Below are 41,047 nucleotides of genomic sequence, written 5' to 3' on the forward strand. Positions count from 1 at the left end.
CGCAAGGCCATAGAGCTGGGTGGAGAGCACCAGAGCTTCTTCACCGGGCGGCCGGATCAGGTAGCCGCGGCGCTCCAGCGCCATCACCATGCGGTAAACCTCGGACAGCGAACGGCCGAGGCGCTGGGCGATCTGGCTCGGGGTAACCGGCACGGTCAGCGTCGCCAGCAGCTCGAGCACATCGAGGCCCTTTTCCAGCGCCGGAGCGGTATACTCTGCCTTGGGAACGGGTTTGCGGCGTTTGCGCGATCCCTTGGCGGCCGGCGCACCGTCTTCAGCTGCTGCCATGCTCCCCCCGCTCGCTCGTTTCGGCGCCGATGTCCAGTAGCATCGGCTTAGTTGCCCTGCCACTGCGGGTGATGATCGGGCACAGGAAATCTGGATCCGTCCATCTCACTACTGGGCAGTACGCAACACGAAAGGCTCAGCCCCAGAGCAGCAGCCAGCCGGCGCCAGGACAATCGAACAGATGCTCAACGCCGGTCGGAACGCCGTTGGCGAGCGGCAGCGCCTTGACCGCGCCGGAATCCCAGCCGGCGACCAGCACGTGGCTTTCTGTGACCAGCAAATGCTGCGGCCATTGGGTCTGGCTGTCGCGTTCGGCGACCAGCGCCGGGGTGGCGCCGGAGACCTCGAAGGTCGAGATGGTGTCGAGGCTGCGGTTGGCGAAGTAGACGTGACGGCCATCCAGGGCGCGCTGGATATCGCCGGGATAGTTGCGGCTCCAGCGGGTCTTGCCCGGGCCAGTCTGCTGCGTCGCCCTGACATTGGCCCAACTGGTGGCCGGATCGCCGAGCCGGCCGACCACGAGGTTGGAGCCGAGCTCGCCGCTGACCGCCAGCCGCCCATCGGGCAGCACCACGGCGTGCCGCGGACCGGTGTTGGCCGGCACTGCCGTCGCCCGCACTTGGGTCAGGGCGTCGGCGCCGGGCTTTGACAGGTCGAGGCTGAACTCACGGATGAGGTCGGCGCCCAGGTCGATCACCACCAGCGTCGCGCCGATGAAGAAGGCCTGGTGCGGGTGCGCGTCGTCCTGCCGCTCGAGCTCCGGGCCGCCGCCGCTGAGCTTCAGCTGCGCGATCGGTCCCTCAAAACTGCCGTCGGCGGCGAGGCGCTGCAGGCCCAAGGTGCTGGTGGTGTAGTTGGTGACGATCAGCAGCCGGCCACTCGGATCGACGACAAGATGGCAAGGCTCGGCGCCCTCGCTCGACTTCTCGCCGAGGGTGATCGCCGTGTCGCCCTCGATCCGCCAGGCATGGATATCGCCCTCCATGCCGACCCGCGAGGTGCCGTAGACCACCGGCAGGGTAGGGTGGCGCGTCAGGCTCGAGAGCTGGTTGACGCGGGCCAGGGTCTTGCCCCGCCACTTGCCATCCTGCTCGACCCAGCGGGTCAGCCCATGCAGTTCGAATATGCCGCGCGAGGCGACCAGCAGCGACTGCCCTGCAACAAGCCTGAACTCCGACATCGTTCCCCCCAAAACAAGACCTACTCGGATGCGCCGGGACCGAAACCGTCCCAATGCGCCACGACCCGGCCGTTCTCGACCACACTGGCGCGGCGCAGCATGGCGAAGGCCATGCAGACATGGTTCGGCACGATCTCCAACCGTGTCCCTACTGGTAGCGGCATCGGTGCGCCCTGGCCATGCCAGCGCAGCCAGCCGTGTTCTTCCGACATCCGCTCGATCACCCAGCCGGGGGCGTTGACGATCAGCCCCATGCCGGGGAAAGCGTCGCGATGCGCCGAGGCCGGCACCAGATCGGTGCTCAGCGATTTCGAACCGGCGTCGATACAGGCGCGCTCGGGGTCGGGATGGCTGACCACGGTGGCGATGACACGGATGGCGGTGGTCTCGAGGCTGGCATTGCCGAGCGCGATCTGGCCGACATCGTTGAAAGCATAAATGCCCGGGCGGATCTGGGTGATGCCGGGTACATGCGCCACTTCGCGCGCCGAAGCGGAGGCACCGAGCGAGACGATCGGCAGCGGCACGCCGCGACCCCGGATCGTCTCGGCGACCCCGACCATGAATGCCCCGGCGGCCTTGGCGCGGCTCGCCAGATCCGGATGGTCCTTGGCACCATAGGTGGTGCCTTCGTGGGTATAAATGCCGACGAGCTCGACGCCCGGCACCGCGTGGACAGCTGCCGCCACATCGGCGGCCTGGTCGGTAGCGACGCCTTCGCGGCCGAGGCCCGAGTCGATCGCCAGCATCATCCGCGCCGTGGCGCCGGCGGCGGCGAACACCGCGCCAATGCTGGCGGCCGCTGCTTCGCTGTCGGTGGCGAGCGTCAGGTCGACCCGGCGTGACAGGGCGAGGGCGCGTTCGGCCTTGTCGGCGCCGACGATCGGGTTGGCGACAAACAGCCGTTGCACCCCGGCGGCGGCGAAGGCCTCGGCCTCGCCGAGCTTGGCGACGCAAAGGCCATCGGCGCCGTGCGCCACCTGGCGGAGGCCGATCTCGGCCATGCGGTGGGTCTTGGCGTGCGGGAAGAGTTCGACCTTGGCCGAGCGGGCGATGGCCGCCATCTCGTCGAGATTGCCATCGAGCACGGCGAGATCGAGCACCAGGCCGGGGGTCGAAACAGGCAGGTCGGCCCAGCTCGAGCCCTGGGCGTCGTCGGCGATGGAGATTGCGGTTGCGGCCATGCTCAGGCTCCCAGCGTCAGTGTGCGGCCGGCGCGATGGCCGGTGACGCGATTGTTCTCGACGGCGAACTGGCCGTTGACCACGACATGCACGATGCCGGTCGCCGCCTGGCGCGGATGCTCGTAGGTGGCGTTGGCCTTGACCGTGTCCCGGTCGAAGACGACGAGATCGGCCTTGGCGCCGGCGGCGATCCGGCCGCGATCGGTGAGCCGCAGCCGGTTGGCCGCCGAGCTGGTCATGTGGCGCACGCATTCCTCGAGCGTCAGCACCTTCTCGTCACGCACATAGGTTTCGAGCATGCGCGGGAAGGTGCCCCAGGAGCGGGGATGAGGGCGGTCGCCAACCAGGATACCGTCGCTGCCGACGGTGTGTTCCTCGCGCTGCATCAGGGTGCGAACATGCTCCTCGATGCCGATGAAGAACACGCAAGGGGCGGCGCGCTCGGTGGCGATCAGCACGTCGAGGGCCAGCTCGGCGGGCGAGGTGTTGAGCTTCCGCGCCGCGTCGGCGAGGTTGCCCTCCATCATCCATTCCATCTCCGGCGCACCGGGCAGGCCGGCGAGATAAACGCTCGACCAGTTGACGGTGAGGCCCTGGTGGCCGTCCGAGCCGATGACGTCGAGCGCCTCGATGATGCGCTTGCGGGTCTCCGGATCCCTGAGCCGCGCCATCTGCTCGTCGCCGCTGCCGGACAGCGCCCAGCTGGGCAGCTGCGACAGCAGCGTCGTCATGCCGGCGAGGTAGGGATAGGCGTCGAAACTCAGATCGACGCCGTCGGCGATGGCGTCGTCGAACATCTTGAGCAGTTGCGGCAGCTTGCCCTTGTTGGCCTCGAAGCTCAGGTGGGTATGGGCGAGGTGCAGCGCCACGCCGGAGCGCCGGGCGATCTCGAAGCACTCGCCATAGCCGCCCAGCGCGTCGGTGCCGTAGTTGCGGTGGTGCGGGCAGTAGAAGCCGCCATATTCGGCGACCACTTCGCAGAGCGCCACCAGTTCGTCGGTATCGGAATACATCGCCGGCACATAGGTGAGGCCGGTCGAGAGGCCGACGCCGCCTTCCTCGAGCGCGGTGCGGAGCAGCGCCTTCATCTGCTCGAGCTCGTCTGGTGTGGCGAGCCGCGCGGCGTTGCCCATCACCAGCATGCGGAGGTTCCCGTGCGGCACGAGGTAGGCGCAGTTGACCGCGACATTGCCGTCGAGGCGCGTGAGGTATTCGGCAACGCTGCGCCAGTTCCAGTCGAAGCCCGGCGGATCGTCGTTCCAGCCCTTGATCTGGCTGCGCATCTCGATGAGCGTCGCATCGTCGATCGGAGCGTAGCTCAGGCCGTCCTGGCCGAGCACCTCGGTGGTGACGCCCTGGCTGAGCTTACTGGTATGATCGGGGTTCACCAGCACCTGCAGGTCGGAATGGGTGTGCATGTCGATGAAGCCCGGCGCGATGCAGAGGCCGTCGATGGCGACGATCCGATCGGCTTCCGGACGGCGGGCGCCCTTGAAGATGCCGGCGATGCGATCGCCGATCACCAGCACATCTGCGCGCACCGGCGCATTGCCGAGGCCGTCGACGACGAGGCCGCCGGTAAACAGGGTGGAGGTGCTCATAGGGTCTCGATCTGCAGTTTCTGGTTGGTCTTGGCGCTGAGATAGATGGCGTCGGTCACCGCGACGACGTGGGCGGCGAGGCGCGCCGTCAGGCCGGCCGGGGCCGGGGCGCCGAAGGCGCAAGCGATCAGGGCCTTGGTCGGGGCGCCTGGATCGTAGAGGCCGGAGGCCTCGGGGGCGCGATATTCGATTACCTCACCGCTGGCCCGCACCAGGCGAAGCGTGTCGGCAACCGAGTCGGCCCAGAGCTGGCCGTTCCGGCCATAGAGCGCGAAGTGCCATTGCGGCCGCGCCAGGTAGGGGTGGGTGGAAGCCGAGCTCAGCGCTGCCGAACCGCCGCCGGCGAACTCGGCATTAACAGTGGTGTGGAGGTCGATGTCGCTCTTTGGCGGAAAGGTGCTGGCGTTGACCGCGACGATCGGCTCGCCCACCAGCCACTCGACCATGCCGAGCTGGTGCGACATGGTCACCGCAGCCGAGCCACCGGCGGAGATCGCCTTGTCGGTATAGGTGGCAGTGCTTGATGCCGCCTTGCCGCCCCAGCCGCCATCGGTGCTGCCCGAGAGCAGGGCCCGGGTGTTGACTGCGAGGTGCATGGTCAGGTGTTCGACGGCGCCGATCTCGCCGGCCTCGATCAGGTTGCGGCTCAGCGCAAAGATCGGTGCTGCCGGCCAGCCGAAGCCGACGAGCAGCGCCTTACCCAGCCGCTCTGCCGTGTCGCGCATCCGGCGGGCCGGCTCGGCGCTCAGCGCGAAGGGCTTTTCGACCAGCACATGAGCGCCCGCTTCGAGCGCCGCGATCACCTGTTCCTCGTGGGCGACGGGTGGGCTCGAGACGACGACGATGTTGGGGCCGAGCGCCAGCGCTTCGCGCCAGTCGGCAAAATGCGGGGCACCGAACTGCGCCCCGAGGTTTGCCGCCATTTCGGCATTGGGGCTCGAGAGCGCCACCAGCTCGACACGCGGGTCGGCGGTGAGCGCCGGCAGGTGGCTCGACTGCGACCAGGCGCCGGCGCTGAGCACGGCGGCCTTGATGGCTGAACTCATTTGCCCACCCCGGCGGTGAGAGCGCCGACGACGTGACGCTGGAAGATCAGCACCAGCACGGTCGGCGGCAGCATCGACATGACGGTGGCTGCGGCGAGCGCGTTCCAGTTGAACTGCTGTACTGACTGGAAGCCGGCGAGCAGCGGCGGCACGGTGAGCTGGTTGGTGAGCACCAGGGCGTAGAAGAACTCGCTCCAGGCCTCGAGGAAGATCAGCACGCCCGCCGCGACGAGGCCCGGCCGGGCGATCGGCACGATGATGATCCACAGCGTCTGCAGCCGGGTGGCGCCGTCGATCTTGGCCGCCTCTTCGATCTCGCGCGGCAGCTGATCGAAGTAGTTCTTGAGGATCATAATGGCGAGCGGCAGGGTGAAGACGTTGTAGCTGATGACCAGCGCCCACGGGGTGTTGAGCACGCCGATGACGCGGAACGCCACGAAGAACGGGCCGATAATGGCAATCGCCGGCACGATGCGCGTGGCGATCACCGACAGTTCGAACGCCCGGGCGCCGCGGAACGGGTAGCGCGACAGCCCATAGGCGGCGGCGCCGGCGATGCAGAGGTTCAGCACTACGAGGATCGAGCTGACGAGGAGGCTCTGGCCGATCGTCGGCACCAGCCGGGTGCCCATGTCGGTGCTGCCGATGCCCTTGCCGCCGGTATTGCCGAACAGTACCGCCGCATAGTTGTCGAGGGTGACGCTGGAGGGCACCAGCGGGAAGGGTTTGACGCCCAGCTGCGACGGGGTGATCAGGCTCGAGACCACCAGGTACCAGACCGGCAGCAGGATCCAGATGGCGAACACCAAGACGCCCAGGTAGATGGCGACGCTGGTGGCGAGGCTGCGGCGCCGGCCGCGCTCGAAGGCGGAGGACGCCATCAGTGCATCTCCCTGCGATAGAACAGCCGGACGATGGTCAAGCCGCCGATCAGCGCGACGACGCCGAGGATGACGGCGAGCGCCGAACCGAGCCCGATATTGGTGTTCACGAACAGCTGCCGGTAAATCAGGATGCTGAGCACCTGGGTGGTGTCGCCGGGTCCGCCCTGGGTCATGGCAAAGACCACGTCGAACTGCAGGAAGGCATAGATCACGTTGAACACGGTGACGGTGATCAGCACCGGCCGCAGCCAGGGCAGGGTGATGTTGCTGAAGCGCTGCCACCAGTTGGCGCCGTCGAGCTGGGCCGCTTCGTTCAGTTCCTCAGGCAGTGTCTGCAGGCCGGCAAGCAGCAGGATGCCGGCAAAGCTCGCCTGCCGCCACACCGCGGCGAGCACGGTGATCGGCAAAGCGGTGTTCGGGTCGGACAGGAACGGGTGATAGTCGCTGGTCAACCCCAGCATCATCAGCACGGCGTTGAGCCCGCCGACGCTGCCATCGGCAAACCACTTCCAGAGGATGCCGATGACCAACCAGGGCGTCGCCCACGGAATGATCAAGAGGGCGCGCGCCAGCCCGCGGCCGATGAAGCGCTGGTTGAGCAGCATCGCCATGGCGAGGCCGATCACTGTCGAGAGGATGACGAAGCCGACCGAGAAGGTGAGCGTCACCTGGGCCGAACGCCAGAACACCGGGCTCGAAAAGATGATGGTGAAGTTCTCGAGGCCGACGAACGGCCCGAAGCTCGAGCCGCTCGCCGGCACATCGTGGAGGCTGTAGACCAGGGTGAGCAGCGTCGGCAGGGCCAGCAGCACGATCAGGATGATCATCGCCGGCGCGACGAGCTTCAGCCCGAATGCGCGATCGGCCTTCGGTCCGAGTAGGTCAGCTGCTCCTGCCATGGGCTCTTGTGTCCTGTTGCTTGGTATTCAGTTGAATTCGGGTCAGCCGCAGCTTCGGCTCTAGCGTCCCCTCTCCCTTTGGGGGAGAGGGTCAGGGTGAGGGGGCCCTGCCGCAAACGCCGGGCGTGGGAAGGCCCCCTCACCCGTCGCTACGCGCCGACCTCTCCCCCAAGGGAGAGGTGCAGCGGGCTCCGCGCCTAACGGCTAGAGCGTCCGGCCGCCCTGGGCGCCCTTGGCGGCAGCGGTCAGGTCCTCGACGGTTTTCGCCGGGGTGGCCTGGCCGAGCAGCAGGGCATGGACGATGTCGCCGACCTTGGCCTGGAAATCCGGGTACCAGGGCAGGGTGCGGGCCGGCACGACGTTCGACTTGGTGGCGAAGGTGTCGGACAGCAAGGCGAGATCGTAATAGTCGGGGAACGAAGCGACCACTTCGGGGTCGGTGAAGAACCCGGCATAGGGGGCGGCGAGGCCGGCGGCCTTGGCCCACTGGTTGAACACCTTGAACTTCCCGTCGGTGTCCTTCCAGCCGTAGTACTTCATCAGGTCCCAGGTCGCGAGACGTTCGTCATCGCTGTCGGACTGGCCCATCTGCAGCACTTCGCCGATCTGTAGCGTCGACGGACCGGCTGGAGCCGTCTTGACGTTGGCCGATTGCGGGCCTTCGAGCGAGCGGATCGAGGTCAGGAAGTAGTGGTGCAGCACGTAGAAGGCGGCGTTGCCCTGCGCCATCTCGTTGCTGAGCTTACCCGGATCGTCGGTCAGGAGCGACTTGGGCGCGAGGCCCTCCTGGTACATGGCCTGCCACCACTCGAACACCCCGACGGTCTTAGGGTCATCGGCGAACACCGGCTGGCCGGCATCGTCGAAGGCGGTGATCTGCTCATTGAGCAGGTAGGTGTGGAGGTATTCCTCGCAGAATTCCTTCACCCAGTAGGCGACGTAGGGCGAGGCGACGGTCGACTGCAGCGACTTCGAGGCGTCGTAGATTTCCTTCAGCGTCGTCGGCACGGCGAGGCCGGCATCGGCGAGGAATTTTTCGTTGTAGTGCAGCATGTGCACGGCCGAGAAATACGGGGCGCTGATGATGTCGCCGGCGGCATTGACGTGGCGGCCGCGGGCGCTCTCGAACATGTCGGCGATCATGTCATCGACGCCGGGCAGGCCGTTCAGCGTCTTGGCCCAGCCCTCGTTGACGAACTTCTGCGAGTTGTAGGCGAAGTTGTAATAGAGATCGATCTTGTCGCCGCCGCGCAGACGGGTCTGCAGCGCCGGGGTGTAGCCGAGGTTCGGGATCACCGCGACATTGACCGCGGGGTTGCCCGCCGCCGTCCATTCACCGACCAGCGACTTGATGGTGTCGGGCTGGAAGTCCCAGGCCAGCATATCGAGCGTGCCCGAGTAAGCGGCCTTGGCGGTGCCGGTCATGAGACCCGGCAGGAGGCTGGCGGCCAGCGCCGATGCGCCGCCAGCCTTGAGGAAGGAGCGGCGGTTCAGCGAACCGAAGCCCCGGGTGGCATTAGTGGTCGTCATAGCTTTCCCTCCTTGACGAACTGAACCGACAACACGTCGCGGACGACGCTTGTTCTCCCGCAGCCAAGGCTGCAGGCCTCCGGGCCCGGCCCAACGGACCCGCTCTCGACATTCTCAGCCGAGCCATGTGGCCCAACCGGTCGGCAGGCGAGGCGCTTCCCTGTTGCCTCACTGCCTGTCGTCAGATCGCAACGTTATGACGGCTGCAATCATATATCAATACGACTTTTCGCATATGAAAAGCATGAGCTCAGCGCAGAGTTTTCATAACGATTTCAGCGGTTTCGAGCGTCCGGTCGATATCGGCATCGGTGTGCGCGGCGCTGATATGGTTGCGCTTGATCGGCATGGGCAGCATGAAGATGCCGCGCTCGCACATGCCCTGGCGGAAGCCGACATCGCGGGCCGTGTCGTTGGCGAGGAGATCCTCGTAGCGCTCGACCTTGCCGCTCATGAAATAGGGGGTGAACACCGAGCCGAAGCCCGCCGACACCATCTCGATGCCGAGCCGTGCGGCGATTTCGGCGAGGCCGGCGCGCATCCGATCACCGAGCCGGAAGGTGCGCTCGTAGATGGTGCCGTCCTCGAGCGCCGCGATGGTGGCCAGCGCCGCGGCCGAGCCGACCGGATGGCCGTTGTAGGTGCCGCCGACGAATACCTTGCCGCCCGGCGCGGTCGAGAACTGCAGCATCAGTTCACGCTTGCCGGCGATGATGGCGCAGGGATAGCCATTGGCGATGGCCTTGGCGAAGGTGCTGATATCGGGTTTCACCCCGAGCACCGACTGGTAGCCGCCGAGCCCATGGCGGAAGCCGGTGATCACCTCGTCGAACACCAAGACGATGCCATGCTGATCGCAGAGCCGGCGCAACCCCTCGACGAAATCCTGCCGTGGCAGCACGCAGCCGATATTGTGCGGGATCGCTTCCATGAAGATGGCGGCGATCTGGCCTGGGTGGTCGAGGATCGCCTGTTCGGTGGCGGCGAGGTCGTTGAACGGCACGATGATGGTGTTGTCGATGGCGTCGGCGAGCTGGCCGGCGCTGCCCGGATCTTTCTTCCCGATCTTGTCGGCAGGGCTCGCGATATTCATCAGCAGGTAGTCGTGCCAGCCGTGGAAGGTGCCCTGGAACTTGATCAGCTTCTCACGGCCGGTGACGCCGCGCGCCAGCCGCACCGCCATGTAGGTGGCTTCCGAGCCCGAGGAGAAGGCGAGCGCCATCTCGGCGGAGGGCACGTGCTGCACCACCTTTTCGGCGAGCATGATTTCCTGCTCGGTGATGCCGACCCCGACCATGTCTGGACCGGTCAGCGCCTTGGCGACGGCGGCGTTCACCGTGGGGTCGTTGTGGCCGAGGACGATCGGGCCGAAGGCCGCGTGATAGTCGAGATAGGTGTTGCCGTCGACGTCGCGGATATAGGCGCCCTCGGCCCATTCCCAGGCATAGGGCTGGCTCAGCCGACGGGTCGCGGAGTTGACGCCGCCGGGAATGACCTTGGTGGCGCGTTCGGTGATGCTCTTGGATTTCTCGATATGCATAGGAGTACCGGTCTTAGGAAAGGCCGAGCAGCGTGAGGCTGTCGCGGTGGATGATCTGTTCGATCTTGTCGGCGGGAACGCGCGGCAGCGCCGTGCCTTCGACGATGGCGTTGACGGTGCGGAGCGCATGCAGCGTCTCGGCCGGGGTGGTGATCGGGTAGTCCGAAGCGAACAGCAGCTTGTCGAGCACGTTCCACTCGGTGGCTTTGATCATTCCCTCGTAGAAGGTGTAGGGCCGGTACAAGAGGCCCGAGACGTCGGCATAGACATTGGGGTGCTTGCGGATCACCACCGCGGTATCGACCGTCCAGGGGTGGCCCATATGGGCCATGATGATCTTGAGGTTCGGGTAGCGCATGGCGATTTCGTCGACCACCAGCGGGTGGGCGTACTTGATCGGCGCGGTGCGGACCGGCGACGTGCCGATGTGAAAGAGGATCGGCAGCCCGTGCCGTTCGGCCTCGCGATAGATGGCCAGCGCCCGGCTCTCCAGCGGCTCGAACACCTGGTAGTTGGCGCCCATCTTGATGCCCTTGAGGCCGAGGTCGGTGCGCGAGCGCTCGATCTCCTCGAGTGCCTTGGGGTCATGCGGATGCACCGACATGAAGCCGATGAGGCGATCGGGATGCGCCAGCGCGAAAGCCGAGGTGGCATCGTTGACGCCGATCGCCACGTCACCCGGCTCGTTGAAGCCGTTGACCCCACCGGTGATTTCGCCCGGCGCCCAGGCGACGCCGAAGACGATCGACTTATCGGCCGGCTGCTGCGCCGCGAGGAAATCGTTCCAGCTATAGACGGAATCGACGGAGCGGTCGGGCCGCCAGGTGTGGTGCAGGCGCCGGTTTTCCGGCGGCACGGCGTGGCGGAACTGCGGGGTGTGCGAGTGGACGTCGATGATCATGGGTTGGCTTTCAGCGGGGCGCCGAGTTCTTCGGAAATGGCGAGGGCGCATGCCTCGACGGCCCTGGCGAGCTCGCCGAGGCCATCCTGGGTGACGCGGGTGGTGGGGCCGGAAATGCTGACGGCGGCGACGACGGCGCCGGAATGGTCGCGGATCGGCGCCGCGACGCAGCGCAGCCCCTGCTCGATTTCCTCGTCGTCGATGGCATAGCCACGCGCCCGGATCTCGACGATCTGTTCGGCGAGCCGTTTGGGGTCGGTGATGGTGTGCGGGGTGTGCGGCTCGAAGCGCATGCGCGCCATCAGCTGCTGGCGCACCGGCTCGTCCTGGAAGGCGAGCAGCGCCTTGCCGACGCCACTGCAATGCAGCGGATCGAGGAAGCCGATGAAGCTCGCCATGCGCATCGAGCGCGAGGCGTCGAGCTTGTCGACGCAGAGCGCATTGTCCTCGCTGAGGATCGAGAGGTGCACGGTCTCCCCGGTGCTGGCGACGAGGCTCTCGAGATGCGGACGGGCCGAGCGGCGAAGATCGAGTTCGCCCATCGCCCGCGCGCCGATCACCAGCGACAGCATGCCGAGCCGATAGGTCTGGCTTTGCTCGTCGCGATCCAGCAACCGCCGCGCCGTCAGCGTCGCGAGAATCCGGAACACCGTGCTCTTGGGCAGACCGGTCTCGGTAACGATGCCGTCGACGGTGAGCACACCGTTCTTCCCGGCCACGGCGGCGAGAATGTCGACGGCCCGATCCACGGATCGAATGGCGTAGCGATCGTCTGAAGAATTCACTAGATGAACTCACAGTTTGGATAGTGAACTGAGTACAGCTGGAATCCGCGACGGCGTCAACTACGCCCTTCGGAGAGCGCAGAATGAGAGGCTGCCGTGTCTGAGCGCTGGAGTGGACGCTTCGGCGAAGCCAATCGTGGAGTGCGGTCGATGGCGCCTTGCCGGCGGCAGGCACGGCACGCACAGATAAAGCTATGGACGAGGTGAAAATGGATGCAGTTGCTGGGCACTACACAGTGCTGCTTTTCTCCGTAACAGACCGGCAAGTGTTCCCGGTCAGCACGTGGGCGTTTGAACAGGCACAAGGCCCACGTGCATCGGTGCTGAAGCGAAATGTTGGATCGCTCGTCATGGAGCGTGACGGCGTAGTCCGACGAATCGACGGCATCGATAGAATCGGCCCGGTGAACAAGAAATTTCCGCGGATTATTCTGGACCTTATGTTCGGGCTAGTGCGGATCTCGGTCCGATTTTCACACCCGATTCCGTACAGCACCGATGATTTGCGAAAGCTAATCATCGGCTACCTGGAGTCGGACCATAGCCAGCAGAATATGGACCTTGAGGACCCGAAAGTCATGGCGACTACCGTCGCCAGGCTCATTCAGCCGCTACGAACAAAGAGCTTTTCGAGGCATTCGTCCTTCCGCCCCCGGATGACGCGCTCGATCTCTTGTGAGATGGCGGCTAACCCCCGCAGTGTCGCCTTCGAAGCTCAGGGTGGCGTCGTCTATGTGCACTTGGGTGACGTGAGGGGGCGAGGCGGCGGGCGGCGGCGATGGGGCTCCGAGACGACCAAGCATGTTGGCCGTGTCGCAGGAGACGCCGAGGGCGTCGGCGCGTTCGACCTGCTCCCCAGGCACTCGTAGGAGGTAATTTCCTCGTGTGTCTTGCCCGCACTACCAACACAGGGTGACATTTGACGTCGATGAATGGCAGCCGCTCAAACGTCCAAAATAGTGAGGAAATCGGCTTGGACAGAACCGAAGTTAGGAATTTGTTGCGACATGTCGCCAAGTTTCGAGAGAAAGTCGTTTCGGTTTTTGGCGTGGATGCTCCAGAGAGCGCCTCCCTTTTGATCGACATGCTGGCTCAAACCGAGGATCCCATATTGCGGTCCACGCTCTACGGTGGGGCCGTTACAGAGTGTCTGCTGCAGGGCTGCCTGAGTGCGGCGGAGCGCATAGCTGTCGCCCGCCATGAGGAGTTTCAGGATATTCTCTCTCTCATGTCGCTTTCTGGGACGCTGTCCGATGTCGGAAAACCCTTGGAGGGGCTCGCCTGTGCCACCGCAGCACTTGCCCAGGCAGTGAGTGAGAGAGTCTATGTGAACTTTGCTGCTGGCAACTTGATGCGCCAAGCTATCAAGACAAGGTCAGTAGACGCGGTGAATGAAGCCCTCGATGCTCTCATCGATTCAACCCAGGTTCCGCGCACATCGGATTGTGCCTTGGAAACGGATTGGATCGATGCGGCGAATGCGCTTGGGGCGGACAGAGAGCTCACAGATTGGGTCCGGGCAGTGGCGAGCCGAAGAAGGGAATGACCGACTAGCTCGATGTCCCCAAGCGCTCTTGCCCGCGGAGGGCGGAGCGGACGACTTCGTCGCATCCAATTCAATGGTTATTGCGCGGAGCCCCCGTCTCGCTCTAGGTCTCAATCAGCATCTCACAACCTCACCATCTCTAGCGCCGCCGGCAGCCGCAGGGTGATGTCGTTCTGGTCGATCGGCAGCTGCTCGCGCGTGAAGCGGGCCGACTGCACCAGCGCGGCGTATTCGGGGAGTTCGATGTAGGGCTGGCTGGCTAGCCAGGTGGGGTCGAAGGCAGGGATGGCGAACTGGCCGCGGTGGAGTTCGATCAGCGGCTTTGCGGTGGGGAGCAGGGCGAGGAGGGTTGGCCAGTCGATGATGCCCTGGCCGACCGGGGCGAGGTGACGGCGGAGAGCCGTGTCGCCTTCGAAGCTCAGGGTGGCGTCGTCGATGTGCACCTGGGTGATGTGCGGAGCGAGGCGGCGGGCGGCGGCGAGGGGATCTTCGAGGCGGACCAGCATGTTGGCGGGGTCGTAGGAGATGCCGAGGGTGTCGGGGCCGACGCGTTCGACCAGTTCAAGGCACTCGTAGGAGGTGATTTCCTCGTGAGTTTTCACCAGCGCGCGCATGCCGAGATCGGCGAGCACCGGCGTCAGGCCCGTGAGCAGCGTCGCGACGGCGTCAAGCTGGGCCCGCCAGTTGCCGGCGCGGTCTTCGAGCGTGCCGATGGTGAAGAACATCTCGCGCATGCTGAGCGAGGCGCCTGTTTCCAGCAGGCGTTGGACACCGCGGGCGAGGTCGCCGTCGCCGAGCTGCAGCTCGCGACCGTGGCGGTCGAGCCGCAGTGGGTTGAGCCAGTCGAGGCTCGCGGCGATGGCGATACCGAGGCTGTCGGCTTCGGCCTTGAGTTCGCGCAGTACCGCGGGGTCGAGCGTCGGGCTCAGTTCGAACAGGCTGTAGAAGGTGATTTCGCCGGCGCCGAGCGCGGCGGCTTTGCTGATGGTGTCGAGCGGGTCGTTGCCGGCATCCGGGATACTGCCGCGCATCAGTGAGAACATCGCAAAACTCCTAGTCGATCGGGAAGATGCCGCGGGGGAAGCGGGTCAACCACTCGGCGCCGCTGTCGGTCACCAGCGCGACATCGCCGGCGCAGACATGGCCTAGGCCGGGCAGGGTGAAATTGGGGTGGATCTCGAACACCATGCCCGGTCGCAGCAACGGGCCGTCAGCGTCGCGGTTTTTGTCGCGGCGCGGCGACAGGGCTTCGGCGAGGCCCGGCTCGCTGTAGTCGAGGCCGAGGCCGTGGCAGGACTGGAAGCGGAACGGGTCGCTGTCGCGCGTATAGGGGCAGATCGCGTCGATGCGGGCTTCGAGCAGGTCGACCAGTTCGTGCACCGGACGGCCGGGAACGAGGGCGGCGAGCGCAGCATCCTGGATGTCGAGCAGGCGCGCGGCGGCGTCGCTGAGCTCGGGTGCCGGCTTGCCGCGGCTGCCGATGCGCAGCCCCTGCGCGAAATAGCCCTCGAAAGACACCATGGTGCCGAGCTGCACGCGATCGCCCGGCGCGATGCTGAGCGGCAGCTCGAACATCTCGAAATAGGTCACCGGCGGTTCGGGGCCGGTCGAAAGCCAGAGGCGCGAAACGTCGGCGCCAAGGGCGCGACCGGCATGCTCGACCTCGGCCATCAGGCGGGCCGGGGTGGCCTGGGGCTCGGCGGCATAGGCAAAGGCGCGGGCCAGCATGGCGTCGGAGATTTCCGCAGCGCGGCGGTGCAGCGCGGTTTCGGCCGGGTCGCGGTCGAGGCGCATCGCCTGAAGGATCGGGTCGATCCGCACCATGCGCGGGAAGGACGAAGCGAAGGTCGCGGCGAGTTTCGCCGTCATCTCGTCGGCGCCGGCGACGCCGACACGCCAGCGGCTGGCATGGGCGATGGCCGAGGCGCGGGCGACGAGGCCGGCAGGGCCGGCGATCTCGACTTGGTAGAGGCCGCCGACGCGGGTGGTGAACAGCCGGGCCTCGTTCTTGCCGGGGGCGATGATCACTGCGTCGGACGGAGTGATCACCAGCATCGAGGGCGCCCACATCGGGGTGAAGTTGGTGAACCAGCCGATATTGCCGCTCGACTGGGTGGCGGCGGCGAGGCCGCGCGGCGCCGAGAAAGCGACGATGGCGTCGAGGCCATGCCGCTCTAGCAGCTCGCGGCCGGCGCTTAGCCGTTGGTGCAGCAGGGCAATCGGGAGAGCAGTGGTCATCGGACATCCACAGGAGCAGTGAGGCGGCAGCGAGCCGCTTGACAATACGTTCGGGATGGTTCGATATCAGACTGTAAGGAAAGTTACCAGACGGTCTCAGATGGACATGCAGATCCTCTCCGGCAGCCCCCGGTTGCTGCGCAACCTCAACGAGAAAGCCGTGCTGCAGCGGCTGCTCGCGGAGGGTTCGCTGACGCGCATGGAGCTCGAGGCCTTCACCGGGCTGTCGAAGCCGGCGATGTCGGATCTGCTGCGCCGGCTGGAATCGGCAAACCTTATCCGTCGCGACGGAGAGAAGGCCGGCACCTATGGCCCCAAGGCAGGCCTCTGGAGTCTCGAGCCCCGCTCCGGGTTCGTTGCAGGCATCGATGTCGGCTCCCACGGCATCGATGCCGCCATTTCCGATATCACCGGCAACACCATTGCCAGCTTCCGGCACGCTGCCGAGCCGGGCGATCGCTATGACGCGCATGAGCGGCTGACTTCGGTGCTCAACAGCGTCACCCGGGAAGCCGGGATCACGGTGCGCGATATCGACCAGCTGGCGGTGGGTCTCCCCGGCATCGTCGATATCCGGGCCGGGAACCTCCGCAAGGGCCAGCAGCTCCCCAACTGGGAAGGCTACCACATCCCCGAGGCGCTCGAGAGCGTGCTCGGGCATCGCCATGTGCTGATCGAGAACGACGTGAACCTCGTCGCCATCGAGGAGATGGCGTGCGGCGCCGCCAACGGCGTGCAGTCGTTCATCCTGTTCTGGGTCGGCGATGGCGTCGGCGCCGGCGTGGTGATCGGCGGGCGGCTGATGCATGGCTCGACCGGCACTGCGGGCGAACTGGGCGGCGCCATGGTGCCGGACCGGATGGCCAAGCCCGGCGAGCCGGTGAAGATGGCGCTGGTCGAAGCGCTGCTCGACGTGCCGGCGATCGACGCCCTGGTCGCGGCGCACCAGTTGCGCGGGCCGGACAGTGCCGAGGCGATCCGCCAGGCGGCGCTCAGCGACAAGCATCCGAAATTCTTCGCCGAGCTCGGCTACCGCGTCGCCGCGGCGCTGACCGGCGCGATCGGCATTCTCGACCCGGAAATGGTGGTGTTGGGCGGGGCCATCGGCCGCGCCGGAGGACGGGCGCTGGCCGACAGCGTCGCCGATATCCTCAAGACCCTGCCGATCGCCATTCCACAGATTGTCCCGACCGCGGTGAGCAGCAATGCCGTGCGGGCGGGGGCCGTAGAACTCGCGCTCGAGCATGCTCGAGAACGTGTGTTCACGGGAGGCAGCGCGGCACGCGGCCTCCCGTGAGGAGATTGGACCACTTGATGAGAAGCACCCATTCCCCGGAGACGATTATGCATACCAATTCAGTGCCTAAACAGCCCTCCCCGGGCTTGATCGGACGTTTGCGCACAAGCCTTCGCGCCCTGGCGCTGGGCGCACTGGCCAGCGTATCCGCCTTTGCCGTCACCGCTCCGGCGCTCGCCGAAGTCCCGCTCGACCAATTGGTCCGGATCGTGGCCGAGGGCGGCAACAGCTTTACCCGCACCTTCAACCCGTTCTCGCCGACGGCGCGCTGGGTCAGCACGCGCACCATGTACGAGCCGCTGATGATCCAGAACTATGCCACCGGCAAGCTCGATCCGTGGCTGGCGACCGCCTATGAATGGTCGGCCGACGCGCTGAGCCTGACGCTGACCCTGCGCGACGATGTGAAGTGGTCGGATGGCCAGCCGTTCAGCGCCGACGACGTCAAGTTCACCTTCGAGCTGATGAAGGCGAACCCCGGCCTGATCGGGCCGGCATCCGGCGCCTTCGGGCAGTATCTCGCTTCGGTCGAGGCGGTTGACGCCAAGACGGTGAAGTTCACCTTCTCCTCGACCTACACGCCCGGCCTCTACTCGCTGGTCGACCAGTTCATCGTGCCGCAGCATGTCTGGAAGGACGTTGCCGACCCGGTGACCTTCGAGAACCCCGATCCGGTCGGCACGGGCCCGTTCACCACCATCGATGCCTTCGGCACCGATCGCTACCAGGTGACCAAGAACCCGAACTACTGGCAGCCGCTCAACATCGAGGGCGTATTCGTCCAGGGCTTTAACGGCAACGACCAGGTCAGCGCCGCGACGCTCTCAGGCAATCTCGACTGGGGCGGGCTGGTGCCCGACCCGGACGTGACGTTCGTCCCGCTCGATCCCGAGCATTTCGGCTACTGGTGGCCGCGCACCTCAGTGGTGCTGCTGCTCGCCAATACCACCGACGGGGCGCTCGGCGATCCAGTGGTGCGCAAGGCAATGAGCATGGCACTCGATCGGCAGCGCATGATCAATACCGGTGTCTGGGGCAAATCGGTTGCCGCCAATGCCACGGGCCTGCCGGAAGCGCCGTTCAAGGATTGGCTCGACGCCAAGGTGATCGCCGACGGCGCCGCATGGGTCAGCATCGACCCGGATGCCGCCAACAAGATGCTCGACGACGCCGGCTACGCCAAGGGCGCCGACGGGGTTCGCGTCGGCAAGGACGGCAAGCCCCTCAAGTACGACATCATCGTGCCCTCGGGCTGGAATGACTGGGTGTCGGCCTGCCAGATCGTCGCCGAGAATCTGAAGGATATCGGTATCGACGTGACGCTCCGCACCACCACGGCGGACAGCTGGACCAACTCGACCTTCACTGGCCAGTTCCAGCTGTCGCTCGGCACGGCGCAGCGGACGGCGACGCCGTTCGAGTTCTATCGCAACAACATGGCGACCACTTCGGTGAAGCCGGTTGGCGAAGCCTCGCCCAACAACCAGCAGCGTTATGGCGACCCCAAGGTCGATGAGCTCTTGGCCAAGTTCGCCGCTTCGACCGATGCGGCCGAGCAGAAGGCGATCATCGCCGAGCTCGAAGGCATGTTCTCGGCCGCCGCGCCCGCCATCCCGCTCTACGAGCAGCCGGATTGGGGTCTCTACAACACCCGTCGCTTCACCGGCTTCCCCAACGAGCAGGACCCCTACGCGCCGCTCAGCCTGCAGATGACCAACGGTCCGCTGCTGGTCTGGCCGCACCTGGCTCGCCGCGCCGACTAACGCGCCGCACGTCTCGACTATGTGACACGGAGCTCCCGCCTTTGGCGGGTGGGAGCCTCCTTTTCCCCGGAGCCCGCCGATGTATTACATTGCGAAGCGCTTGGCGTTCTATGTGCTGGCAGCGTTCGTCGCCATCACCGTCAACTTCTTCCTGCCGCGGCTGACCCCGGGAGATCCGGCGTCGACCATCGTCGCCACCTATTCGACCTCGCTGAACGCCGAGTCGCTGGCGGCGCTGAAGGCGGCCTACGGGCTCACCGACGAGCCGCTGCTGCAGCAGTACCTGAGCTATCTGGGCAATGTGCTGCGCGGCGATTTCGGCCGCTCGCTCTCCAATTTCCCTGCCCCGGTGATGGCGGTGATCGGCGCCGGGTTCGGCTGGTCGATCCTCCTGGGCCTCACCTCGGTGCTGCTCAGTTTCGTGCTTGGTTCGGTGCTGGGCGCCATCGCCGCGTGGCGGCGCGGCGGCTGGTTCGACCGGTTGACGCCGCCAGTCCTGCTGTTCCTCGGCTCGTTCCCCTACTTCTTCTTGGCGCTGCTCTTGTTCTACGTCTTCTGCTTCAAGCTCGGCTGGTTCCCGATGGGCAACGCCTATTCGAGCGTCAACCCGCCGGCGCTGAACCTCGCTGGTGTAGGCGACATCCTGATGCACCTGATCGCGCCAGCCTTCACCATCGTCTTGGTGTCGCTCGGACCTTGGACGCTCAACATGCGCAACGCCATGATCGGCGTGTTGAGCGAGGATTACCTGACTCTCGCCGAAGCCAAGGGGCTGCAGCCGCGCCAGGTGCTGCTGTCGCATGCGGTGCGCACGGCGCTGCTCCCCAACATCACGGCGCTCGGCGCGGCGGTGGGGGCAGTGTTCTCGGGGCAGCTCCTGACCGAGATCGTCTTTACCTATCCCGGGCTTGGCTACTCGCTGATGCGCGCCGTCAGCGCCGTCGATTACCCGCTGATGCAGGCGCTGTTCCTCATCATCACCCTGTCGGTGCTGGCGGCGAATTTCTTCGTCGACACGCTCTACGTGCTGCTCGATCCGCGGGTGCGGACGGGCGGGGAGGCCTAGATGTCGCTCAGCGAAACCTTTGGCGCCAAGGCGCGCCGGCAACTCCTCGGCTCGATCCCGGTGACGGTCGGTCTGGTCATTCTCGGCGCCCTGGTCGCGGCCAGCGCCCTGGCGCAGCTCGTCGCGCCCTATAACCCGAAGCGCGCCACCGGCGGCATCAACGAGCCGCCCTCGCTTACTCACCTGTTCGGCACCACCGGGCAGGGGCAGGATGTGCTCAGCCAGTTCCTTTATGGCGGGCAGAACACCCTGTGGGTTGCTTTCTCCATCGCGGTGCTGACCACGCTGCTGGCACTGATCGTCGCGCTCACCGCGGCCTATTTCCGCGGCTGGGTCGATGACCTGCTGACGCTCGTCACCAATGTCTTCCTCGTCATTCCCGGCCTGCCGCTGGTGGTGGTGCTGGCGGCCTTCCTGCCGCCCGGGCCGCTGACCATGATCATGGTGCTGACCATCACCGGCTGGGCCTTCGGAGCCCGCTTGTTCCGCTCGCAGGCGCTCAGCCTCAGGGAACGCGAGTTCATCGCTGCTGCCGAAGACGTGGGCGAAAGCCGCTGGCGCATCGTCGCTATCGAGCTCTTGCCGAACATGGGCTCGGTGGTTGCCGCCTATTTCGTCAACCAGGTGATCTTCGCCATCACCGCTCAGGCGTCGCTGGAGTTCCTCGGGCTGGGCGATGGCGGGCAGATCACCTGGGGCTCGATGCTGTTCTGGGCCCAGAACAGTTCCGCCCTGATCCGCGGCGCCTGGTGGACCTTCGTCGTCCCCGGTATGGCCATCGCGCTCACAGCCTTCTCGCTGGCGCTGATCAACAATGCGGTCGACGAGATCGGCAACCCGCGGCTGCGCGCCGATCGCTTGATGCGCCGGGCCGGCGTCAGGAAACCGAGCGCCACGCTCATGACCCCGGTGAAGCGCGATGCTTGACGTTCCCGCCCTCGATATCGTCGATCTCAGCGTCGGCTATGCCGGAGAGGACAGCATCATCCCGGCAGTCGACCGGGTGTCGTTCAGCATCGCGCCGGGCGAGTTCATGGGGCTCGCCGGGGAATCCGGCTGCGGCAAGTCGACGATCGCCCAGTCGATCCTGCGGCTGCTGCGGGCGCCCGGCATCATCACCGGCGGCGAGATCCGCATTGCCGGCAACGACATGCTGTCGGAGGACGATAATGCGGTGCGGGCGCTGCGCTGGCGCACCGCCTCGATCGTCCTCCAGAACTCGCTGACCTCGCTCAATCCGGTGAAGCGGATCGAGTGGCAGTTGCAGGAGGCGCTCAATCGCGGCACCTCCTCGGTGCGGCGGACGCCGGCCGAGCTGCTGCAGATGGTCGATATCGACCCCAAACGCCTGCGGGCGTACCCGCATGAACTGTCGGGCGGGCAGCGGCAGCGCGTGGTGATTGCCATGGCGCTGGCGCTCGAACCCAAACTGATCATCCTCGACGAGCCGACCACGGCGCTCGACGTGATCGTGCAGCAGGAAATCTTCGTCACGGTGAAGGCGCTGCAGCGGCAGATGGGCTTTGCCGTGCTGCTGATCACCCACGACCTGCCGCTCTTGTTCAAGGTGGCCGACCGCATCGCGGTGATGAAGGACGGCAAAATCGTCGAGACGGCGCCGGTGGCGGAGTTTCGGCAGCACCAGGAGCATCCCTATTCGCGGGCGCTGCTGACCGCGTCGCCGAAGGTGGATTTCACCACCCCGCCGGTGGCGCGGCCGAAATCGGTGGCGCATCCGGTGCTGGAAACCGCGCATCTTACCAAGGCCTATGGCACCAACCCGCTCACCGGGCGCTCTGCCCTGGTGGCGGTCAACGATGTGTCGTTCCGGCTGGCGCCGGGCGAGATCGTGGCGCTGGTCGGGGCGTCGGGCAGCGGCAAGTCGACTTTCGGACGGATCGTCACCGGCCTCACCCGCCCGAGCTCCGGTGATGTGCTGGTCGATGGCCGGACGCCGGTGCCGGTATCGCGCCGCCGGCCGCACCAGCCGCGCGCCGCGCAAATGGTGTTCCAGGATGTCTATGGTTCGCTCAACCCGCTGCACACTATCGGCCATCACCTGCGCCGGGCGGTGATCTCGGCGCCGGGCGGCGACAAGACCGATGTCGAGGGCCGGGTGGCGGCACTGCTCACCGAAGTCGGGCTGACCCCGACCGCCAGCTATCTCGACCGCCGTCCGCATGAGCTTTCGGGCGGGCAGCGCCAGCGCGTCGGCCTCGCCCGGGCGCTTGCGGCTTCGCCGAAACTGCTGGTGGCGGACGAGCCGGTATCGATGCTCGACGTGTCGATCCGGCGCGACATCCTCAACCTGATCGCGCGCCTGCGCGACGAGCAGGGCGTCGCCGTCCTCTACATCACCCATGACGTGGTCAGCGCCGGCTACATCGCCGACCGCATCGCCGTGATGCATCGGGGAGAGATCGTCGAGGAAGGGCTGGCCAAGGCCGTCCTCGCCAACCCGCAGCACGCCTATACGCGCCAGCTCATCGCCGCCGTTCCCGGCGGCCTCGGGCTCGAAACCTCCAGCGCTAACCCGGTTCCCGCATCATGACAGTGACAGACATCCCCGAAGTCCGCGTCGGCATCGACGGACGGAAGTTTCCCCGCGCCGCCGAACTCGGCCCGATCAAACTCCTCGAGCGTTGCGCCGAACTCGGCCATGCCGGGGTGTTCTTCCGCACCGTGCTCGACGTCTCGCCGACGCTCGATGCTGGGTTCCTCGCCGCAGTGAAGCAGCGGGCCGATGAGCTCGGGCTCTACCTCGAAATGGGGCTGGGGAAGATCAACCCCTACAACACGCCCGAGGCGCCGGAAGTGCGTGATGTCGGCAAGGGGGATTACCTCCTCGGCATGACGCGGATGATCGAGGCGACCACGGCGATCGGCTGCACGGCTTTGTGGGGCGATACCGCCAACTACCAGCGGCACGAGTGGGGGCTGCACGCCATCGACCGCTACCGCACCGATGTCGACTGGGGCGACCAGCTCGAGGCGACGCGGAAATTCCTTTTGAAGCTGAAGCCGGTGCTCAGGGATCGCGGCGCGGTCATCGCGGTCGAGACGCATGAGGAGATCACCACGGCGGAGATCGTGCGGCTGATCGAACAGGTCGGCGCCGACACGCTGGGGGTGACGCTCGATCTCGCCAATGTGGTGGTGCGCGGCGAGGATCCGGTGGCGGCCACCCGCCGAGTCGCGCCCTATGTGAAAAAGACCCATATGCGCGACATCGTGCTGTTCGCCCGCCCGCTCGGGCTGGAGCGGCAGACGCGGGCCTGCGGCGACGGGGTGATCGACTGGCAGGCGGTGCTCGGCGCGCTGTTCGCTGCCGGCAGTTTCCCCAACTTCACCATCGAGAATGTCTGGGGCTCGGACAAGAACCAGATCCCGCTGTTCGATCCGGACTGGCAGGCCCGCCAGCCCGATGCCGAGATGGGCGAAATCCTCGAGCTGGTCCGCCTGTCGCGACTGTTCGAGGACGGCGTTGCCGCGGGCACGATGATCGCCCCCGACGACTATTTCTCGGAGCACCCCGACCTCGACGAACTCGAAGGGTTCGTCACGCGCAGTGGCGCGACCCTCAAGGCGGCAGCCGATGCGCTGCGCGCGAATGTTTCAAAGGAGTAATGCCGCAAATGAATTATCCGCTCAAAGTGCTCGTCGTCGAAGCCCATCCCGACGAAGCGGAAATGTACTCCGGCGGCACCATGCGGCTCCTCGCCGACAAGGGCGCGGCCATCAAGTTCATGTCGCTGACCAATGGCGATGCCGGCCATTACCAGATGGACCGCGAGCCGCTGCAGCGCCGCCGGGCTCGCGAGGCCTATACGGCCGCCCGCCATCTCGGCGTACTCGATTACGAGATCCTCGATATCCACGATGGTGAGCTGGTGCCGGACCTGGCGGTGCGCACCGCGGTGATCTCGGCGATCCGCCGCTGGCAGGCCGATATCGTCATTACCTTCCATGACGATTGCCCCGGCCATCTCGACAACCGTGCGGCGGGCCGTGCCGTGCGCGAGGCCTCGGGCTTCTGCACCAATGGCAACATCGTGCCGGAGGTGCCGCCGCTCGCCGATGCACCGATCTGCCTGAAGATGACCGATTACGGCGCCATCGACGTGCACAAGCACGACGTGGTGGTGGATGTCGGCGCGTCGATCGATGCCAAGCTCAGGGCCTGCGCCGCGCACGCCACGCAGTTCTACGAGTTCGCGCCGTTCGAGCGTGGCTTCCTCAACGAAGCACCTGTCATCGGCGATTGGGCGGCGGAACGCGCCTTCATCCTCAAGTACTGGCCGGAGTTCATGTACACGCAGCCGGGCATGTCCGGCGCCGGCGAGTTTGCCGAGAGCTTCCAGCTTGCCGATTACGGCCGCAAGGTCACGGCGAAGCAGGTCTCGGCACTGCTGGGGGTCTAGTACGCGGGCGCAGGGACCAATGGCTGCTGCCCCTCACCCCGACCCTCTCCCCAGCGGGGAGAGGGGGCGTTGTGGCACTGCCGGCGCAAAGTGCGTCCCCTCTCCCCGCTGGGGAGAGGGTCAGTCCATTCGCTCCCGCATCGATCCCGAGCCGCTAACGATACGTTGGTATCCGCGTTTGCGCCGAAGGTGAACTTGTCCGGGACGGTACCGGAAAACATGCTGATCCTCGTCGCCAATCGGGCCTGGAAGCGACCTCCTCCCCGCTTCCAGGCACGAACTGGCCTCCAATTTTGGAAGAGAGGATCAGTATGTCCAAACGCAGAGTCCTGCCGCTTGCCGCGGCGCTGCTGACTGCCGTTGCCTCGAGCGTCGCATTGCCCGCTATCGCTCAGACGGAGTTCGCTCCCACGCCGCTCAGCCCCGACCAGGTCGGCTCGGGCCCGCGGCTGATTTACCTCCATCACGAATATCCCGCGACGCTCGACCCGCAGAACACCTCGGCGTTCGTCGGCCAGCTGGCGATGGAGTTCTTCGATACGCTGGTGACCTACGAGATCGATCCGGCGACCGGCATTGCCGACCAGACCAAGATCGTGCCGCGGCTCGCCAGTTCCTGGGACATCTCCGCCGACAATAAGGTGCTGACCTTCCACCTCAACCCGGCAGCCAAGTTCTGGGACGGCTCGCCCGTCACCGCCGACGACGTCTACTGGTCGATCGAGCGGGCGCTGGTGGGGCGCATGGGCTGGGGTACCACGCAGATCGAAACCGGCGGCATCTTCAAGGTCGACCAGATGAAGGTGGTCGACCCAGAGACGCTTGAGATCACCTATCCCGATGGGCTCGGCCGCTATGCGCTGCGCAACTTCGCCTCGATGTCGCTGACGGTGATGTCGAAGGCTGCCTGCGAGGCCGGCCGCACCGCCGAGGACACCTGGTGCGTCGAGTGGATCAAGAAGAACGCCATGGGCTCCGGCCCCTACATGCTGGGCGAGCAGCGGAACGGCGAGTACCTGACGGCCGTCGCCAACAAGGCCTATTGGGGCGACGCCAAGCCGTTCTATTCGGAAGTGATGTTCCGCGTGGTGCCGGATGCGCAGACCCGCATGCTGCTGATGGAAAGCGGCGAGGCGGACATCGCCTTCATGACCCCCAACGAATATGCGGTGTTGTCGAAATCGCCGAACACCAAGGTGTTCTCGGTGCCCTCGCAGCAGGACGTGGCTGTGCTGCGCTGGAAGCCGGATGTGCCGCCGTTCGATGATCCGAAGATCCGCGAAGCGGTGATCAAGGCGATCCCCTATGAGCGGCTGGTGACCGAAGTGTGCAAGGGCTTCTGTACCCCGGTGCAGAACCTCGTCGGCGTCAACACGCCCGGCTATGTCGCCGATCCCGAATTCACTACCGATGTCGAGGCGGCCAAGAAACTGGTGGCCGAGAGCAAGTATGCCGGGAACGTGCCGGCCTTCGAAGTGCCGGTGGTGCAGGGCTCGGGCAACATGACGGCCGGCGTCATCATCCAGGATGCGCTGCGCGGCATCGGGCTCGACATGCAGATCAAGCCGCTGACCCAGAACGCCTTCGACGATATCGCCTGGGGCAAGCGCGACCTAAAGGTCTCCATCCACTCGATGGGGCCGTGGTGGAACGACTTCATGTACTGGGCCTACTGGATGTACCGCACCGACAGCGCCACTAACCACATCCAGTTCTCCAACGCGACGCTCGACAAGGATGTGCTGGCGGCCCTGCTGGTGCCGCAGGACGACACCGAAACCTACGGCAAGCTGCAGACCGAAGTGCTCGACATCCTCAATGGCGAACACCTGGCGGCGCCGCTCTACCAGGTGAACTGGAACGCAGCGGTCTCCAGCCGGATCTGCAACGTCAACAAGTTCCCCTGGGGCACCATCACCTTCTCCTGGCTGCGCCCGTGCGCCTGACCCACCCGTGACCTGCCGTCCCGGCCCCAGCCGGGACGGCCTCTTCCGACCATCCGGTGACCACCATGCGCCTCCCACCGATCCTCCTCTATGTGTTCAGACGCCTCCTGATCGGCCTCGTCGTGCTGTTCGGTATCAGCGCCGTGGCCTTCTCGATGGCGTACCTGTTGCCGTCCGATCCGGTGACCAGTCGCTACCCCGACATCACCAACGAGCAGCGGGCCGAGATGCGGCGCCAGATGGGGCTCGATCAGCCGCTGGTGGTGCAATATGCGCGCTATATGGAGTCGGTGTTCCGCGGCGAGTTCGGCCGTTCCTTCGGCACCGGCAACAGCGTCGGGCAGGATCTGGCGCAGCGCATCCCGGCAACGCTCGAGCTGGCGAGTTTCGGCATCGCCTTCGGCGTGCTGGTCGGCATCCCGCTCGGGTTGCTCGCTGCCGTCCGACGCGGCAACCCCACCGACCACCTGGTGCGGGTGGTCAATATCGCCATCCAGTCGGTGCCGGCGTTCTGGCTCGGCGTGGTGCTGATCTTCCTCTTATATTTCCAGTGGAGGCTGGTGCCGTCGCCGATCGGCCGGCTGTCGCCGATGTTCGTCTCGCCGCCGCCGGTTACCGGGTTCCTCACCATCGATGCGCTGCTGGCCGGCAAGCCCGATATCGCGTGGGCCGCGCTGCGCCAGCTGATGCTGCCGGCGCTGGTGCTGGGTCTGGGCGTGATCTCGCCGCTGGCGCGCATTACCCGCTCGGCCATGGGCGAGTCGCTGGGCGAAGATTACGTCACCTTCGGCCGGGCGCTGGGGCTGAGGTCACGCCAGGTGGTGCTGGGCGATGCGTTCCGCGGTGCGCTGGTGCCGATCGTCACCACGCTCGGTTTCGTCGTCGCCAACGTGCTGGCCGGCGCTGCTATCGTCGAGACGGTGTTCGCCTGGCCGGGGATCGGCCGTTACGCCGTCACCGCCATCACCACCTCCGACATGGCGCCGGTTTCGACCTGCATCCTGCTGATCGCTTCCAGCGTCGCCATCACCAACCTGCTGGTCGACCTCTCCTATGCCCTCATCGACCCCCGGATCCGGCATGAATATGCAAGGTGATCGCATCGTGCCGCTGACGGCATCCCGCCCCCGACCGAGCCTCAGCTGGCGGAAGCTCTATTTCGGCGCCTTTGGTGGCGACCCGCTCGGCGTCGTCGGGGTGGTGCTGCTCGCCATCCTGCTGCTGACGGCGCTGTTCGGGCCGTTCCTCGTCACCCACGACCCGATCCTCACCACACCCGACGTGCTGCTGCCGCCCTCGCCGACGCATTGGCTGGGCACCGATCATTTCGGCCGCGACGTATTCTCGCGCACCATCACTTCGCTCCGGATCGATTTCATCGTCGCCGGGGTTGGGGTGAGCGGCGCCATCGTCATCGGCTCGCTGATCGGGCTGATCTGCGGCTATGTCGGCGGCTGGTTCGATGACCTGGTGATGCGCGCCGTCGATATCATCCAGTCGTTCCCGCTGATCCTCGTCGCCATGATCCTGGTGCTGGTGCTCGGGCCCGGCGTCGAGAGCATCGTCATCGTCACGGTGCTGATCAATATCCCGCTCTATGCCCGGGTGATCCGCGGGCAGACGCTCAGTAAGAAAAGCCTCGAGTATATCGATGCGGCGCGCTGCTCGGGGGCGAGCGAAACCTCGATCCTGTTCCGGCATCTCCTGCCCAACACGGTCAACCCGATCGTCATCCATGGCAGCCTCAACCTCGCGGCAGCGGTGGGCAATGTCGCGGTGCTGTCATTCCTCGGTATCGGTATCCGCCCGCCGACGCCCGATCTCGGCGTCATGGTGGCCGAAGGCACCAACTACCTGGTGCAGGGCGCCTGGTGGATGAGCATCTGCCCCGGCCTCGTCCTCGCCACCACGATCTTCAGCCTCAACCTGATGGGCGATGCGCTCGAGGCCCGCCTCGACCCGCGCCGGGGGAGCGAGTGATGGGCGAGAAACTGTTCGAAGTCCAGAACCTGTCGATCGATACCAGGCGCGGTGGCGTCACCCGGCGCATCGTCGAGGACATGAACCTCGCGGTCGAGCGCGGGCAGATTTACGGCCTCGTCGGCGAGAGCGGCTCGGGCAAGTCGATCTCGATGATGGCGAGCGTCGGCCTTGCCGCGCCGGGATTGCTGGTCAGGAGCGGCGAGGTCAGCTTCGGCGGCAAGCGGCTTGCCGCAACCGACCAGAAGGGGCTGCGCGGCAACCTCTCGCATGGCGTGTCACTGCTGTTCCAGAATGCCAAGGGCGCGCTGAGCCCGTTCCTCACCGCCGGCCGGCAGGTCGAGCGGGTGCTGGCGCAGCGGCAAGTGCCGAAACAGGCGCGGCCGAAGGAGATCGCCGAGCTGTTCCGGCTGGTCGGGCTGAATTTCGGCGACCTCGGCGAAAAATACCCGCACCAGATCAGCGGTGGGCAGGCGCAGCGCGTCGCCATGGCCTGCGCCATGGCCACCAACCCGGCGCTACTGATCGCGGACGAGCCGACCACTGCGCTCGACGTCACCACCGAACGCGAGCTGCTGCGCTTTCTCGCCCGCATCTGCCGGGAGCGCGACATGGCGATCGTCTTGATCGCGCACAACCTGTCGCTGGTGTCGGAATATTGCTCGGGCCTCACCATCATGCATGCCGGGCAGGTGGTGGAGGAGGGCGCGCTGCGCTCGATCTTCGCCACGCCGCTCCATCCCTATACGCAAGGGCTGATCGCGGCGGTGCCGGATGTCGACGAGCCGCACGAACTGGTGCCGCTCAAGGGCAGCGTCTGGGGCGGACGCAGCGATATCGTGCGCTGCCGGTTTTCGCATCGCTGCCCGCATGTGCGGCCGCAATGCGAGGCTGGGCTGCCGCCGGCCATCGCGCGCGGCGAACACCAGGTGCATTGCGTGCTCTATGAGGGAGAAGCAGCATGAGCGCTCCGGTACTCAGCGTAAGGGAGCTGACCAAGCTGTTTCACAATCCGGCGGCCCCCGAGGCCATGCCGGTCGGGGTGCGCGGCGTGTCGTTCGGCATCGAGGCCGGCGAGGTGGTCGGGCTGATCGGCGAGAGCGGCTGCGGCAAGACCACGCTGGGCCGCTGCGTCGTCGGGCTGCAATCGGCCGACGCTGGAGAGATCGTCGTCAACGCCACCAATTTCTCGGCGCTGCGCGGTGACGCCAAGCGCCGTTTCAGGAAGAACGTGCAGATCGTCTTCCAGCGCCCCGAGACCTGCCTCAACCCGCGAATGACGGTCGCGACTTTCGTCACCCAGGCGCTGCGCAACTTCCACACCGTGTCGCGCCAGGGCGAGCGGGCCCGGCTGATCGAGCTCGCAACGCTCGTCGGCCTCCGCGAAGAAGCGCTCGAGCGCTACCCACACCAACTGTCGGGTGGCGAGCGGCAGCGCGTCGCCATCATGCGGGCGCTGGCCTGCGAGCCGCAAGTGATCGTGCTGGACGAGCCGACCTCGGCGCTCGACGTCTCGGTGCAGGCGCAGGTGCTGCGTACGCTGAAGGACCTGCAGGTGGCGGTCGGTACGTCGATGCTGTTCATCAGCCACGACGTGGCGGTGGTGCGCTACATCTGCAGCCGGGTCATGGTGATGTATCTGGGCGTCATCGTCGAGGAAGGGCCGGCCGATGCGGTGTTCTCGGCGCCCTCGCACCCCTATACGCGCGCGCTGCTCGGCGCGGCGCCGCGGATCAAACCCAAACCGGACGACGGGATCGCCATGCGCGGCGAACAGGTGCTCGGCGAGGTGAAGCCGGGCGAATGCCCGGTGCGCGCCCGCTGTCCCCTGGCGCATGAGCGTTGCCACACCGCCCCTCCCGTAACCGAACTGGGCGGCGGCCATCGTGCCGCCTGCTGGCTCAGCGGCGAAACTCCTATCCACCTGTCAAACCAGACTGCCAACCAAGTCGATCAGAAAGCGGCATCATGACTATCAGTGAGTCCTTCTACGAACGGTCGATGGAACTGCCCTCCGAGCTCCTCGTCGGCGCCATCGATAGCCACGTCCATGCCGGACCAGTGCTGCGCTCCAATCCGGGGCACCAGGATCCATTCGAAGTGGCCATCGAAGCGCGCGAGGCCGGCATGCGCGCCATCGTCTACTATGACGTGTTCGGCTGGGCCTCGGGAACGGCCTGGATGGTCAACCGGCATGTGCCGGGGATCAAGACCTTCGGCGGCTACCTGATGAACTCGGCGCATGGCGGGCTCAACCCGCGCTCGGTGCGCACGGCGCTCTATATGGAGGAAGGGTGCCGGTTCATCAGCTTCGGCTCGCACTGCACCTATTTCTCGGCCAGCCGGGAGTCGACGATCATCGACGGGCAACTGGTGCCGTTCAAGGATGCCTATCCGGAGTTCGTCAAGGAGGAGCTCAGCCGCGCCATCCGCATCCCGGAGGAGGGGCCGATCTCCGATGATCTGGCCGAGATCCTGCAGATGGTCGCCGACCATCCGGATGTCTATCTCAACACCGGCCATGTGTCGGGGCCGGAGGTGCTGCGCATCCTCGACCTTGCCGAGGAGTTCGGTATCCACAAGGTGCTGATCGCCCATCCGGCGCGCCAGCAGCTCAGTATCGAGCAGCAGAAGGATGCGGCGCGCCGCGGCTTCTTCCTCGAAGGGTGCCTCGTCGACTGGCTCTACCCGCACGCGCCGCGTACCCATTACTACGTCGAAAAGAAGTACATGGACCGCTCGGGCGACCTGCCGCGGCTCAGGCGCACCGCGACGCAGTGGATGAGCGATATCCGCGAGGTGGGTCCGGAGCATTTCGTCTTGGGCACCGATTACGGCATCCGCGCCGCCTCGAGCCCGGTGCAGGGCATGCGCACGATGATCACGACGCTGCTCGACTACGAGTTCACCCCCGAAGAAATCCGCACCATGACGGCGCACAATCCGGCGCGCCTCATCGGCCTCGACCCGATCTGAGGACAGCTCATGGCGACCTACGAACCCTTCTACAACCGAACCATGGAACTGCCCGAGGAGCTCTTGGTCGGCGCCATCGACAGCCATGTGCATGCCGGTCCGGTGCTGCGCTCCAACCCCGGGCATTTCGACCCGATCCAGGTGGCGGAGATGGCGCGCGCCGCCGGCATGCGCACCATCCTCTACTACGACGTGTTCGGCTGGGCCTCCGGCACGGCCTGGATGGTCAACCGCTACATGAAGGATTTCCGCACCTTCGGCGGCTACCTGATGAACTCGTCGCATGGCGGGCTCAACCCGCGCGCCGTGCGCACCGCACTGAACCTCGGCGATGGCTGCCGGATGATCAGCTTCGGCTCGCACTGCACCTATCATTCGGCCTCAACCGAATCGACGCTGGTCGATGGCAAGCTGGTGCCGTTCAAGGACGCGATCCCTGGTTTTGCCGAAAAGGAACTGAGCCGCGCCGTCCGCATCCCGACGGAAGGGCCGATCCAGGACGAGCTCAAAGAGATCCTCGACATGGTGGCCGAGCGGCCCGAGGTCTACCTCAACACCGGCCACGTTTCGGGACCGGAGGTGCTGCGGATCATCGAACTGGCTGAGCAACACGGGATCAAAAAAGTGCTGGTGGCGCATCCGGCGCGTCAGCTGCTCAGCGTCGAGCAGCAGAAGGAGATTGCCCGCAAGGGCTTCTTCCTCGAAGCTTGCGCCGTGGATTTCGGCGGGCCGTGGATGCCGCAGACGCACTATTATGTAGAGCGTGAACTGATGGACATGGGCTCCCTGGTGCACGGCCGGGCGATGAGCTGGCTGCAGGGCATCCGCGATGTCGGGCCGGAGCAGTTCGTGCTCGCCACCGATTACGGCGTGCGCGTGCTACCCTCACCGATCGAAGGCATGCGGATGATGATTTCGATGCTGCTGTATTTTGGTTTTTCGGTGGAGGAAGTGCAGACCATGACGGCGATCAACCCGGCCCGGATGATCGGTCTCGACTGATGCCGGTTCCCGATCTCTATATCCGCAATGCGACGCTCGCCACCGACGAACAGACGTTCGTCGGTGGCATCGTCATTGCGGGCGAACGCATCGCCGAAGTCGTCACCGGCAACCCGGAACGACCGGCCAGCCAAAGCATCGATGCGACCGGGCTGCTGCTTCTGCCCGGCCTCGTCGATGCGCATGTGCATTTCTCCGAGCCCGGACGCGGACATTGGGAAGGGTTCGAGACCGGTAGCCAGGCGGCAGCGGCCGGCGGCATCACCAGCTTCGTCGAAATGCCGCTCAACGCCCATCCGCCGACCACCGACACGGCCTCGCTGGCGCTGAAACAGGCGGCGGCGGCGGTCAGCCATGTCGACTATGCGTTATGGGGCGGGCTGGTCGACGACAACCTCATGCACCTCGCCGAGCTGCAGCGCGGCGGGGTGGTGGGCTACAAGGCCTTCATGGTGACGGCGACCGATTTCGCCCGCTCCGACCGCCGCATCCTCAAAGCCGGCATGGAACAAATCGCCCGGTTCGGCTCGTTCCTCGCGGTGCATGCCGAGGACGAGGCGATGACGCTCGAGCTCACGGCGGCCCTCCGCGCCAGCGGACGGCGCGATCGCCTCGCCTGGGGCGAGGGGCGACCGATCGAAGCGGAACTCGCGGCGATCGACGAGGCGATCGCGTTGGCCGAGGCAACGGGGGCGCGGCTGCATATCGTCCATGTTTCGTGCGCTGCCGGCATCGACCGGATCAGCGCCGCCAAGGCGCGCGGCGTAAAGGTGACGGCGGAGACCTGTCCGCATTACCTGTTCTTCGATGTCGACGACCTGGTGCGGCTCGGGCCGGTGGCCAAATGCGCGCCACCGCTGCGCTCGCCCGATGAGCGCGACATGCTGTGGGACCGGGTGCTGGCAGGAGAGATCGACGTCATCGCGTCCGACCATTCGCCGTGCCTCTGGGAAGAAAAAGCTGCCGGCGACGACGATATCTATGCCGCCTGGGGCGGCATCTCCGGGCTGCAGTCGACTCTGCCGGTGCTGCTCACCGAGGGGGTGCGGCGGCGTGGCCTGAAGCTCAGCGAACTGGTGCGGATGACGGCAACCGGTCCGGCCCGGCTGTTCGGCTTTGACGATCGGAAGGGGCGGCTCCTGGCAGGCGCCGATGCCGACCTGGTGCTGGTCGATCCGGAAGCCGAGTTCACCCCTGAGGCCAGGGATCTGTTCTATCGCAACCCGCACAGCGCCTATGTCGGTGCTCACTTCGTAGGCAGTGTCCAAAGAACGATCAGCCGCGGGTTGACTGTCTATCAGGAGGGGCGAATGATCGGTCCCTCCGGACATGGCAGGCGGCTCGACGGAGCAGGTCTCCGCGATGCTGCCAGCTCGGAAAAACGCTTGTTCAGGGTTTGAGGGCGATGGGTTTTTCGGCGGGCGACTCGACCATTGACAGCGGCGCGCCGCTCGCCCGCCCGCTCTATCGCGACGACGATGACGGCATGCAGTCGCTGCGTCTGAAGCACCTGCTCACCACCGATATCGACCCGGCCGAGAAGGGCCGGCTGATCGAGCGGCTCGATCGTTCGCTGGTTGTGACCGGGGCCCGCTGGGCGGCGTTGCTGGTCACCGGCGAGCGTGGACTGCAGGTACTGGTGGCAGGCGAGATCCCGCCGTCGATCCACCGGCAGCTGGGCGAGCTCAGGGTGCGCCGTGGCGAGGCGCTGAGTTTTCCGGTGCATGTCACCAATCGCGCCGCCAGCCAGGGTTATGCGGTCGAGGGGGCAGTGGTCGCCGGGCGGGATGCGCCGCAAGGGCACGTGGTTCTGGGTTTCCCACTGGCCGAGCGCGGTTCGGCGCGCCGCATCGACCTGGTCAAGCTGGTGGCCGACGATCTCAGCGGCCTGCTCGAAGGCAATGCGCTGGCCGCGCAGATGGAACATATCCGCAGTCACCTGTCGCTGGTGCACCGGCTGGGGCAGCAGGTGACCTCGATCCACGACCGGGGCGAGCTGTTCGAAGAGATCACCCGGCTGATCCACCGCTCGCTTGGCTACGAGCATATCCAGCTGCTGCTGACCAACGAGGCATCCGGGCGGATCGAGCTGATCCATGCCAGCGGCCCGTTCGCGCCGCAGTTGATGACGGCGGGGTTCAGCGAGGCGATCGGCCGCGGCATTATCGGCCGGGTGGCTGAGACCGGGCGGACGCGGATGTCGGCCGACGTGACGCTCGACAACCATTTCGTCTCGCATGCCATGCTGCCCAACACCGCATCGGAACTGGCGCTGCCGCTGCGGCTGGGAGCACGGGTGGTCGGCGTACTTGATATCCAGAGCGACCGCCGCGATGCGTTCCGGCGCGACGACGTGATCCTGTTGCAGACCATCGCCGACCAGATCGCCCCGGCGATCGAGCAGAACCGGCTGTTTGCCGCAGAGCGGCAGGAACGTGAACTGGCCGATACGCTGGCCGATGTGTCGCGGATCATTTCCTCGAGCCTCGATTCCTCCCATGTGCTGGAAGCGGTGCTGCAGGAGTTGCGCCGGGTGGTGCCGCATCGCGGCTGCCGGGTGACGCTGCGCGGCGACGACGGGATGATGCGGGTGGTCGCCGCCAGAGGCTATCCGGATGACGAACTGGTGCGCCGCGTAGCGTTCCGGCAGGAGGACGCGCCGCTCAGCGAACCGGTAATGCGCGACCATCGCACGCTGATCATCGGCGACGTGACGCGCGAGGCCGATTGGGTGTGGCAGCCCGGCACCGAACAGGTGCGTTCGTGGTGCAGCGCCCCGCTGGTCTTGGGCGACGAATGCCTTGGGTGGCTCTGCATTGATTGGCCGGAGCCCGATTTCTACAACACCGAGCATGGCCGGATCGTCCGTACCTTTGCCGACCAGGCGGTGGTAGCGATCGGCAATGCCAGGCTGTTCGCCCGGGTGAAAGAGCTGAGCGAAGTGCTCGAGCAGAAGGTCGCCGACCGCACCGCGCAGCTGCGCGACGCGCGTGACGAGATCGAGCGCAAGGCGCGCGAACTGCAGGCGCTGCTGCGCCGGCTGGTCGGGGTGCAGGAAGAGGAGCGCCGGCGCATCGCCTATGACCTGCATGACAGCGTGGCGCAGTCGATCCTCGCCTCGACCTACGAACTGCAGGCGTTGCGCCGCCGGGTCGGCGACAGCCCCGATCTCGACCAGCGCCTGACGCAGTGCCAGCGGCTGCTCGATTCCACTTTGCGCGAGATGAAGCAGATCATCTACGCGCTGCGCCCCACCGTGCTCGACGAGCTCGGCCTGATCCCGGCGCTCGAGAACTATCTCGCCTCGCTGCCGGCCAGCGTGCCGATCGCCACCGATATCCGCATCGACGGCACACCGTTCACGCTCGGGCCAGAAGCTGACCTCGCGGTCTACCGGATCGTCCAGGAAGCCTGCCAGAACGCCGTGCGGCATGCCGGAGCGCGCTCGTTCGGGCTGGTGCTCAGCTTCAGCGAGACCTGGCTCGAGGTGTCGATCCGCGACGACGGCCGCGGCTTCACCATCGACGCGGCGGAGAATGGTCTGGGGCTGGTGGGGATCCGGGAGCGGGCCAGCGCGGTCGGCGGCGAAGTTACCATCGACAGCAGTCCCGGCCTCGGAACCAACATCGTCATTGGAGTGCCAAGTGGTGCAACCGCGCATTAAGGTGATGATCGTCGACGATCATGAGATCTTCCGCCGGGGCGTCAGGAGCCTGCTGGAAGGCGAGGACGACATGCACGTCGTCGCCGAGGCGGGCAATGCCACGGACGCGCTCACCGAACTCGGCAAACGCAAGCCCGATGTGGTCACCATCGATATCCGGCTCGGCACCATGGATGGCATCCAACTGGTGCGGCTGATCAAGGCGCGCCCGGATGCGCCGCGCTGCATCATCCTCTCGACCTATGACGATCGGCAGTACCTGGTCGGGGCGCTGGAGGCGGGAGCGGACGCATACCTGTTAAAGACCAACTCCTACGAGACGCTGGCGCAGGCGATCCGCTCGATCCATGCCGGCGAGCGCATGCTGTCGCCTGAGCTGATCCCAACCATGATGGAAGAGTACCGCCGGGTGGCGGCGCAGCAGATCCAGCGTGACAGCGGGCTGACACCGCAGGAGGTGCGGATGCTGCGGCTGCTCGCCGATGGCGGCCGCTCGCAGGATATCGCCAGCGAACTGGCGCTCACCGAGATCACGGTGAAGCGCAAGGTGCAGGAGATCACCACCAAGCTCAACGCCTCCAACCGCGTGCAGGCGGTGGCCGAGGCGATCCGGCGCGGGGTGATCTAGGGGGCTACTACCGCCGCTTGCCGACTTCGGCGCTGTCCACCGTCCACGCTACGGCCTGCTCACTCAGCGTAAACCCGAGGCCGGGGCGGTCGGAGACGAGCATGCGGCCGTCCTTGATCTCGAGATGCTCGTTGAACAGCGGGTCGAGCCAGTCGAAATGTTCGACCCAGGTGTCGTGGGCATAGGCGGCCGCGAGATGCAGGTGGATCTCCATGGCGAAGTGCGGCGCCATCTTGAGATATTTCTGCTCGGCGATGGTGGCGATCTTCAGGAACTGCGTGATGCCGCCGACCCGCGGCGCGTCGGGCTGGATGAAATCCACGGCGTCGTGCTGGATCAGATTGAGATGCTCGGCAACGCTGGTCAGCATCTCGCCCGAGGCGATCGGCGTCACCAGTTGTGCCGCAAGCCGGGCATGGCCCTCGACGTCGTAGGCATCGAGCGGCTCTTCGATCCAGACCAGGTTGAACTCTTCGAGCGCCCGCCCGACACGCTCGGCGGTCGGACGATCCCATTGCTGGTTGGCATCGACCATCAGCGGCACGCGGTCGCCGACGACCTTGCGCACCGCATCGAGCCGGGCGAGGTCGGCCATCGGGTCGGGCTGGCCGACTTTGATCTTCAGCCCACCGATGCCGGCGGCGATCGAGGCTTCGCAGTTTTCTACCAGTTGTTCGACCGGGGTGGAGAGGAACCCACCCGAGGTATTGTAGCAGCGCACCGAGTCGCGGCGTGCTCCGAGGAGCTTGGCCAGTGGCAGGCCGGCGCGCTTGGCCTTCATATCCCAGAGCGCCACGTCGAAGGCGGCGATGGCCTGCGTCGCGAGCCCGCTGCGGCCGACCGAGGCGCCGGCCCAGACCAGCTTGTCCCATAGCCGGGCGATGTCGTTGGGATCTTCGCCGATCAGGTTGGGCGCAATCTCTCGGGCATGGGCGAAAAGGCCAAAGCCGCCGGCGCGCTTTGAGTAGGAAAAGCCGATGCCGTGGTGGCCGCGCTCGCTCTCGATCTCGGCAAACAGCATCGCCACTTCGGTCAGCGGCTTCTGCCGACCGGTCAGCACCTTGGCGTCACTGATCGGCGCCTTCAGCGGCAACAGGATGAGCGACAGCTTTATCCAGGCGATGCGGTCGGTGGTCGCCGCTCCGGGGGCCAGTCCGGCGAGGGGGCCGGCGGCAGGGATGTTTGTGGTCATCGGGAGACTCCGGGGTCAGGCATGGTCTTCAGGGCTGGAGGGGCGACGTCCTGTCCCGTGTCGCGCTGTGCGGTGAAAGGGCTGCAGAGTCATATGACAAGCTATGGCGTATTGGCCTGGATCAGCGCGCGATAGCGCTGCTGGCTGCCCTTGAGGTGCTTGCGCATCGCCTCGCGCGCCGCGGCTTCATCGGCATTGGCGACAGCCTGGGCGATCTGGCGATGCTCGTCGAGGATGCGGTCGAGATAGGAGGCGCGCACCGCCTCGGCGCCATTGGTCTGGATGGCAAAGCGGGGGATGGCGGCCTGGCCCAGCAGGTCGAGGAATTCCGCGAAGCGCGGGTTATTGGTGGCGGCGGCGATGGCGCGGTGGAAGGCGAAATCCGCCTCATTGGAGCGCTCGCCGCGAGCGATCTGCGCCGCCACTACATTATGGGTGCGGAAGATCTCTTCTTCCTGCTGCGGCGAGCGGCGCAGCGCCGCGAGCCCGGCGGCCTCGATCTCGACTGCGGCGCGCAGCTCAAGGGTTTCGAGGATCGAGGAAATCCGGGCCGGATCGATGCTCTGGAAGGCGAAGGCGGCGGGCGCGGTGCGGGCGGTGACAAAAACGCCCGCCCCCTGGTGGGACTCGACGATGCCGTCGGCCTGCAGACTGGCCACCGCTTCGCGCACCACCGTACGGCTGACGGCGAAGCGCTCGGTGAGGTGCGATTGCGACGGCAGCTTGTCGCCGACACTGAAACGGCCGGAGGCGATTTCGGCGCGCAACTCCTCGCTGACCTGTTTGACCAGGCTGCCGCGGGCGCGGCCAACCGGCAGCAGATCTGTCATGAGTTGGCCCCCCTCTGCCCCGCCGACAAACGGGTACGGAGCAGCATATATCGCCGCTTGGCGGATGCAAACCGGCTGGTACGACAAGTGTGGCTGGCCGCGCTTTTCGAACCGAGGTTCAGCCGCTGAGCGTGTCGACTTTGCGCAAGGCCGGGAACAGGCGGGACCAGAGCAGCACCACTGCGAGGGTGCCGATACCGCCGAAGGCGACCGCGGCGACCGGACCCATGAAGCCGGCGAAGACGCCGGCGCGGAACTCGCCGAGCTGGTTCGAGGTGCCGATGAACAGCGAGTTCACCGCGTTGACCCGGCCACGCATGTGGTCGGGGGTGAGGAGCTGGACCAGCGAGCTCCGCACCACGACGCTCACCGTGTCGGAAGCACCGAGGATGATCAGCATCACCACCGAGAGCACGATATTGGTCGAATAGGCGAAGACGATGGTCGCGGCCCCGAAGATGGCGACCGCCCACAGCATCTTGATGCCGACCCGGTGCTGCAGTGGGAAGCGGGCGAGCAGCAGCGATATCACTACGGCGCCGATGGCTGGCGCCATGCGGAGAAAGCCGAGGGCCCAGGGGCCGGCATGGAGGATGTCGCGGGCATAGACCGGCAGCATGGCGGTGGCGCCGCCGAGCAGCACGGCGAACAGATCGAGCGAGATCGAGCCCAGCATCACCGGTTTGCTCTTGATGAACACCACCCCGGCGAACACCGACTCGAAGGTCATCGGGGCACGGGCGGGGAGAGTGGCGGGCTTGTCGATCTTCAAGACGTTGTAGCTGGCGACGAGGAACAAGACGCCTGAGGCCAGGAACGGCACCACATCGCCGAAACCATAGAGAATGCCGCCGAGCGCCGGGCCGATGATCAGCGCGGTCTGCATCACCGAGGTCGAGGTGGCGACGGCGCTCTGCAATTGCGCGGTGGGGACGATCCCCGGCAGCAACGCCGCCATACTGGGCCGCTCGAAGGCCTGCGCGGCGCCGAGCACGGTCACCGCGGCAAAGACGCCCCAGGTCGGCAGCCAGCCCTGCCAGATGCCGAGCGCGATGAAGCCCATGGTGATGGCCTCGATCACCTGGCAGACGAGGCCAATCTGGCGGCGGTCGAACTGGTCGGCGACGTGACCGGCCAGGAAGGTCAGCACCAGCATCGGCAGGAACTGGAACAACCCGACCAGCCCGAGGTCGAACGGGTTGCGGGTGCGATCGTAGATCAGCCAGCCGATCGCCACCGCCGAACCCTGGAACGCCACCGAAGACAGCGCCCGTGACGAGAGGAAATGGCGGAACGAGGGGATGTGGATGACGTGGGAGGGCATTGGGTGGCCAGTGAGCATATCGAGCGGGTTGGCTCAAGCAGGACGATAGTTGGGTTGGGGTGAGGCGTGGGCAGGGGGCGTCCCCTCTCCCCTGAGGGGCCTGTTGCATAATTCTGCAGGTGTGATTCCGTGACTATGGAGAGCGGAGTTGATGACCGATGGCGATCAAGCGGACAGGGCAGTTGGGTTTNAGGGGCCTGTTGCATAATTCTGCAGGTGTGATTCCGTGACTATGGAGAGCGGAGTTGATGACCGATGGCGATCAAGCGGACAGGGCAGTTGGGTTTTGCCGATGCAGTTCTTGCCGGTTCGGGTGATGGTCCGCTGGATCGGTTGTCTCGGCTGGTACGGTGGTACCGGTTCGACAAGCAGCTTGCTGGCCTGCGGGATGGCGGGGCGGGTCGGGCGGCGTGGCCGCCGCTGGTTCTGTTCAAGGCCCTGCTGGTCGGGGCGCTGCATGGGTTGAGCGAGCGGGAACTGGAGGCGGCGCTCGCCGACCGGTTGAGCTTCCGGCGCTTCGTGGGGCTGAGCTACGAGGAGAGCGTGCCGGACCACAGCGTGCTCAACCGGTTCCGCAACGAACTGGTGGAGCATGGGCTGTACGAGAAGCTGTTCGCCGAACTGGACAAGCAGCTTGAGGCGGCTGGGGTGATGCTGAAGCGTGGCACGATGCTGGATGCCACGGTGATCGAGACGGTGAGCCGTCCGAGCAGTGGAGACCGGCAGTCGCTGGACCCCGATGCGGGCTTTGCCAAGCGCACCGGCAAGCCCGGTTCGACGTTCGGCTACAAGGCGCATGTCGGGGTGGACGAGGGGCCGGGTGGCTTCATCCGCTCGGTGCTGACCACGCCGGCCAACATCAACGACACGACTCCGGCCGATCTGTTGATCCGCGGAGACGAGAAGGTTGTGTGGGCTGATGCGGCCTACCATACCCATGAGCGTCAGGCCTCGCTCAAGGCGCGTGGCATCAAGCCCAGGCTGGCGCGCCGGGCCAACCGCCACCATCCCGAGCTCAGTCCCCGGCTCAAGCACTACAACCGACTGATCGCGCGGCGACGCGCTGCGGTCGAGACCACCTTCGCCACGCTCAAGAACCGCATGAAGCTCACTCGCATCCGCTACGTTGGACTACTCAAGGCCAGTGCCCAGATCACCCTGTGCGCCATCGCCTTCAATCTCAGGCGTTGGGCCGCCATCACGGCCTAGCTGCGTCCGGTGGCAGCCTAAACCACCGCACTTACCAATCCTACTCAGCAAAAGCCGCCAGAACCGCCCCCTCAGGGCTACGCCTGCGGCCCAAACCACCAGCCCTCGCCAACTGCGCAACAGTCCC

Annotated in this window: 36 protein-coding genes (1 of these 36 only partly in view); 20 read left to right on the forward strand and 16 right to left on the reverse strand. The window is 66.0% G+C overall.

Going from position 1 to position 41,047, the window contains the following annotated elements; all coding sequences use genetic code 11:
* The 11 genes from ASC68_RS05280 to ASC68_RS05330 all read right to left on the reverse strand — a co-directional run.
* On the reverse strand, positions 1-288 hold the beginning of the coding sequence (locus ASC68_RS05280) for an IclR family transcriptional regulator (protein ID WP_055875748.1). Its footprint begins 567 nt before the window's first position; 288 of the gene's 855 nt are visible here — the first part of the coding sequence; it begins with the start codon at positions 286-288; the stop codon falls past the left edge of the window.
* Between the two features lie 136 nt (positions 289-424).
* Positions 425-1,468 carry a beta-propeller fold lactonase family protein gene (locus ASC68_RS05285; protein WP_055875750.1) on the reverse strand — a complete coding sequence of 348 codons (1,044 nt, stop codon included), beginning with the start codon at positions 1,466-1,468 and terminating at the stop codon, positions 425-427.
* A 20-nt stretch (positions 1,469-1,488) separates the two neighbouring features.
* Positions 1,489-2,652, reverse strand: a complete 1,164-nt coding sequence (locus ASC68_RS05290; protein ID WP_055875753.1) for an alanine racemase — start codon at positions 2,650-2,652, stop codon at positions 1,489-1,491.
* 2 nt (positions 2,653-2,654) lie between these two features.
* Positions 2,655-4,253 carry a D-aminoacylase gene (locus ASC68_RS05295; RefSeq protein WP_055875755.1) on the reverse strand — a complete coding sequence of 533 codons (1,599 nt, stop codon included), beginning with the start codon at positions 4,251-4,253 and terminating at the stop codon, positions 2,655-2,657.
* The gene (locus ASC68_RS05300) at positions 4,250-5,299 is read right to left on the reverse strand and encodes a Gfo/Idh/MocA family oxidoreductase (protein ID WP_055875759.1); all 1,050 of its coding nucleotides are present in this window, start codon (positions 5,297-5,299) and stop codon (positions 4,250-4,252) included. Before ASC68_RS05300 ends, ASC68_RS05295 begins: the two co-directional genes overlap by 4 nt.
* Positions 5,296-6,180, reverse strand: coding sequence for a carbohydrate ABC transporter permease (locus tag ASC68_RS05305; protein WP_055875761.1), 885 nt, complete (start codon positions 6,178-6,180; stop codon positions 5,296-5,298). Before ASC68_RS05305 ends, ASC68_RS05300 begins: the two co-directional genes overlap by 4 nt.
* Positions 6,180-7,082 (reverse strand): sugar ABC transporter permease, encoded by a 903-nt coding sequence (locus ASC68_RS05310; protein WP_055875764.1) that lies wholly within the window; start codon positions 7,080-7,082, stop codon positions 6,180-6,182. Before ASC68_RS05310 ends, ASC68_RS05305 begins: the two co-directional genes overlap by 1 nt.
* A 204-nt stretch (positions 7,083-7,286) precedes the next feature.
* Complete coding sequence (locus ASC68_RS05315; RefSeq protein WP_055875768.1) at positions 7,287-8,612, reverse strand: ABC transporter substrate-binding protein; 1,326 nt, start codon at positions 8,610-8,612, stop codon at positions 7,287-7,289.
* A gap of 250 nt (positions 8,613-8,862) precedes the next feature.
* Positions 8,863-10,152, reverse strand: a complete 1,290-nt coding sequence (locus tag ASC68_RS05320) for an aspartate aminotransferase family protein (RefSeq protein WP_055875770.1) — start codon at positions 10,150-10,152, stop codon at positions 8,863-8,865.
* Positions 10,153-10,165: 13 nt separating this feature from the next.
* Positions 10,166-11,053: an amidohydrolase family protein gene (locus ASC68_RS05325; RefSeq protein ID WP_055875772.1), complete on the reverse strand. Its 888-nt coding sequence runs from the start codon at positions 11,051-11,053 to the stop codon at positions 10,166-10,168.
* Positions 11,050-11,838: an IclR family transcriptional regulator gene (locus ASC68_RS05330; protein WP_082527898.1), complete on the reverse strand. Its 789-nt coding sequence runs from the start codon at positions 11,836-11,838 to the stop codon at positions 11,050-11,052. Before ASC68_RS05330 ends, ASC68_RS05325 begins: the two co-directional genes overlap by 4 nt.
* A gap of 194 nt (positions 11,839-12,032) precedes the next feature.
* Between ASC68_RS05330 and ASC68_RS05335 the strand changes: the two genes are divergently transcribed.
* Positions 12,033-12,707 (forward strand): hypothetical protein, encoded by a 675-nt coding sequence (locus ASC68_RS05335; protein WP_055875776.1) that lies wholly within the window; start codon positions 12,033-12,035, stop codon positions 12,705-12,707.
* 104 nt (positions 12,708-12,811) lie between these two features.
* Positions 12,812-13,384 carry a hypothetical protein gene (locus tag ASC68_RS05340; protein WP_055875779.1) on the forward strand — a complete coding sequence of 191 codons (573 nt, stop codon included), beginning with the start codon at positions 12,812-12,814 and terminating at the stop codon, positions 13,382-13,384.
* Positions 13,385-13,506: 122 nt separating this feature from the next.
* Here the strand turns inward: ASC68_RS05340 and ASC68_RS05345 are convergent, their stop codons facing one another.
* Positions 13,507-14,427 (reverse strand): sugar phosphate isomerase/epimerase family protein, encoded by a 921-nt coding sequence (locus tag ASC68_RS05345; RefSeq protein ID WP_055875782.1) that lies wholly within the window; start codon positions 14,425-14,427, stop codon positions 13,507-13,509.
* A 10-nt stretch (positions 14,428-14,437) separates the two neighbouring features.
* Positions 14,438-15,622 carry a M24 family metallopeptidase gene (locus tag ASC68_RS05350; RefSeq protein ID WP_055875785.1) on the reverse strand — a complete coding sequence of 395 codons (1,185 nt, stop codon included), beginning with the start codon at positions 15,620-15,622 and terminating at the stop codon, positions 14,438-14,440.
* Between the two features lie 100 nt (positions 15,623-15,722).
* On the opposite strand from ASC68_RS05350, the gene ASC68_RS05355 reads away from it, so the two are divergent.
* From ASC68_RS05355 to ASC68_RS05435, 17 genes are all read left to right on the forward strand, one after another.
* Entirely contained in the window at positions 15,723-16,919 is a 1,197-nt protein-coding gene (locus ASC68_RS05355; RefSeq protein ID WP_055875787.1) for an ROK family transcriptional regulator, read from the forward strand.
* Between the two features lie 98 nt (positions 16,920-17,017).
* Positions 17,018-18,682: an ABC transporter substrate-binding protein gene (locus ASC68_RS05360; RefSeq protein ID WP_055875789.1), complete on the forward strand. Its 1,665-nt coding sequence runs from the start codon at positions 17,018-17,020 to the stop codon at positions 18,680-18,682.
* A 79-nt stretch (positions 18,683-18,761) separates the two neighbouring features.
* Positions 18,762-19,748, forward strand: coding sequence for an ABC transporter permease (locus tag ASC68_RS05365; protein ID WP_055875792.1), 987 nt, complete (start codon positions 18,762-18,764; stop codon positions 19,746-19,748).
* The gene (locus ASC68_RS05370) at positions 19,749-20,675 is read left to right on the forward strand and encodes an ABC transporter permease (protein ID WP_082527901.1); all 927 of its coding nucleotides are present in this window, start codon (positions 19,749-19,751) and stop codon (positions 20,673-20,675) included.
* Entirely contained in the window at positions 20,668-22,299 is a 1,632-nt protein-coding gene (locus ASC68_RS05375; protein WP_055875797.1) for an ABC transporter ATP-binding protein, read from the forward strand. The genes ASC68_RS05370 and ASC68_RS05375 overlap by 8 nt, the downstream gene beginning before the upstream one ends.
* Positions 22,296-23,375 (forward strand): sugar phosphate isomerase/epimerase family protein, encoded by a 1,080-nt coding sequence (locus tag ASC68_RS05380; RefSeq protein WP_055875801.1) that lies wholly within the window; start codon positions 22,296-22,298, stop codon positions 23,373-23,375. Before ASC68_RS05375 ends, ASC68_RS05380 begins: the two co-directional genes overlap by 4 nt.
* Before the next feature lie 8 nt (positions 23,376-23,383).
* Positions 23,384-24,169 carry a PIG-L family deacetylase gene (locus ASC68_RS05385; RefSeq protein WP_055875803.1) on the forward strand — a complete coding sequence of 262 codons (786 nt, stop codon included), beginning with the start codon at positions 23,384-23,386 and terminating at the stop codon, positions 24,167-24,169.
* Between the two features lie 311 nt (positions 24,170-24,480).
* Positions 24,481-26,115, forward strand: a complete 1,635-nt coding sequence (locus tag ASC68_RS05390; protein ID WP_055875806.1) for an ABC transporter substrate-binding protein — start codon at positions 24,481-24,483, stop codon at positions 26,113-26,115.
* A 65-nt stretch (positions 26,116-26,180) separates the two neighbouring features.
* The gene (locus ASC68_RS05395; protein ID WP_055876054.1) at positions 26,181-27,212 is read left to right on the forward strand and encodes an ABC transporter permease; all 1,032 of its coding nucleotides are present in this window, start codon (positions 26,181-26,183) and stop codon (positions 27,210-27,212) included.
* Positions 27,196-28,095 (forward strand): ABC transporter permease, encoded by a 900-nt coding sequence (locus ASC68_RS05400; protein WP_248310490.1) that lies wholly within the window; start codon positions 27,196-27,198, stop codon positions 28,093-28,095. The genes ASC68_RS05395 and ASC68_RS05400 overlap by 17 nt, the downstream gene beginning before the upstream one ends.
* On the forward strand, positions 28,095-29,060 hold the full coding sequence (locus tag ASC68_RS05405) for an ABC transporter ATP-binding protein (RefSeq protein WP_055875809.1): 966 nt from the start codon (positions 28,095-28,097) through the stop codon (positions 29,058-29,060). Before ASC68_RS05400 ends, ASC68_RS05405 begins: the two co-directional genes overlap by 1 nt.
* The gene (locus tag ASC68_RS05410) at positions 29,057-30,067 is read left to right on the forward strand and encodes an oligopeptide/dipeptide ABC transporter ATP-binding protein (protein ID WP_055875812.1); all 1,011 of its coding nucleotides are present in this window, start codon (positions 29,057-29,059) and stop codon (positions 30,065-30,067) included. Before ASC68_RS05405 ends, ASC68_RS05410 begins: the two co-directional genes overlap by 4 nt.
* Positions 30,064-31,071 carry a DUF6282 family protein gene (locus ASC68_RS05415; protein WP_055875815.1) on the forward strand — a complete coding sequence of 336 codons (1,008 nt, stop codon included), beginning with the start codon at positions 30,064-30,066 and terminating at the stop codon, positions 31,069-31,071. The genes ASC68_RS05410 and ASC68_RS05415 overlap by 4 nt, the downstream gene beginning before the upstream one ends.
* A gap of 9 nt (positions 31,072-31,080) precedes the next feature.
* Positions 31,081-32,073, forward strand: a complete 993-nt coding sequence (locus ASC68_RS05420; RefSeq protein ID WP_055875817.1) for a DUF6282 family protein — start codon at positions 31,081-31,083, stop codon at positions 32,071-32,073.
* The gene (gene allB / locus ASC68_RS05425; RefSeq protein WP_055875820.1) at positions 32,073-33,473 is read left to right on the forward strand and encodes an allantoinase AllB; all 1,401 of its coding nucleotides are present in this window, start codon (positions 32,073-32,075) and stop codon (positions 33,471-33,473) included. The genes ASC68_RS05420 and allB overlap by 1 nt, the downstream gene beginning before the upstream one ends.
* 5 nt (positions 33,474-33,478) lie before the next feature.
* Positions 33,479-35,737 carry a GAF domain-containing sensor histidine kinase gene (locus ASC68_RS05430; RefSeq protein ID WP_055875822.1) on the forward strand — a complete coding sequence of 753 codons (2,259 nt, stop codon included), beginning with the start codon at positions 33,479-33,481 and terminating at the stop codon, positions 35,735-35,737.
* On the forward strand, positions 35,721-36,365 hold the full coding sequence (locus tag ASC68_RS05435) for a response regulator transcription factor (RefSeq protein ID WP_162248000.1): 645 nt from the start codon (positions 35,721-35,723) through the stop codon (positions 36,363-36,365). The genes ASC68_RS05430 and ASC68_RS05435 overlap by 17 nt, the downstream gene beginning before the upstream one ends.
* A gap of 7 nt (positions 36,366-36,372) precedes the next feature.
* On the opposite strand, the gene ASC68_RS05440 is transcribed toward ASC68_RS05435, so the two are convergent.
* From ASC68_RS05440 to ASC68_RS05450, 3 genes are all read right to left on the reverse strand, one after another.
* On the reverse strand, positions 36,373-37,557 hold the full coding sequence (locus ASC68_RS05440) for a mandelate racemase/muconate lactonizing enzyme family protein (protein WP_055875828.1): 1,185 nt from the start codon (positions 37,555-37,557) through the stop codon (positions 36,373-36,375).
* A 101-nt stretch (positions 37,558-37,658) separates the two neighbouring features.
* Positions 37,659-38,387, reverse strand: a complete 729-nt coding sequence (locus ASC68_RS05445; RefSeq protein WP_055875830.1) for a FadR/GntR family transcriptional regulator — start codon at positions 38,385-38,387, stop codon at positions 37,659-37,661.
* A gap of 118 nt (positions 38,388-38,505) precedes the next feature.
* A complete protein-coding gene (locus ASC68_RS05450; RefSeq protein WP_197421052.1) occupies positions 38,506-39,711 on the reverse strand; it encodes an MFS transporter in 1,206 nt (401 codons plus the stop codon).
* 255 nt (positions 39,712-39,966) lie between these two features.
* Here ASC68_RS05450 and ASC68_RS05455 point away from each other — a divergent pair, with 255 nt between their 5' ends.
* A complete protein-coding gene (locus tag ASC68_RS05455; protein WP_055875837.1) occupies positions 39,967-40,920 on the forward strand; it encodes an IS5 family transposase in 954 nt (317 codons plus the stop codon).
* Positions 40,921-41,047: the final 127 nt, after the last annotated feature.

It is taken from the genome of Devosia sp. Root105, assembly GCF_001424865.1.
Lineage (GTDB): Bacteria > Pseudomonadota > Alphaproteobacteria > Rhizobiales > Devosiaceae > Devosia_A.

Coding starts and splice junctions, on each gene's coding strand:
- ASC68_RS05285 (WP_055875750.1), bottom strand. CDS start 1,468: ATGTCGGAGTTCAGGCTTGTTGCAGGGCAGTCGCTGCTGGTCGCCTCG.
- ASC68_RS05290 (WP_055875753.1), bottom strand. CDS start 2,652: ATGGCCGCAACCGCAATCTCCATCGCCGACGACGCCCAGGGCTCGAGC.
- ASC68_RS05295 (WP_055875755.1), bottom strand. CDS start 4,253: ATGAGCACCTCCACCCTGTTTACCGGCGGCCTCGTCGTCGACGGCCTC.
- ASC68_RS05300 (WP_055875759.1), bottom strand. CDS start 5,299: ATGAGTTCAGCCATCAAGGCCGCCGTGCTCAGCGCCGGCGCCTGGTCG.
- ASC68_RS05305 (WP_055875761.1), bottom strand. CDS start 6,180: ATGGCGTCCTCCGCCTTCGAGCGCGGCCGGCGCCGCAGCCTCGCCACC.
- ASC68_RS05310 (WP_055875764.1), bottom strand. CDS start 7,082: ATGGCAGGAGCAGCTGACCTACTCGGACCGAAGGCCGATCGCGCATTC.
- ASC68_RS05315 (WP_055875768.1), bottom strand. CDS start 8,612: ATGACGACCACTAATGCCACCCGGGGCTTCGGTTCGCTGAACCGCCGC.
- ASC68_RS05320 (WP_055875770.1), bottom strand. CDS start 10,152: ATGCATATCGAGAAATCCAAGAGCATCACCGAACGCGCCACCAAGGTC.
- ASC68_RS05325 (WP_055875772.1), bottom strand. CDS start 11,053: ATGATCATCGACGTCCACTCGCACACCCCGCAGTTCCGCCACGCCGTG.
- ASC68_RS05335 (WP_055875776.1), top strand. CDS start 12,033: ATGGACGAGGTGAAAATGGATGCAGTTGCTGGGCACTACACAGTGCTG.
- ASC68_RS05345 (WP_055875782.1), bottom strand. CDS start 14,427: ATGTTCTCACTGATGCGCGGCAGTATCCCGGATGCCGGCAACGACCCG.
- ASC68_RS05350 (WP_055875785.1), bottom strand. CDS start 15,622: ATGACCACTGCTCTCCCGATTGCCCTGCTGCACCAACGGCTAAGCGCC.
- ASC68_RS05355 (WP_055875787.1), top strand. CDS start 15,723: ATGGACATGCAGATCCTCTCCGGCAGCCCCCGGTTGCTGCGCAACCTC.
- ASC68_RS05365 (WP_055875792.1), top strand. CDS start 18,762: ATGTATTACATTGCGAAGCGCTTGGCGTTCTATGTGCTGGCAGCGTTC.
- ASC68_RS05370 (WP_082527901.1), top strand. CDS start 19,749: ATGTCGCTCAGCGAAACCTTTGGCGCCAAGGCGCGCCGGCAACTCCTC.
- ASC68_RS05375 (WP_055875797.1), top strand. CDS start 20,668: ATGCTTGACGTTCCCGCCCTCGATATCGTCGATCTCAGCGTCGGCTAT.
- ASC68_RS05380 (WP_055875801.1), top strand. CDS start 22,296: ATGACAGTGACAGACATCCCCGAAGTCCGCGTCGGCATCGACGGACGG.
- ASC68_RS05385 (WP_055875803.1), top strand. CDS start 23,384: ATGAATTATCCGCTCAAAGTGCTCGTCGTCGAAGCCCATCCCGACGAA.
- ASC68_RS05390 (WP_055875806.1), top strand. CDS start 24,481: ATGTCCAAACGCAGAGTCCTGCCGCTTGCCGCGGCGCTGCTGACTGCC.
- ASC68_RS05395 (WP_055876054.1), top strand. CDS start 26,181: ATGCGCCTCCCACCGATCCTCCTCTATGTGTTCAGACGCCTCCTGATC.
- ASC68_RS05400 (WP_248310490.1), top strand. CDS start 27,196: ATGAATATGCAAGGTGATCGCATCGTGCCGCTGACGGCATCCCGCCCC.
- ASC68_RS05405 (WP_055875809.1), top strand. CDS start 28,095: ATGGGCGAGAAACTGTTCGAAGTCCAGAACCTGTCGATCGATACCAGG.
- ASC68_RS05410 (WP_055875812.1), top strand. CDS start 29,057: ATGAGCGCTCCGGTACTCAGCGTAAGGGAGCTGACCAAGCTGTTTCAC.
- ASC68_RS05415 (WP_055875815.1), top strand. CDS start 30,064: ATGACTATCAGTGAGTCCTTCTACGAACGGTCGATGGAACTGCCCTCC.
- ASC68_RS05420 (WP_055875817.1), top strand. CDS start 31,081: ATGGCGACCTACGAACCCTTCTACAACCGAACCATGGAACTGCCCGAG.
- allB (WP_055875820.1), top strand. CDS start 32,073: ATGCCGGTTCCCGATCTCTATATCCGCAATGCGACGCTCGCCACCGAC.
- ASC68_RS05430 (WP_055875822.1), top strand. CDS start 33,479: ATGGGTTTTTCGGCGGGCGACTCGACCATTGACAGCGGCGCGCCGCTC.
- ASC68_RS05440 (WP_055875828.1), bottom strand. CDS start 37,557: ATGACCACAAACATCCCTGCCGCCGGCCCCCTCGCCGGACTGGCCCCC.
- ASC68_RS05445 (WP_055875830.1), bottom strand. CDS start 38,387: ATGACAGATCTGCTGCCGGTTGGCCGCGCCCGCGGCAGCCTGGTCAAA.
- ASC68_RS05450 (WP_197421052.1), bottom strand. CDS start 39,711: ATGCCCTCCCACGTCATCCACATCCCCTCGTTCCGCCATTTCCTCTCG.
- ASC68_RS05455 (WP_055875837.1), top strand. CDS start 39,967: ATGGCGATCAAGCGGACAGGGCAGTTGGGTTTTGCCGATGCAGTTCTT.